This window comes from Paenibacillus sp. ACRSA (assembly GCF_022346845.1).
GTDB lineage: Bacteria > Bacillota > Bacilli > Paenibacillales > Paenibacillaceae > Paenibacillus.
Genome location: NZ_JAKRNP010000006.1, coordinates 1 through 57,671 on the forward strand (window position 1 = coordinate 1; position 57,671 = coordinate 57,671).

Here is a 57,671-nt window from a genome sequence, read left to right on the forward strand (position 1 = left end):
TATTTTGATATGCTTTTTTTAGTATTTTACATAGTAGGAGGAATAAATGTTTAAGGATATAGCCAGCATATTTGGAACAATATTCATATTGGGACTTTTTCTACTCATATTCGTATTGTCTTTTATGTTTTTCGGAATCGTGTTTGTCCATATCAAAGGCAAAATTAAACTTATCAGAAATAGAAACAAGAACCCCATCAGTAAGAGAACTAGAATGCGATGTAAGAATTGCAGATGTATCATATCTATTGAAGCTATTGTTTGTCCCCACTGCGGTGAGGATTATGAAAAACCATCTTATTCTTTCTTTGCAATAATAATTTACTTTATATTTGGATGTGGATTTATGTATATAGGATTATTAGCTATTCACTGGATTTTATCAGAGGGCTTTTCATTAGAAGATATACATAGAATTAGAAGAAGATATTGAATACATTCTATTTAAAACAAGCTAAGTTTCTTCCTTTTTTCTGATCAATCCTTTCAATACTTGTCTAGTGGCTTTCTTTAGTTGCATAAACACAAAAAGTAACCTCTTCATTAATACAAGCTTTATTAAAATAGTGGGATAAATATTAACGATACACCTAGAGCCACTCCTCAATATAAAAGGAGCGGCTCTTTAATAATTCTTTTGGCCATCGAATACTCACTTAAAATATCTTCTTCGTATCCCGATCATCCTTCAGAATCTCTACAGCTTCACGGAATCGCAGAGAATGCACAATCTCCCGTTCACGTAGAAACTTCAGACTATCTTGCAGGTCGACATCGTCGGTCATATCAATTAACCATTGATACGTAGCTCGCGCCTTCTCCTCGGCTGCAATATCCTCATAGAGATCGGCAATCGGATCACCTTTAGCTTGGATGTACGTCGCTGTGAAAGGCACACCTGCAGCATTATTGTAGAACAGCGCTCGATCATGATTGACGTAATGTGCATCTAAGCCTGCCTGCTCCAACTGCTCTACCGTTACATCTTTGGTTAGCTTGTAGATCATGGTAGCAATCATTTCAAGATGAGCAAATTCTTCCGTAGCGATGTCATTCAGCAGACCAATGATCTTATCAGGAATTGTATAACGTTGGTTTAGATATCGCAGAGCAGCAGCCAATTCTCCATCAGCACCGCCGTACTGCTCCATAAGTAGTTTAGCCATATGAGGGTCACATTTACTTACCCGAACGGGATACTGCAATTTTTTCTCATACACCCACACACAGGGCTCCCCCTTTATTCATCCATTTGGTTCAGCTTCAAATCTAACTCTCACTCCAGCTCATAGGCTCCCAAAATGCCTCGATCTTCGGATCCCCAAAATCAATTAAAACAAAAAAATCCTTTGCTCTTTATGCATATGCTCTAATTTCTGCCCACTACTTCTACACTTGCCAAGGCCAAGGCGTCTGTGACCATTCCCACGGATATTTGGAAAAGGCATGACCAAAGTTCATTAACGGACCGTACAATTGCTGAAATTCCTGTGCTACGCGCATGCGTTCTTGAGCGAACTTATTGTACTGCTCAATACTCTGATAATCTCCAGGATGTGTATCCAAATACAGGTTAAGCTCCACTAACACAAAATCTAAGGCCTGTAATTCCTCCAGCAACTCATAATATCTAGCATCACAAGCTTTAGCTACCTCTTCAGATTCCATCTATTACACCCCCTTTTCCTTCGCTTTTGCCGATGTATATGGGCTGTACAAGGCGGGCCACAACGTTCCTAATCTAAGCGCTTCTGCGGGACTATACTGCGGCCATCCCATTGGCTGAAATGGAATAAACAGCTGCGGAGGAACCAGATACGTTCGAATCTCCTTCGGTTCACACGGATCAAATGGTCCAATAAATGGCCTGTATGCACGAATCTGCGGATCCTTCATACCATCAACCTCCTTTCTAGTTTTTTTGAATTAACCTTCCTACGTTTCATAATCGCCCTACGCTTCCCGTCTCTATAACCATATGTCTCAAGCGTATGGGTTAATCCGTATTTTTCAGTAAAAGCTAAAAAAAGACCTTCGCTCCACTTCCCCACAGGGAAGCTTCACGAAGGTCAACATGACTCACGAGTATTCATCATACGTGTTCACTTTAATTATTCATCTTGTTCGTCTGGTTTATCATTGTCCTGCGTTATTGTACGCTTGTACACCTTCACCCGCGTAATTCGCAATCGACTGGATTCCTCCACCTCAAATACGTACCCGTTCCGTTCGCGTGTTTTGCCTTTGGCAGGACTACCTTCAAGCTCCTTGAACAGCCAGCCACCGATGGTATCCACTTCATCATCCTCAATAACGGCTCCAGTCCATTCATGCACCTCTTCAATAAGAGAGCGACCGTCGATTGAGAAAGAATCCCCATTGCGCTCCATATGTGGACGCTCGTCCTCAAACTCATCGTACAGATCTCCGACAATCTCTTCCAGAATCTCTTCGGCTGTTAACAAACCCGCTGTACCACCATATTCATCAACCACCAACGTCATCTGAGAATGTTTCTTCTGCATCAGACGTAACACATGGCTAATCTCCATAGATTCCGGAACGTTAAGAATTGGACGAACGAGAGAAGCGAGGTCATGCTGTTGTTCTGGTTGAGCTAGCAGTAAGTCCGTAATATGGATAAATCCAATAATCTCATCCTTATCCTCCACCGCTACCGGATATCGAGAGTGCTTCGTGGCATTGATGATCTTCAGATTCTCCTCCAAAGACAGATTGGTGTAAAGACAATCCATATCTGTACGTGGCAACATGACCTCACGAGCGAGCATATCAGAGAAATCAAAGATGTTATCCATCAATTTGATCTCATCCTTATCAATAACTCCACTCTTGGCACTTTGTTTCATGAGAATGCGCAGCTCATCCTCTGAATGTGCTTCTCCTTCACTTGCAGGTTCAATTCCAGCAAGACGGAGTAACGCATTCGCCGATGCATTCAACACCCAGATGAATGGGAAGAAGATTTTATAGAAAAGCAGCAGCGGTGCAGACAAGAACAGCGCAACTCCGTCTGTCTTTTGAATCGCCAGTGATTTGGGAGCAAGCTCACCAAGTACGATATGTAGGAACGTAATAATACTGAAACCTACGATAACGGAAACTGTCGATATGAGCGCTGTATCCACCACACCAAGCTTGGTCATGAGGGGTTGAACTAGTAATTCGGATATCGCTGGTTCACCGAGCCATCCAAGTCCAAGGGAAGTCAACGTGATTCCAAACTGGGTTGCAGATAGATACGCATCCAGTTTTCCGTTCACTTTTAGCGCATAGCCAGCCAGACGATTGCCCTCACTCTGTAATTGCGTCAGACGAGTCTGCCTCACTTTCACGAGGGAAAATTCCGCTGCAACAAATACACCATTCAAGAAGACGAGCAGAAACACACACACCAGATTAAACAGTAATTGCCCAAGATGAAATTCGGTATGAATATCCAAGTCGAAACTCCCCTTTTCTATCTATTCAGGAATGCACCTGGAAGGTCAGCGTGTAATTGCCTTTCTTGATTTGAAATCAACACCCTTATAATACATATCTGCCACCAACAGATTAGGGCCGCAGCAGGATGCGATATCACAGTGACAATTCACTGTCTGATTCAGCGGATGCTCTGCTGACCACTCATGGAAGACATCATCCAGCTTACGATCTCGAATGTTTCCAAAGGCTGGGATGTCTGCAAAGTCAGTCACATACACATTACCTGTAAACATATTTACGTTAACTCGGTTACGCCCATCTGGATCGTTACGAACTGTTACGTTAGGTTCACAGTGCAGACGATTAATTAGCTCACGATCCTGTTCTGCAGCGCTACATGCGAAGAATGGAAGTGTACCGAACAACATCCACATCTCCTTATCACGTACGTCCAGCAATCGATGAATGGCCGTACGCATATGATCCAGCGACAGAACAGGCAGGTTGGATGCAAAGTTCGAATTATACATCGGATGCACTTCATGACGTACACAGCCCATCTCACGAATTAACTGGTGGATACCCTCGAGTTTGTCATGAGTACGATAATTAATCATGGACTCGGCAGAGATAAACATGCCAGCTTCACTTAACTTACGTGAGTTTTCGATCATTTTCTCGTACATCTTCACCGCAACTTCACGTTTAACCGGTCTGCCACTATTCGCAAACCCAACTTGATGGAAATCATCCGCATTCAAATAATTAAAGGAGATATGCATGACATCCAAATAAGGAAGCAACTTCTCATATCGATTCAAATCTAGTGTAAGATTGGAATTGATCTGGGACTTTATGCCACGCTCCTTCGCATATTTGAGCAGCGGAATAATCATCTCATCCACCGTTTTCTGACTGAAGCTTGGTTCCCCACCTGTCAAACTAATCGTTTGCAGGTGTTCTACCTCATCTAATCGTTTCAACATCAATGGCAACGGAAGAGCTGGAGCCTCACGCATCGTAAGCATATCACCCACCGCACAATGCTCGCAGCGCATATTGCACAAGTGAGTCACGGTCATTTCTACACTGGTCAGTACATGGCGTCCATATGTACGCAAAGAACCGATTGGATCCCATGGATCGTTTGTCGGCGATAAAGGCATCGGTTGAACCGATCCTGAATTTAGCATGGTCATTGTTTTTCACCTTATTCCTTTTATTAACCTAAAAATTTTTATTTACATCATACTCCGACGCAATCTTTTTGGAGCTATCTTTTATCATAGCACAATTTTGAATGCCTCGGAGGAAAGGGTCTGTCTATTTCGTGTAGGAAAACTGCCCTACGTAGGCTTACATTTGTATCTATAAATCCTACTTAAATTGTAGATAATCAGACCAGATTTGTTTCATTATCATAAAGCGTAACTTTGAACAATCTTATAACTAATGGGTACAATTATAAGGCAAAAAACGCTCCTGTATATTGAGTCTATTCAACCCAAATATCACGATAGAAGCGTCTAGTAATGATTAAGTTAATTATCAGCTTTCCAAATACTGTCCACTAACTGGCATCGAAGGCACTTCATCCGCGCCCTCCACACCTGTAATCATGACTGACAATGCAGTCGATAGATCAATTTCATAGGGTGCATGCAAAACCTGACCCTCTGCATCCTTCAGCACTCGAATGATTGGGCGTTGCGGGATACGTGGATGGATCGAGGCCACGACACCAACCTCACCTGTACTTATTGTGACCGACATGCCAATAGGATAGATCGCAACACAATCTCGAAATTTCTCAAGCATACGTTGTTCGTAAAGCGTACAAGAACCCGTATAGAGCACTTCCACCGCTTGATGTGGCAATAGGGCTTTTTGATACACTCGATTGGTTGTCATCGCATCATATGAATCCGCAAGTGCAATCCATTTGGCATAGTCATGAATCTCATTCCCTTTTAGGCCGAAGGGATAACCGCTACCGTCAATTCGTTCATGATGCTGGAGGGCGCAATGTGCAGCTAGAAGCGGTATGCCCGGTTCGTCTTTGAGGATACGATGTCCATATGTAGTATGCTGTTGAATCAGTTTGAATTCCTCGTCTGTTAATTTAGAAGGCTTATACAATACTTCTGAAGCTATCTGTGTTTTACCGATATCATGCAACAATGCACCCAGGCCAATCTCCATTAATTGCTGTCTATTGTACCCTGATGCTACCCCGAGAACCAATGTATACACACAAACATTCAATGAATGATTATATAAGTCAAAATCAGTAGAACTCATGTCCATGAGCATAATCATGGCTTCCTTCTGACTGCCGATGTCCTCCAGAATTGTATTCATCAAACCGGTCAACGTTTTGCCAAAGTGCGAAATCCGGCTTTTTGTTCGAAAGCCTGACATGTTCTGAAACTGTTGCTTAATCTCAACCAGCGCCCTACGTTTGGTCTCCTCCTGCAACATCTCCGGTACAATAATATCCTCTGTTGCCGCATCTTTTATATAGACATATCCAATGCCTAGATCTTTCATTCGAGAGATTAAGCGCTGAGTTAATTCCACATCTTCACTGAGCAGTACCAAACCCTCTTCACTATATATCCGTTTCCCCAGCTTCATGCCAGGCTGCAATAAGTTTATATGTACTAAACGCACAGCCTATCCTCTCCCGCTCCGTAGATGTAATTGCAACTAGCCGCCGCTTCAGCAGAAGGCAAGTACTTGTTATATTTCTCGCCAGCGAGGTCGCAGGCAATCGTCCAGCGCTCCTGGTCGTTTTAGTTCTATTTCCACTAGATCCCGTAAGAATTCTGGAAGATAATAATTCGTCTCTGTACCCAGGGCGAGTGGAGGATATCCCACATTAAACGTAAACATTCCGAGTGTACCGACCACATATTGTTGTTCCTCCTGAATAGGACTGCCCGCAATACGTATAGAACGAATTTTCTCATATGCTGGTCGCCCAGGATCATATTCAATGTCCATCCCATCCACGCATAATGTTCCTAGAACCTTCCCGCGAAACCCAAATCCAATGATCGGCTTATCCGTAAACTCTGGCAGCAATGATTGCTCAAGTGCTTCACGGATGTGGCTGCCTTTTAAGCATATTGTACAAGCATTGATCGGAGAAGGACATAGGGAATGTAACATTCCTTTGGTAATGACTCCCTGTGGGAGATCTCCAAGTAACTGCCCTGCATTCACCAGTGACACTTGGGTACCTGTAGCCTGTCTGACCGCTTGTGCAAGCAAGGTGGCAAAAGGGGATTCGCGCTCATAATGAACGGAAAGTGGCTTGTCCACCATTACGGCTGTCTGCTCTAGTGATTTCTCTGCTTCAGCACGATTCGTAGCGATTGCGAGAGTAACCTGCTCTTCCAGAAGAGTGGTTGTCACCGGAACACATCCACTGCTTACAAGGACAGGCTTGCTCGCAGAGTTCTGACGCTCTAAGACCACTTTACCGAGCCATTCCCCAAACTTACCGCTTGCTGCAATGGTGGTATTGCCAATTATCAAAGGCTCCTCAAGCACATGATGCGTATGTCCGCCCAAAATCACGTCAATGCCTTCAACCTGCTCTGCCAATCTGCGATCGTTGGAAAGTCCCAAATGCGATAAAACAATGATGACATCCACCTTAGGAGACAATTCAGCAACTTGTTTACTCAGCGTCTCGATAGGGTCAAGAAGACTCCACCCTAACAAATCATAAAACGTAGTGAATGGTGCTGTTGCCCCTAACAAACCAATGCGAAATTCACCCTTGGTCACGACGAGCGACGTGTGCATCCAGGATGGGACAAGGCCAGTCTCATATTCAACAACATTCCCGCAAACAACAGGACATTGAAGCCCGGAATACGTTCTTGCCAGCTGTTCAGGTGTTATCGTAAGTCCTTCGTTATTCCCGATCGTAATGGCATCATACCCAGTAAGATTGATCACATCGACGTTGGCTGCTCCAAGTGTGCCTTCCGTTTCCACAGCCTTACGATCCATATGATCTCCTATATCAAGAACCATTACATTCTCAGCTTGTTCTCTTTCTTTTTCAATCATGGCGGCGATCGGACTCATGGCACCAAAATGACTGTGAATGTCATTCGTATGCAGTATTGTTAACACTTGTGTATTCGTGGTGCTCATCACACCGCCTCCTTCTGATTCCGTTTAAAACGTTCATTCCTCTAATAGATAAGCATAACATTTTCCGTCTCGTTATGATATATTGAAAGGGTTTAGATTTTGAAAAAAAGGTGGAAAATTCTCATGAAATTGAACATTCAACTATTTGCAGGTATTGCTGAACGTCTCGGCACTTCTCTGATTGAATATGAATACGACGGAGCTGAGCCAACAGCTGCTCTTTTGAAAGAAAAGTTAGCCGAATCATACCCTGAATTAGCCTCTCAGATCCGCACTGCCTTTCTTGCTGTAAACCAACAGTACGCTCCTGCCGATACTATAATATCGGCTCAAGATGAGATTGCTTTGATACCTCCTGTATCCGGAGGCGATGGTACTGAGGATCGGAAGTCCGAGCAAGGGGCTTCCTCTACCAAACAAACTACTCCAGATGGGCGATATCAGATCACTACATCCCCCTTGTCTGTGGAAACAACGACTAATCTTGTCATCACCGCTAACCACGGTGCTGCTCTTACGTTTGTCGGAACTACGCGCGAGATGACGGGTGAACAACGAACAGTGCACTTGGAATATGAAGCTTATGTTCCCATGGCTCTCGCACAGATGGCAGCCATCGGCGATGAAATCTCTGAGCGCTGGCCTGGCGTGTTATGCGCAATAAGCCATCGAATTGGACAAGTGGACGTTGCTGAGATTAGTGTGGTCATTGCCGTCTCTTCTCCTCATCGCAGTGATTGTTACGATGCTAGCCGTTATGCCATCGAGAGATTGAAGCAAACTGTGCCGATCTGGAAAAAAGAAATATGGGAAGATGGTTCCGAGTGGAAGGGTCATCAATTGGGTCCTTGGAACCCTATGCAGCAACAATAATTAGTTATTCTAACTCTTGAATTACTAATTAAATTAGTAAATAAGTCGTTGTCAACCCATTTTTTTCTTGTTATTATAATGATATGTGTCGATATTAGTCGAGGAAAAGGTGGTTTATACGTGAGAGTGCATGTTACTGATCTTAAACCTGGCGACCTGTTAATAAATGACGTATATAACAATGCAGGTCTCCACATGCTGGTGAAAGGTTCCACGCTTAGCGAAGATGATATTGCCAAATTGCTGCAACACGGAATCGATTACGCAGATGTAGAGCATACACCATCCGATTTACACTCTGATGAACAAACCTTACGTTCCGATCAAACCCGTCTTTTAACTAATTTGTTTGAAGATACGATAAAAGGTACTGAAACGTTGTTCGAGCAAGCCATGGAAAAGGGATTTATTGATGAGTCTCAGGTCGATCATATCTTAATTAACTTAACATCTCAGCTTGAAAAACAAAAAGATGTCGTTTCCCTTCTACTCATGATGGACGGAGATAACGAATACACGTACACTCATTCGTTACAAGTTGGCATGCTTGCCTTCTATATCGCGGGGTGGATGGGGTATAATCCAGAAGAGTGTTTGACCGTGGCCAAAGCTGGTTATTTGCACGACATTGGCAAATCGAAGATTCCACCTGAAATGTTACATAAGCCGGGTAAATTAACTCCGGAAGAATTCGAAGAAATGAAAAAGCACACCCTATATGGGTATGAGATTATTATGGAATCGACTCAAGATGAACTTCTTGCAACCGTAGCATTACAGCACCATGAGCGTGAGGATGGTAGTGGTTATCCTTACGGACTAAAAAGAGATGAGATTCATCCATACTCCCGTATTACAGCTGTAGCTGACGTGTACAGCGCCATGACAACCAATCGGGTATATCAGACCAAACAAGAGCTAATCTCTGTCTTATGCGAGCTGTACAGCCTTAGCTTTGGTCAATTAAATGGAGAAGTCACTCAGGAACTTATTAAACATATGCTTCCCAATTTTATTGGTAAACGAGTTCTTCTCACCACAGGTCAGACCGGTCTCATCGTCATGAATAATCCTGCGGATTACTTCCGTCCACTCGTACAGACATCCTCTGCCTTTATCGATTTAGCGAAGGAAAGAGATGTTGCGATTGTTGAGATTTATGTCCAGTAGTATTGATTAGGGATCAAAACAGACATATTGAGATTGGATAAAAACATATCAAGCTATAATTGTCACTCAACATTCGCCATTATAACGTTTGAAAGGGAAGCCGTGTGAACGGCTTCCCTTTTCTATTTAGAGGATTGTTTACGAATTATACACAGAACGCTTTGGTGATGATAACCAACAGAATGAACAACACCAAGATTGCGCCTGTCGATGTGAATGGGTTGTAACCACCCACGCCACCTACGTTGTTGCCACCACAGCCATATCCTACTTCGCTCATATGATTGCCTCCTCTTCATCAGGTATACCCTAACATATGACAACAGCATTTTTTTGAACCGGGCGAATTGGCAATATTCCATAAATGGTTATCCGCCTAAGTTCAGTTACCTGATGAAGAGCATTAGGACTTTGTTGAAGCTTATCGCATGGTTGGAATAATCATTAGCATGGTCAATACCTAGTTGTTAATTTGTCGCATCGGGGTTTACGTTAATATTCTTCTCCTTGCGATACATAATGACAAGCAGCCTCCAAAAATCATAGCTCCCTGTATCCGTCATGATGAATGAACGATAATAATTGAATGCATCTTGTGCCCAGGGGGGACAAGGCATATTGGCACGATTTTGCTGCTGCTTGATCCAGGACGCTTGTGCTTCCAATGTTCTCTGCATGGTCTCGAACCTTTGCTTCTCCTCACTTGTCATGGGCTGTGCCTCCTCTTCCTCCACCATAGAGCGATATTCGGACTTCAGGTATGTTTCCGGTTCGACAACGCCGTTCTCACTTGCTGTGAAACCATAAGAGGGTCTGCTTGCTTTACGTATTTCATAATGCACATGCGGCCCTGTGCTCTGGCCAGTACTGCCCTGATTACCAATGAGTTGCTTTTGCTGAACATGTTGTCCCACCTTCACCGCAATCCGCGACAGATGAGCGTAACAATGCAAGTAACCTCGATGATCCTCTACCGCTACTGTAAGCCCGTAACCTCCGAATCCTGAGCCAGTAACCCCTTCACCAGCAAATCGTACCACTCCCTCCAAAAAAGCATAGACAGGGCCATTCCATGGCTCTGTGACTAGATCAATACCTCGATGAAATGTCTGCCCGCCATGGATGGGATGAATACGATAACCAAATGAGCTGGTAATACGATATCCCTCAAACGGATTTAAGCTCATCATGTCACATCCTTTTCTATCAATAGATGCTTGAATCTATGAGATGGCTTGTGCGAATGATCCTATTTTATACCAGAAAAACAACATTTAGCATGCACTCTAAGATCCGTTTTCACAAAATATAACTTACTTTTAGACAACAAAAAAGACCGAGGAGAATCCTCGATCTTAATCTGTATTACATGAAATATTCAGGAAAGGAATTAGGACGCGAGCGTCCCATCTTACCCGTTAACCATTGTCAGACAAGGGTTAACCGATAGATCCTTCCATTTCGAATTTGATCAATCTGTTCATTTCTACCGCATATTCCATTGGCAATTCCTTCGTGAACGGCTCGATGAAGCCCATGATGATCATCTGTGTTGCTTCTGCTTCGGTCAGACCACGACTCATCAGATAGAAGAGTTGATCCTCAGATACTTTGGATACCGTCGCTTCATGCTCCAGCATGATGTTGTCATTCATGATTTCATTGTAAGGAATTGTATCGGATGTGGACTCATTATCGAGAATGAGCGTATCACACTTGATATTGGATTTCGCGCCTTCAGCTTGGCGACCAAAGGAAGCCAGACCACGATACGTTACTTTACCACCATGTTTACTGATGGACTTGGAAACGATCGTTGATGTTGTATCTGGGGCCAAGTGGATCATTTTCGCACCTGCATCCTGATGCTGATTTTTACCAGCTACAGCGATGGACAGAACGGAACCTTTCGCTCCACGGCCTTTCAGAACAACAGCAGGATATTTCATCGTCAGTTTGGAACCGATGTTACCATCGACCCATTCCATCGTTGCATTCTCTTCTGCAACCGCACGTTTAGTAACGAGGTTGTAGATGTTTGGTGCCCAGTTTTGAATCGTTGTGTAACGAACACGGGCATTTTTCTTACAGATGATCTCAACAACCGCACTATGAAGTGAGTTCGTGCTGTAGATCGGAGCTGTACAGCCTTCAACATAGTGAACGAAACTGTCTTCGTCCGCAATGATCAGTGTACGCTCGAATTGTCCCATATTTTCGGAGTTAATCCGGAAATATGCTTGCAGAGGCACTTCACATTTCACGCCTTTTGGCACGTAGATGAAGCTTCCTCCGGACCATACGGCACTGTTCAATGCAGCAAACTTATTGTCTGCTGGTGGAATCACGGTAGCGAAATATTCGCGCAGGATTTCCGGGTGCTCTCTCAGAGCTGTATCGGTATCCATGAAGATAACACCTTGATCTTCCAATTCCTTTTGCATGTTATGGTATACTACCTCAGATTCATACTGAGCCGATACACCTGCAAGGAATTTTTGCTCCGCTTCAGGAATTCCCAATTTATCAAAGGTTTCTTTGATCTCAGAAGGAACCTCTTCCCATGTTTTCCCTTGCTTATCAGAAGCACGAACATAATATTGAATATCGTTGAAATCTAATCCGTCGAGATCTCCGCCCCATTTCGGCATTGGCATCTTTTCGAACTGTTTCAAAGATTTCAAACGGAACTCCAACATCCATTCCGGTTCATTCTTAATCCGGGAAATTTCGGTAACGATCTCCGCAGTCAAACCTTTACCGGTTTTGAAGATGGATTCGTGCTCATCGCGAAAACCATATTTATACTCTTCCATTTCTGGTGCTTTTTTAGCCATCTTACTCTACCTCCCTATCGTTATTATACATTGTCCTCTTCGTCTATTCCTTTGCGTAATGCATTCCAGGCCAGAGTGGCACATTTGATGCGTGCAGGGAACTTGTTCACACCGGATAGGGCTTCGAGATCTTCATAATCGTCGAAATCGACTTCTTCCCCCTTCATCAGTGAGGAAAAACGGTTAGCCATATCGAGTGCCTGCTCCATTGTTTTACCTTTGACAGCCTCAGACATCATGGATGCCGAAGACATACTGATGGAACAGCCTTCGCCCGTATACTTGGCTTCCTGAACGATTCCGTCTTTCAGCATGAGTTGCAGTGAAATCCGGTCGCCGCACGTTGGATTATTCAAATTCACCGTGACAGCGTCATTATCAAATGTTCCGCGGTTACGCGGATTTTTGTAGTGATCCATTATAACACGCCGGTACAGATCATCAAGTTGCATCGCCAAAATACTCCTTTGTCTGAATTAGGGCGCTGACAAGTCGATCCACATCTTGTTCATTATTGTATAGATAAAAACTGGCACGAGCTGTTGAGCTCACTTCAAGCCAGCGCATTAGCGGTTGACAGCAATGGTGTCCGGCACGAATAGCTACGCCACTCGCGTCCAGTACCGTTGCCACATCATGGGGGTGAACATCTCCCAAGTTAAAGGTGACGACACCGACATGCCGTTTAGCTGGTCCATAGATCGTAAGTCCATCAATCTCGGACAAACGTTCCGTAGCATAAGCTGCCAGCACGCCTTCATGATGGGCAATCTCATCCATGCCAATCTCCTCGAGGAAATCGATAGCAGCGCCCAAGCCTACCGCACCAGCGATAATTGGCGTTCCACCTTCAAATTTCCAAGGTAGCTCTTTCCAGTTTGATTCGTACAAACCTACATCATCGATCATTTCACCGCCGAACTCAATCGGTTCCATGGACTCCAGCAGCGCCTTTTTGCCGTAAAGTGCACCGATTCCGGTTGGTCCGCACATTTTATGGCCGGATAACGCATAGAAATCACAATCTAGATCCTGCACGTCCACCTTCATGTGCGGTGTGCTCTGTGCGCCATCAACCACGATGACCGCACCATTGCGGTGTGCAATTTCAGCAATTTGTTTCACAGGATGGACTAAACCCATCACATTGGATACATAGGCGATTGCTACAATTTTAGTATTGTTCGTAATCGTCTTCTCCACATCAGCTAACTCAATGTGCCCATCAGGCTGAAGCGGGATGTATTTCAATGTTGCACCTGTCTCCTTAGCGACTTGCTGCCAAGGAATCAGGTTACTATGGTGCTCCATTTGTGTAATAACAATTTCGTCGCCTTCTTTGCAATTCGCACGGGCATACGATGAAGCTACAAGATTCAGAGCTGTCGTTGTCCCGCGTGTGAAGATGATCTCCTGAGTACGACGAGCATTGATAAACTTAGCAACCTTCTCACGAGCGCCTTCATAAGCGTCTGTCGCACGGCTACCAAGCGTATGAACGCCGCGATGCACATTGGAGTTTTCATATTCATAATAATGTTTAACTGCTTCAATCACAGCACGAGGCTTCTGTGAAGTTGCAGCACTATCTAGATAAACGAGCGGATGTCCGTTAATTTCCTGGTGGAGGATCGGGAACTGCTCGCGAATGGATGGATTCATTGTCCCAACTTCTTCTCAATCAGGGACTGCAATTGGGTACGCAGTGCTTCCAAAGGAATATCCGCCACCACCGGTGCGAGGAAGCCATAAATGATCAAGCGTTCCGCATCCGTACGGTTAATCCCGCGCGACATCAAGTAATGGATCTGCTCCGCATTTACTTGACCTACGGAAGCTGCGTGACCTGCTGTTACATCATCTTCATCAATGAGAAGGATCGGGTTGGCATCTCCACGCGCTTTAGGACTCAGCATCAATACTTTCTCCGTTTGCTGTCCATCCGCTCTTGTGGCACCTTTCTCGATCTTCGTAATGCCGTTGATAATCGCAGAAGCTTCCTCACGCATAACCGCACGTGTAATCATCTGGCTCGGCGTGTCTTTACCAAAGTGGCGAGCTTCTGTCGTGTAGTTGATCTTCTGTGAACCGGAACCAACAGCAATCACTTTGGAATCGGAGCTTGATCCATTACCTTTCAGCACAGTCATTGTGTTGCTCGCTGTATCACCGTTGTTCATTTCTCCAACGATCCATTCAATCGATGCATCGTTCTCTAGAACTGCACGACGGAAGGAAACATCGGTTACGTTCACATTCAACTGATGCACTGTTGCGAAGCGCACTTTAGCACCGGATTTTGCGAAAACTTCCACAACCCCGTTATGGAAAACAGGAGCGGACAATTCACCGGATACATAGTTGTCTACATAAGTAACAGAGCTGTTTGCTTCGGCAACAACGAGCACGTGAGGTGCAAATGTTGCAGATGCATCATCTGTAAGCAAGACCGCTTGCAATGGTATTTCAATCTCAACATTTTTCGGAACATAGAGGAAAACTCCACCATTCCAAAGAGCTGCATGCAAAGCCGCAATAGAATGCTCATCCGCTTTTACTGCTGTGCCCAGATATTGTTTTACTAGATCACCATGTTCACGAACAGCTGAAGCTAGATCTGTGAAAATTACACCTTTTGCTGCCAAATCAGCAGACAAGTTGGAGTAAATTGTAGCAGAGTTGCGTTGGATAACCAGACTACCTTCAGCTTGGTCTTGAACCAATTCCTTAATCGAAGCAGGCACTTCTTCCAAAGAAGCAATGGCTCCGTTCGTTTTATATGTTCCATAATCGCTGATATTCCAGCGTTCAATTTTTTGCTTTTCCAGTTTAGGAAGCGCAAGCTCACTTGCAAGCTTCAAAGCCTCAAGTCGTTGCTCAGTCAACCAGCCGGGTTCATTGTTGCTCTCCGACAAGGTACGAAGCGCTTCAGACTCAACCGGAAGAATTGTTTGTGTTGTCATGAAATGATCCTCCTCCGTTTTGTCTTTACGCTTCTTGACCTACAGTTTCATCTGTGATTCCCAGTTCTGCTTTTACCCAATCATAACCTTCCGCTTCCAGACGTTGAGCCAGTTCAGGTCCGCCGGATTTTACAATGCGACCTTGCATCATAACGTGAACATAGTCAGGTGTAATGTAGTTGAGCAAACGTTGGTAGTGGGTAATGATCAAGAAGCCACGATCTTCGCTCTTCATTGCATTTACGCCGTCTGCGACGATTTTCAATGCATCGATGTCCAGACCAGAGTCGATTTCATCGAGTACTACAATTTTTGGATCAAGCAGCATCATTTGCAGAATTTCGTTACGTTTCTTCTCACCACCGGAGAAGCCTTCATTCAGATAACGATGAGCGAACTCTGGATTCATATCGAGTTCTTTCATTTTACCTTCCATTTGACGAATGAACTTAATCAAGGAAATTTCGTTTCCTTCGCCGCGACGTGCGTTAATTGCACTACGCAAGAAGTCGGAATTAGTAACCCCAGCGATTTCGCTCGGATATTGCATTGCCAAGAACAAGCCAGCACGTGCGCGCTCATCTACAGCCATATCCAATACGTCCTCACCGTCAAGTGTTACTGCACCGTCAGTTACTTCATATTTAGGATGTCCCATCAACGCGGAAGCGAGTGTAGATTTACCAGTTCCGTTTGGACCCATGATTGCGTGGATTTCTCCACCTTTCATTTCCAAATTGATTCCTTTCAGGATTTCCTTACCTTCGATCGTCGCTTTCAGACCTTCAATGACGAAATTCGTAGCCATGTGTATTGTTTCCCTCCATTGATTAAATTGATGTTTGCTGTCGAAAACGAAAAAGCGCCTATTAATATCTGAACAGAGCTTCCTCTGAATTTCTTATGGTGCTGTAATCTGTAAAGCCAAGAACACTTTAGAATAATTCTAAACTGATTCTCATTGATTATCAAGTCATTTCCGAGAACTCTTGTCCTCTGGAGAAACATTATTCTACCTGATTCTATAATAAAAGTAGGTTTGAATCAAATGAGATTACATCTTGGCATTGTATAAACAGTGACAAAAATCACTGTAATGCAACTTTTATCATAGCATGACCTTCTGCAAAAAAAAGGACTTATCCATATGATGGACAAGCCCTTCTTGTCTTTACTCTTCATTTTTGAGCAATTCGTTAACCTTCTGTACCTGTTCGTCAAAATCCGCAACGTTCATCACCGGCGTCATTTCGCTCGGCAAAGAACCATTCGGAATGGAAATCCAAGAACGACAACCGTTGTATTCTGACAAAATCGGAATCTCCATCGGTTCATTCAAACGGTACACGCGTAGCAATAATACATGGAGCGGATCTTTTCTTTTCCACTTCAAGCGGTCTTCGGCAAAATCCGCAGTCCACATATGTAAATCTAGAAGTTTATCCAGCATCTCCTGATCTCTAATCTCCACATCTTGCACCACTTCGGCATAAGAAGTGATACGGATTGTCGAAGCTTCGGGCACCCATTCGGCCAATGATTCCTCAACATAGGGGTGATCAGAGGACTTGATCAGTTCTTTACGCTGATGCTCATAAGTCGGATACAGGACAAATGCTGGACTTTTCAGCTCAAAATGTCGAGTTTCCTCCACGATCCCACCTTTACGCATCACCATAATTTGGCGACCCTGTTCTAAGGCTTTAATCGTGGAAGCCCACTCTTTTAATGCCGGTATATTGTTACCTATCATATGTTCCCCTCCCCGAATCGGTCTTGTCAGCAGTATAGACGTTCAAGCGCCTACCTGACAACTCTCCATAAAGTAGGAAAGCTGACGATTCGTGTACTAGTACATACTCAGGTACTACAGTAATGGAAGAAAATCGATGTCTTAGCCCAAGAAGGAGCGAAGCATCCACATATGTTTCTCCAGATCTGCCTTGAATCCTGTCAGCATATCGGATGTTGGTTGGTCTTCAGCAGCGTCAGCCGCTTCAATACCTTCCTGATATTCATTAGATAGCGTCGCAAAATCTTCGATTAGGTTCTGCACCATCTGTTTCGCATCTTCTCCACCCGCTGCTTCTTGGATAGAAGAAAGCTCCAGATATTCTTTCATTGTAGCCGCTGGGCTACCTTTAAGTGTAAGAATACGTTCAGCAATTTCGTCCATTTGTACAGTCACTTCATTATAGAACTCTTCAAATTTAACGTGCAATGTGAAGAAATTAGGGCCTTTTACATACCAGTGATAGTTGTGAATTTTGACGTAAAGGACGTTCAAGTTTGCCACTTGACGATTAAGTAATTGTTCAACTGTTTTTGTTTGATTTGTTTTGTTAGTTGTAGCCATTTGAAATCCCATCCTTTATTTAAAGTTAGTCCGTTATACGAGAATGCAGAGTCGTTCTGCTCCTGTATAACAGAGATTTAGCTATTCGGCACCGCTGCTTGCGGGAAGCCTTGTCGGGCGTTTTACTTCAACCGTCCGGCCTATTTGTTTTTACCCTCGTCCCTGAAGTGTGAAACAAGATTGACATCTCCGGTATCAAAAAAAGGGTACAAAAGCAGAGCTAATTCCGATATACTGACATATACCAAGCAAAGAAGTGGGTTTTCCTGTTTCTTCATATATATGGAGGTGGCATTCTTGTCCCAATATCACCCGTTAACACCCCAGGAAGCAATTGAATTGGCGCGAACATTACCTGATCCGTTTACGGCAGATTCAAATCTAGAATGTCGTGAGATCGGCGACGGCAATCTGAATTTGGTTTTCCATATCACAGATCAGAACTCCGATAAAAGTATCATTATCAAACAGGCGCTTCCTTATGCGAAAGTCGTAGGAGAATCATGGCCATTGTCTCTTGTACGGGCTCGCATTGAGCGTGAAATTCTACAGGAAGAGTATCGTCTCTGCCCTGGAATGGTGCCTGAGGTGTATCATTACGATGACGATCTTGCATTAACGGTAATGGAAGATCTGAGTGATCATGTGATTATGCGCAAAGGTCTTATAGAAGGTACAAGCTATCCGCTTTTCGCACAACATATCGGTGAATTTATGGCAAGAACGCTCTTCTTTACTTCAGACCTCGGTATGAACCAACAACTGAAGAAAGAAAAACAAGGTCGATTTATCAATCCAGATCAGTGTAAAATAACCGAGGATCTGATATTCGATGAGCCCTACCGGATCGCAGAGAAAAACAATTATGAAGCTACTATTGAGGACGAGGCTGAAGCGCTTCGTACGGATGGAGAACTGCACTTGGAAGTCGCTTTATTACGCGAGAAATTCTTGACTCATGGTGAAGCACTGCTTCATGGCGACCTGCACACAGGCAGTATTTTTGCAACACCAGAATCCACTAAAGTCATTGATCCAGAGTTTGCTTATTATGGGCCGATGGGCTTCGATATTGGTGCGGTGATTGCGAACCTGCTACTCAATTATGCTTCCCTTCCAGGATCGATCAAAGATAGCCAAGCACTTCAAGAGCGTGAAGCTATGCTGCTAGACATGGTTCGGGACGTCTGGACTGAATTTGAGAGCCGTTTCCGTGCACTGTGGGTGAATGATCTGGTTGACCCTATGGCAAAAGCTCCGGGATATCAAGACCACTATGTACAAAAAGTGTTCCGGGATACAGCTGGCTTCGCTGGTGCAAAAATGGTACGTCGTATTGTTGGTCTTGCACATGTAGCGGATATCGATACCATTGAGGATGCTACAGAACGGGAACGCGCACAACGCAAAGCTCTAGCTATTGGTAAAGCTCTTATCAAGAGCAATCGCCGTCTGAACACAATCGGAGAACTGTTAGACACCGTGTCTACAGCTGTCTCTGCACTCAAATCATAAATCTAACAAAAATGGAGGCACATCCATGACAACTTCTGAACACCAGCCTTTGTCCTCCCTGATATGGAAACAGGACAAGCTTGAAATGCTTGACCAGCGTCTTCTACCCGAGACCATTCTGATGCTGAAGCTGTACACACCTGAGGAAGTGTGGGAAGCTATTCATTCCATGAAAGTACGTGGAGCTCCTGCAATCGGGATTGCTGCTGCATTCGGCGTTGTTCTAGGCGCCAAAGCTTATGATGGAATGGGTACACCAGGCTGGCTGGATCATGTAAAATCCATCTGTGCTCACTTGGCAACATCTCGTCCAACAGCAGTTAATCTGTTCTGGGCGCTGGATCGTATGATGCAAAAGGCCAATGAGCTTGCAGAAGCTGGCAATTCGATTGAGGACGGCAATGCTGCCCTTGAAGCTGAAGCTCTTCACATTCAAAAAGAAGACGAAGAAGTATGCCGTATGATTGGCGAGAACGCACTCCCACTGTTCGAGGATGGTATGGGTGTGCTGACGCACTGTAATGCCGGAGGACTCGCGACAGCTAAATATGGCACAGCAACTGCACCGATGTATCTTGCTCAAGAACGAGGTATTAACCTTAAAGTATTTGCGGACGAAACTCGTCCTGTACTGCAAGGGGCACGCCTGACTGCATTCGAATTGCAACAAGCTGGCATTGACGTTACACTGCTCTGTGATAACATGGCCGGAATGGTCATGTCGAAGGGATGGATTCAAGCCGTTATCGTCGGCACAGATCGTGTGGCTGCGAATGGTGATGTAGCGAACAAAATCGGAACGTACAGCGTTGCTGTGCTTGCCAAAGCGCATAATATTCCGTTCTATGTAGCTAGCCCACTGTCCACTATTGATCTATCTACACCATCTGGCGATCTTATTCCAATTGAAGAGCGTGCAGCAGAGGAAGTTACCGAAGGGTTTGGCAAACGTACCGCACCTCAAGGTGTTAAAGTATTTAACCCAGCGTTCGATGTCACTCCGAACGAATACGTCACAGCCATCATTACGGAAAAAGGTGTCGTGCGTGCGCCTTTCAAAGAGAACTTGGCTGCATTGTTTGCAAAAGAAGAAGCTTAATTCCTATATTTATGAACCGAGTTTAATGAAATAAATGATATGTAAAGAAATGAGGGCTCCCCGAAAGGAGCCCTTTTTTTGGCGTGAACATTGAATTTAGGTTGAAGTTGAGTTGAAGTAAAATTAAAAATAGGATGGGGATAACTTTAGATTAGATTGGATTGGATGCGATAGTTCTTTAGATGTTCAGATCATTTTCAATAATGCCTCTACGCCTGTCATACCCACTGTAATTCCCATAGCTTCGGCTTCTGTTGTCACCGATTCCATCGGAGCATGCAGCAATTGTTCCAATGTGCGCACACCAACTGCCCGAGCTGCAATAATTTTGCGATCTCCCAGCACCTCATTAAGTAATCCCACATCGAGTGCTCCACACATGATATACCCCTTCGATGTGTTAATTGTGAGCAGCGTTGTTTTGGGCAGCTTCACTTCCACTCCCACCAACACGTGTTCCCCAACGACAATCGGCTCCATCGTCACCATAGTCTTCCGATCCACCTCCTCTTCCGCAGGTCAAGATAATTGTATGCCTTGCCCTGAAGAGTCGTGTGGACACCTGCCGTGTATCGAGAAAATGGCTTCCTAATCCGTCTTTCACTTTCGAAATGAAATCAACTTATTTCAAATTAGAAAACACATCATTGCGGCTTTTATCAGAAGAATTATGAGAAATTTCTATCAAAACAGTTCTCAGACTCACATTTAATTTTGTACCATGCATAACCATATTCCGTGATGTATGAATGGATCAATAAACGATTTCCGCAACGCATACAAGCTCGCTCAGTCAAATCTCCAGTTTTATATACCTCTAGGTATTCCTCCGCGAATACAACCTCTTCAATAATCTTTTCAAGTGCTGACTCACTGATGTCAAAAGGGTTCATGTCCCCTCTTGTAGCATAGATGGTCTTAGAAAAAGCTCCGAATCCTCCTACCAGCTCATGGTGATGTGTATTAATCTGTCCACCACCTCTTTCGAACAGCTTAATGATCGGCTCATAGATGTCTGGGTACTGTAATGCAAAACTATTTCTGTCATCAATTAAAGCGCACCATCGCAGATAGTGCATACTTAACATCTTCATAAGCATGAGATCAATATCTGTAAAATTCGGAAAATCGACTACGAAGTTGTCCCATGCATCATCAGGAATTCGATAACCAATTAACATGTCCATTCCCACATAAATGCCTGTTCCTCCTTTAGAAAGATGCTGCAAAAAAACACCTACTCTACGGTAGTACTCGGCAATTAATATGGCGTCTGCTTCATACTGTCCTCTTGACCTAACTTCTTTGTAGCTTTTCTGCGACATTCCCTTGTATAAATGAGGGTCAATATTTCTAATCCTCTTCGCCGCCAATTCGTAATAACTCATCTGTTCATCCTCATCAATTTCTAAATGTTCTTTCATAGTCTTCAAAACGAATCTTTCGAATTTGATTACGGTTTACCGTTCTCACAATGATCCCCTCTGATTTACCAGCCAGTTCTATTCCGACTTGTGTTTTTTCAAAATTCTTCAGATAGGAGAAGGTATCTTTTAGCGAGATTGGAAAATGAGACCCTGTTGTTACTTCCAATAATGGTGCAGCCTGCAAACCTAAACGCTGAACCAATCTCTGCTTATCATCTTCATTGTAAAATGGTTGATTACCATGCTCACGCCATTCAGCTATTTTTTCCAATTGGAGTTCCATAAGGTTATCTAGTTCAACTTCATTCAATGAGAAAACGTCAAATACGCGATAGTTTTGTGTTTTTCTATCTGAGTAGTGTTTGGAAGCCTTCGTTTTCCCGCCATATGACTCTTGATATATTACTTTTAAGGCCCAGTCCCCCTGAAGCTGATCATTAGCAATGATCTCGTCTACTATAGGTCTAAGGAAATCCGCGATATTTCCGTATGGGTTACCAATCCGATCCCCTTTAGCATATAGCAGTTCTTCTCTAGAACCGATGAGATAGTCTATCTCCCCGTCAGCATTCTTAAGCATAATGATTCTGGAATTCTCTCCATCTACTTTTTCATAGATATATACTGACTCCGACTCCTCAAAAACTCTTGACTCAGTTAACGCATCATTTAGTCGGCCTCTTTCTCCCAACTGATGATATGTATAAATACTTGGATATTTAGTTATAGAGTTAATCTTTTTCAGGTCCATGCTCGTTCATCCTCTTCCTTAATATATGATGTAACTTCAATGTCATTTCAATCTTATTTTATATTAAATTCCATATTTACACATCTATAACTCTACTGAATCACCAGTCATTACCAACTTTATATACAAATAACATGGCTAAAAAGCAAAAATGAATGCCCCTCCAATCACCATGGTTTTGACCGATTCTTCCATAGCATTTTCTCCACCTTGACACTATGATTATTGCCACATTAATGATATAGTAGGTTAGACGTATTATGGTATTCACATATATTTTAACGGGGCTGGGATGAATGAAAGAAACCTTATCCAACGAAGAAGAAATCGGCTATCTATTTAACGTCGATGTTCTGATTAAGAACCGCTCAAATGCACTGGCACTGCAGTCCCTGTTGGAGCTCATGAACAAAGAGGAACAGATTGCGGACTTCCGGATTCAATCCGGTATAGAGCTTGGCAAGATTATTGAAGCGACAATTCAATCTAGAAAAGAATCCATTACGACTCTTCACAATGGACGAAAAAAAGCTCAGGACAGTACGGTACAGAAAAGCGCTTCAGCAAATGCTTCTTCTGCTCCAGCCAAAAAAGAGCAACCTAAAGATGTCACTCCAAAGAAGGAATCATCCGAGCCTTCCCAGAGCGGAAACTCGTTTGATGAATGGATCAACACACTGATTAAGGAAAATCGCCTGACACGTATCGTCGTAAACAACAAGAATGGTAAGCATCAGAGTATCCCTTGCCGCATTTTAAATTTTGATCGGGATAATAACATCGTAAGCATTTACCATGTTGATGAGAAGCAGGTTTATTCATTCAGAACCAATGAAATTGATGAGTTTTTGTAAAAACAACAAAGTACAATGAAAAGCAGCCCACGCGGAAATCCCATAACATTTCCATGTAGGCTGTTTTTTTCCAACATTGTGTAAGCGCATTAGTTAATGAAACTTTCCATATTAACAATTGTTTCTCAAGTGAAGCACGTAAGCAATCTTAAGTAATTAGGATCTTCCCTTACCTCGTTGCCACACGTCTAACGCGAACAGCAGCCAACCTGTAATAAAAGCTACACCACCAATTGGAGTAATGGCGCCTAATATTTTGATACCTGTTGTACTTAGTACATATAAGCTACCAGAGAACACAATGATACCAATCAGCAGAAGACGTGCCGACCATTTAAGCTTGGTAGACTCTCCTAGTTGTCCAGCCGTAAGTCCTACAATGAGTAAAGCGACGGCATGGATCATGTGGTACTGTACACCCGTTTCATAGGTTGCAAGGGCTTTAGCATCAATGTGCTCTTTCACAATATGTGCACCGAACGCACCAATAGCCACAGACAGCATTGTAAGTATCGCGCCCAGCATCATCCATTTACGTTGCATTTCCTTTTCTCTCCCCTTTACCTTCATAGTGTGCACTATGTTTTATTGTACCTGAATCCCACTATCGTTTGCCAGTTAGCTTACAAACTGAACGTACTTGGCTACTTTGGTTGTATAAAATACATATTCACTCGAAAACAATGGCGAAAGTGCTGAGATATCTTGATTTTTAACGACTTTTATGGAAAAGTAAAAAGGTGTGTTTTTGAAACCAACTCAAGAATCACTACGTTTAAATAAGGGTAATAACATGCATTACCTAATCAGCAGGATAAGGAGGGAAATCATATAATATGAATAATAACCATCTGAATGAACCACATTCATACGATAACAACTCGTTCACGCCATATCCAGAAGAACCGAACACTATCCGTTTGAAACAATCCGGTCCTGGTATTGCTAGCTTTATACTTGGACTAGTCGCTTTGTTTGCTTATATTTTAACGTTCTTCTTTGCTGCGATGGCTCTGACCAGCTCATTGGATTCGTTCACACCTGCGAACGTTGAGGAAATTGCTCTGCATCCTGCGGTCATTCTTGCTTCGCTTTCCATCCTAGTTTGTCTCGTCCTGAATTTGGCTGGGCTTATCGTTGGTGTCATTGGGCTTGTGCTCAAAAATCGGAAGAAAATCTTCGCCATTATCGGGACGATTCTTAATGGTATCTTGATTTTGGCATTTGCCGGACTGATTCTAGCGGGGATGTTCATGGCGTAATCAGGCAACAAAGTGTCGCACGAAGCAGCAATATATGCGTTGCAAACATCAAACATATGACATACTTTTTGTTCAAATTATCATATCCAAAGGAGATCAACATGTCACGAATCAAAATTTTTACAGACAGCACCAGTGATCTGACCCCATCGTGGATTCAAACGTATGACGTTGGAATTATTCCGCTCTATGTTGTATTTGGCGAGGAATCATTGAAAGACGGTGTTGAGATTAAACCGGAGCAGCTATATGAGCGCGTAAGTAGGGATGGTCGTCTCCCCAAAACAGCTGCGCCTTCTCCAGCGGATTTCATGACGGCATTTCAGCCATACATAGACCAAGGGGATGATATCCTGTATATCAGCTTATCCTCTGAACTTTCTTCTACATATCAAAATGCCCTGCTCGCCAGTTCTGAGTTTCCGGAAGGGCGAATTTCCGTTATAGATTCCTTGAATCTCTCATCCGGAATTGGACTGCTTGTCATGAAAGCAGTCCATGCAGCACAGAATGGTCAAACATTATCAGAGATCACACATTTGATCGAAGCCCTCAAACCCAATGTGCGAACTGAATTCGTCATTGATACTCTGGAGTATTTACATAAAGGTGGTCGATGCTCTGGCATGCAAAATCTAATTGGCAGTCTGCTGAAGATTCGCCCCGTGATTCGAGTAACAGATGGTAAAATGGCTCCCGCTTACAAAGTTCGTGGTAAACGTGAAAAGGCTCTGGAGCAAATGCTGCAGAACACGTTAAGCAATAAGGAGCAGATTGATAAGGATCTGGTTATCGTTGTGCATACGATGGCAGAAGAAGATGCGCTTGATTTGCAAAAGTCACTTCAAGAACAGACAGGCGCTCGTGTAGAGCTAGCTACCGCAGGATGTGTAGTCTGTAGTCACTGTGGTCCCAAAACGATCGGTATTATTTATAATACCGCATTGTAACATCTGAATGTCACATTCCAGATGAAGTGGTGCTGCTTCTATAACGATTCTATATTAACAAAGTAAAGGGCATCCTTAGTTATAAGCTGAGGATGCCCTTCTGTATTCAAGCAGATAATATTTTTCTAAATGCTTATTTTGATGCAATTTATCTCAACGTCAACGTTTGCCCAAAACAACAGTTGATCCTGTCTCAACCTGTCATTAAACTCCATTAGTAGCTTTTTGTTTTGAGATCATCCAAGTGTTTAAATACATATCCTTGTCGACGCGCTTCATCAATAATGGAACCGAGTGCTTCTGTGTTATCTTTGGAAACCGAGTGTAACAGAATAACCGCTCCTGGATGCAGCTGTTTCAGCACTTGTTGACGTGCATAATCCGCGCCTCGTTGTACATTGGTGTCCCAGTCTTTATAAGCCACAGACCAGAATACATTCACATATCCCTGTGCGTGACTCTCTGCAAGCGTACGATTATTGAAAATGCCTCGCGGCGGACGTAAGAAACTCACTTGTTGTCCAGTTAATCGATTGATTTCAGTCTTGACTTGATCCAGCTCTGTTCGGATCTTATCATTCGAGATTCTAGTCATGTCTGGATGGCTCCAGGAATGGTTGCCGACAACATGGCCTTCAACCGCCATTCGTTTTACCAGCTCCGGCTGATCCTTCAGATAATGTCCTGTAACAAAGAAAGCGGCAGGCACTTTCTTATCACGAAGTACGTCCAGAATCGCTGGTGTAAACCCATTTTCATAGCCGTTATCAAACGTGAGGTACAATTCTTTTTGCTTCGTATCTCCCAAGAAGATGGCATCATTTTGTTCTAGAATCGCCTTAAAACCTTCTTGATCGATCGAAGGTAACTGTCCATTTTGACTTTTTTTGAATCCGAAATGATATGCTCCGGTCACCGGCGATGCTTCAATCTGTGCCGGCAGCGTGCAGGTTGCTACTATCGCTAACAGCACGTAAAGCACCAATCGCTTCATCCAACTCGCCCCTGTTCCTGAGTATTGTTTATTTAATACAAACACCTACAGGTAATATGCCTCAGGGACAGCAAATATATGTATTTTGGTTCTTAATAACAGTATATGGCTTCATGAATGTATTGGACGAATTGTTGAAGTTCTTTACCGGGGAATAATGAAAACTGGCATTGTTTAACGTCTTTTTTGATCATGTCCAATTGAACTTCCCCTTCAGAACACGTCACCATGAGGTCTATGTTCAGTGCACCCGATAACGTAATCGTTAATGTGTCTTCGCTGAGAGAATGAGAGGAAATGTGCTTCATCCAAGTTTGCAACTGAAGTAGCTCTTGAATATCGAGGTAAAATTCATATATGGCTCCCCCGCGCACCTTACCCTCTATCAACTGTTTATGCATCATGACGATATGGAAGCGACGGTCTATCATTTCATACTCAAACTGTGTTGTTGATTGCGGAGAATATAACGTAACACGTTCTTGGCATTTATGGTCTTCATCTTCTTGTACACTCAACCGAGACACTTGATCCCTAATGAATCTAAGAATTGCATTTAGGTCTTCTCCATTTGTCAGAAACGTATACTCATCCATATGGAATTCCATTCCTAGTTGATCTTGTCCGATTTTTCGAATAACTAATTTGCGTTTAACGCCATCACTGCATTTTATACGCAGAGAAGAAGAGAGCGTCCTCCCAACGATCATCTTTGGGGTCAACAATCTTTGCAGCTTTTGCATCTGTTTAATCTCCATGACAAAAGCATATAATCCTGATGTATGGAACGTTTCGTATGTATGTGCCAAATAAAATAATAAGCCTCGCTTGATCGGAACGATCTGCATATAGGTTTCTTGATTTTGCTGAGAATGCCATGTCGTAATACTTACTTTCATACAAAGAAACCTCCACCTAAGCTGTCACTGCTCTGAGCCTTTTGTTCAATTCAACCTCATATAGTATACCAAAAAAAGAGTCCCTCGGAGCCTGAGATTCCGATGACTCTTCCTCGTTTAACTAAGCGCTGGCTTGAGCTTTCTCCACCTCTTGTAAATTTGTGCTCTTGGTATGCTCTGTCCTAATCCATACACGCTTCGTAAAAGTAACCAACGCCCATATAAATAATGGAATGTAGGAATAACTAATGAAGAGCAGACTTGCATAAGATTTGAATAGATTGATCTTGTGAGAAGCATCTCGGAGCGCAATACCAATATACACTACATTAAATAGAATCATCGCTCCATATAACCACATCGGCACAAATGGATCATACAATTGGTTTCCAAATACCAGAGTTATATAAAACATCACACTCATTGCTGTAGCGACAACTACTTTCCCTGGGTTAAGAAGATACATCGCCCCATCAATCGCTGACATGTCACGCTTCGTGATGCCTCTACAGATCAGTGGAAAAGCGTATTTGAAACATACGTCCCAATGCCCCCGAGCCCAACGTAAACGCTGAACACAGCTGAACCAGAAATTCGTTGGTTTCTCGTCATACACTTTGGCGTAATGAGACCAATGGGTTTTAACGCCTTTCAACAATGCCTGCATGGTGAACTCTAAATCTTCGGTTAAGCTGCGCGCAGTCCAACCGATCTCGTTAAACAATTGGCGTTCCACGCAGAATCCTGTGCCACCAATTGCATTTCCGAGCCCCAATCGAGATTTGGCTAATTGCCACGAGCGGTTCATCATATAATAGCTGGTTGCGTAAGACATCGTGATAAAATTATCCTTAGGATTCTTTGTATCCAAATAACATTGAATGATCCGGTGACCTGCGATGAGATGGTTATTCATTTCTTTAAGATAGTTCGGAGTTACCAAGTTATCTGCATCAAAAACGCAAACCCCTTCATAATCATCAAGGTCGATCATATCTAGTGCGTATTTCATCGCATATGGCTTGCCTTTAGGTTCACCAGGCATATAATAGTGTTCCAGCACAATGACTTCCTTGTCACGACCAATATCGGCGGTGCGATCAGAGCAATTATCGGCAATGAGACAAATATCGAACAACTCCGCTGGATAATCAATCATCTTCAGATTGTCTAGTAGATCTCCGATCACAACCTCCTCGTTATGAGCAGGAACAAGTAGCAAAAACCGACTCTTTGGAGCACGCATTTCCATCGGTTTCGCTTTGCCGAATCCAAACAACGATATGATAAACCAATACCCAAACCAGATTAAAATCACGACCTGCAGCGCGATCAAAATTGAACTTAACATGCTCCCTATGATCTCTCCATTCCATACCATATTATGATGCAGAAATAGGTTGTTACTTGAAAATAAATACCTTACATAGCCTATGATTGATAGGTATAATTTGATGCTATAATCTTGAAAAGATGTTAAAATATTATACATATTCTACATAGGAAGAGGTGGATGTCTGTGACGAGAGAAGAACGTAATATTACCTGGCAACAATCCAGCTTAGATCGACAAGAACGTGAGTATCGCAATGGTCACCGCAGCCGTACACTGTGGTTCACAGGTCTTTCCGGTGCAGGGAAGTCCTCCCTTGCCTTTGCGTTAGAGAAGCATCTGTATGACGCAGGAATACGTTGTTATGTGCTAGATGGGGATAATGTGCGTCATGGACTTAATCGGGATCTTGGCTTTACCGCCACGGATCGTCAAGAGAACCTACGCCGTATTGGTGAAGTATCTAAGCTGATGGTGGATGCTGGACTGATTGTTCTCTCAGCTTTTATTTCTCCTCACGCAGAGGATCGTGAAATGGTCAAGCAGTTATTTGAGCCTGGTGATTTTATTGAAATCTATGTTCGTTGTTCTATTGAGGAATGTGAGCGGCGCGATCCCAAAGGTTTATACAAGAAAGCACGTAACGGGGATATCCCCCATTTCACTGGGATCTCCGCACCTTATGATATTCCTGAGGAACCTTCGCTCATTATCGATACGGAACTGCTCTCTGTGGACGAAGCTGTAGCTGAGATCGTAAGGCATCTAGAGCAGACCGGTTCTCTACAACTTCCTCTGTCTACAACCACGAACCGGATCGGATAAGCTCATACGGCAGTTTTCATGTTCAAAGATTGAAGGTAGAAGGTATAACGTTGTATGTGTCAGTTCGTAGACACATGTTAAAGATATGAGGCGCAGCTATAGTCTGCGCCTCTTTACCCTGCACAACATGAAATAATGCTTACATCTCTCAACACCTATTGCCCTACACCTACTGACCTACTACTCCTGCCTGCATGTTGAGCAACTTACTGAAGGTTCCTACAGGATCGGTGGATAGCTGCTGGTAGCCGCCCTGCTGAATAACCTGGCCTTCATCCAGGACAATGACACGATCAGCTGTACGAATAGTAGACAAACGATGGGCAATAACGATGATCGTCACATGCCCTCTTAAGCGTTCAAGCGCTTCATGAATATGTTGTTCATTTTCACTGTCTAATGCACTTGTCGCTTCATCTAATACCAGCATGGAAGGATTGCGTAACATCACACGAGCAAGTACTAACCGTTGACGTTCACCGCCCGATAACCTTATGCCACGATCACCAATAACCGTATCTAGACCCTGTGGTAATTTACGTACAAAGGACGCCGAAGACGAGAACTGCAACGCTTGCCACATCTGTTCTTCGCTGGCTTCTGGGTCAACCAAACGTAAGTTTTCACGAATGCTGGTATGAAACAAAAATGGATCTTGGGGCACATACCCAATGGAGCTTCGCCATGCAAGCAATGAGCTTTCAGTGAGAGGTTCACCATCAATAAGAATCTGACCACTCTCTGGTCGAATCAGACCCATAATAAGATCGATCAGAGTACTCTTTCCCGCACCAGATTTACCTACAATAGCCGTCATGCCTTTAGCTGGGACTGTGACATTCGCTTCACGAAGAGCATACGTATTACTTCCTTCATAACGATAATTCACATGCTCACAGCTAATGGAGCGCAGTAATTCCAAGGGCTGAATGGGACGCATATCCTCCACCATACCACTTGTGCTCACTTGGGCTTGGGCTTTCATCCGCATGGAACGCGGACCAGGACTGGACTGATCAGAGTCAGGCTGATATGCCGCACCTGTGAGGGTATTATGTATTTCACGACTTTTCTCCGTCTCCAGCTGTAACTCACGAACAATCCGAAATGCGGGCAGCATGGAGCTGATATACTCCAGATTAGACTGAATGGAAGTGAATCTCGGCCACAAACGAGAGAAAATAAGAATAATAAGCAGCAGACTTGCTGGGGGTACATTTAGGACACGCATCGAGAGATAGATGAACGCAGCAATAATTACGGCTGAAGATACCTTGTGGATGAACTGAGTTCCACTATTAAGCTTGCTAAACTGGATAACATTACGCTCGATTCGTTTACACATGCCGTCAAACCAGTGGATATGCGAATTTTCAAGCATGTTACTTTTAATATCTTTTATCCCGTTAAAATGTTCTGTTAACCCGTGGTAATAATGTTGCGAGAATTCAGATGTCTGATCTCCGATTTGCTTAGCACGTTTGACGAACTTCCTTAGAACGAAGAACAGCACTAATCCACAAACCAGTACAATTGTGGTTAGTTTGGCAGATAACCAGAAAGCAAGACCGATCTGAATACCCGTAAAGATCAACGAAGCCGCCATTTGCAGCATAATATTCGTACCTTGGCTAACCCGTGCCAGTTCAGTCGTTAATATATGGTTAAAATCGGATTTTCTTTTTCGGAGAAAAAAAGGCCAGCCCGCCGCGAGGATTGAACGATAGGTTTCTAGGCGTAGTGTCCGTATAAACTGCTGCTGGATTTTGGTGTTTCGAATCGTCTGCAGACGTTGCAACCATGCCTGACCCGATAGGATAACAACAAAAGTTATAAGTACCAGGAGCAACTGATTGTTCTGAGATAACCCACTTAAGGCATCAGAGATCCACGGGATCTGAATCCCGGCCGAATTCAGCTGGAATACTCCAATTAAGCTCAACATCGGAACTAACATATAAATGCCGATGCCTTCCATCAAGCTGATACTGATCATCCCCAGTAGATTCCAATAGAGTACGGGTCCAGTGACACTACGTAATTTACGCATATAAAATTGAAGTTCTGAGAGCATCGTGTTATCCCCTTTCCGCCATCGTGTTCCTTTTCATTCGACGCCAGAACCAGAGGAACGGACGTAACGGAAAATATAAAAAGTGCAAATAACGTGGAAGCGGAAACTGTTCCACATCCCAAGTGCTTGGATACAATCGTTCAATGAAAAAAAACATTTTCTGTCTCCGACTTCTCAGTGCAAACAGATAAGACTGGTAACTCTTCACATGTGCAGGGCTTTCAACCATCTCATGCATAAACAGCACACCGTGTCTTGCAAGCCGATCTCCTGTCTTGGAATTCAGGGATAACAGCGAATGATAGCTCGAATTCAGAGGTGTATTCAGCAGAGCTGAGACTAATCGCAGAGCTTGCGTTCCAATCGCCATACGTCCCTCCGCTTTCAAACGTTTCGTTAGAAGATTCGTATCCATCGGCATCGTACGTATCATTTGATCAATATCCAAGAGCCAGCGTAATCGGAACCAGCCGTGTCTTGCACCATGTGTCACCAGGTAAACCCATAGATCTTCTCTCTCCAGCATTCGAACAGGAGTTTGAGTATACGGGCTCAATCGGCTTCGTTTCCACAACACCTCAAAATCTGATTCTTTGCCAGAATCTGGATTCAGGCGCCAATGAACCTCTACCTGTGTTCGTTTGACCGGATGCATATAACACACATGATGTTCTCGCCATTTCCAGCTCTGAACTGCGGTAATACGTCTGCCTTCCTTCGTTACATACCCAAGGGTCTCTAGCACTTCCTCTGCGGCTGCTACATTCTCCAAAGGAATAAGGATATCCAGATCCTTCGATGTACGCATCGATATCTCGCCATACAGATCGTGAGCGAGAGCTGGCCCCTTCAACGTGATATTCCGAATTCCTTGTCCAGCCAAGGCACTGCATACATGCTCCATCTCTGCTGTTAGATGTAACATGCGAAATGTATTCGCCGTGTACTCCTGCCTGAAACTCTCCACGACGTTTGCTGGAACAAATGACATATTGCCATGTTTGATCTTTAGATATAGCACCGAATACAGCCGATGATGGTATACCAAGCGCATAAATAGATTCCAATCGATGTTCTCAGCTATCGCTTCTAGTGCTGATAGTTGAGTGGTTGGATCACTTTGGATCATTAACAACATCAGCTTGAGTTCCTGCGGGAACCCCGTTGTATAATCTTCAAATTCAAGATTCATAGACAATCTCCCCAGATCCCTTCTCTGAACATTGTTTGCCAAACACACCAACTACGGTGTATTGATCCATCGTGTCAGCTCCAGTCACGATCAGTTTCCCACTTCTGAGCCAGGCGTGAGCCATCATCTGTCCTTCTTTATTCCGAGCAGTTCCCATATAGAGCGTACTGCTAATGTTTCGACGTTCTAGCATTTTCATTGCAGCAATAGCCATAACGAGACATCGGCTTTGCCAGGGTGTGATTTTGCTTGCCAACATAATTGCTTTAGACACATTCCGTAAGGTGACGATTTGACTACGATTTAGGCCAGTCATCGGGGTCTCATGCATGGGGGTGCCAAGCCCTGGAGCAATTTTGGCGAATGGCATTGCTTTGAGAATACGCGCCAGTCCGAGATAGAAGAATGCTTCCCACAACATAAGACGCAGAGTCCGTGTCAATGAGAAGTACGCTTTGATTTTGCGAACCATTTTCCGAAACATTCTCTATTCTCCACGGGTGACGTTAATTAATCCCTCACGGGTCAAATGCTCCAGAAACTGAACAACCTGTACACGACAAATCTCAGGATCAATCTCATACTCGGAGGCAAGTGCATCCACCAGCTCCGCCAATGTGCGCTCTTCCGCAATCAACTCCCAGATGTGTCCCCCTGTACTGCCCAGATTGTAATACCTGCCACTTTGGATGCTCATCATGACCTTCTCACCGCCCATATCACTGACGAGATGGCCTTCCTTCTGTACAAAGCGATCCTGCTCTTGGATTGGTTGGGTCATATTCATTGTTCTGTATACACTCCTTTGCGTACATGGTCTATGATCCGATCTACCATCTCAAACGCCGTAAAATCTGAGCCTGACCTCGTAATTCGGTGAACTTCTATACTTGCAGACAACCTAGAGACGGTCTCGAACAACCATTGTGCGAGTCCTTGGCGTGTTACAAGTGTGCTTCGAAACGTATGTGTACACAATAGATGCAACCGCTCCAATCCCATGACTTCTGTCATTCGGATGCTCGCTGAAGCTTCCTCCGGCCTCGGGTCTAATTCGAATATTCCCGCAAGAGGAACAGCCCGATCATAAAAATAATGCTGAACAGGTATCGCATATTTTGTTACCTCGGCATGAATGGTAGCGTAATTCTGTTCGTTCATCCCGAAGCCATCCAAGCTAGATTGCCATAATTTCTGTTGAGGATATCCCGGCGATACAATGGCTCTTCCGCCTGCATCCCACGTCAGTGCAACTACATCATCCGTCATAAGCGGATAACCGCGTGAGGCAAGTGCGGCCGATAATGTAGACTTCCCTGCACCAGAGTGACCAACAAATGCATAGGCCCATCCATCAATGACTACAGCACTCCCATGAAGTGGAAGTATGCTACGCTGCATCATAATGACAGCCATACATGTGCCCAGAATGTATAAACGAACTTTTTTCTCTTCAGCTCCCGGTTCAGGAGATACGAGGATACGCTGTCCTTGCTCCATGAAGAAGAGTCCTGTTCCAGCTACCCGAAAAAATAGGCTCCCTTCTCTGCATACAAAGTTACTTTCCCCCACATCCCATGACTCCCACAGGGCAGTTAAGTCGGTGGACTCTATGTAAACGTCCGTGGTCTTCGTCATCAGTTCATGACCGCTTGGCACAATCCGGAGCTCGGGCATGTGAATCTGGCTTATCCAGTGTAATCCATAAGCTTCATAACGCAGAGACAACATAAACGCCTCCTCTTGGCAAGTTATTAAACATGCATATTCAAAGCATCTGCTTGCAGTAGTAAGCATAAGAGCTAACGTATTTTTGAATGGTACGGCCTCTTAAAAAAAAGTAAAAAAAGCCCTTATATTGGTGTTGCTTAATATAAGGGCGGAGGCGAAAAGAAAGCTATTGCCTTTCCGCCCTTTAAGTATAATGACAATGCTTATAGCTTCTTACTTAGGAAACAGGTGGATCATACAGATCAGCATCGTGTTCTGTGATCCAGTCGATTTGTCTGTAACCTTTACCTGCGAGGGTTTGGTTTACTTCCAAAACTTCAAGTGCTGGAGCTTGCCATTGCTTTTTTTCGATTTGCATTGTGTTCACCCCCTTTCATGAGTGCATGTTGGATTAGGCACCAATCACTAGCACCATACCGGCATCAGAATTGCCGGATATACCGGTACACAATGAGGCTATGCATCATTAAGCGTAAGTCAGGATGCGATGCAAGCTCAGGACGAGGCTGAGGTATGTTTTGAAGAGCCGCATAAATTCGATCCGTGTTTAATATGCCGGCTACTCGACTATCAGAACACAAAGCCCGAATTTCACTTGTGAACGCTCCCCAATCCGGAATCATGCGATGTAACCAATCGGCTGGTTGAACACCTCGCACACGCTGATTCAGTCTCACATTATCCGGTAACTCGGGTGAAGTTGCCCTGCGGATTAGTGATCGGTCTGTACCTTGATTAACATACTGCTCAATCGGTACAGAGAGACAAAACTGTATCACACGTGCATCACTCGTAGGATCTCTCTCCCAGGCACGATAACGGAGTGAACATTTCGTCGCCATTGCCCCATTTTTGCTCGCAATCGCCAGATTATTGAACTTCTCTGCTCTCACTTTCAGAGCGTCTGCCTGTGCGCCACCTTGTAGCACCACCAGTGAGCCCAAACGATCCAACACTCCTGTTTTCTGGGCGAATTCAGGATGAATTAATTGATTGGTTGCGTGTGGAATTCCACCACTTCGTGATGACTGAAATCGCTCTGGATACGCCTTCTGCGCTGTGATTCGAGCAATCCGTGAAAACTTCATCCCTGTACGCTCACTATATTGCTTCATTTCTTTGAACAGTCTCACCCAGCGTCCACTTCGCATCAAGCTTGCGTAATATTCTAGTGCCGGTCCCCAGGAGATCGTAAAGTTGCCCCTTGCTCCGGTAAGTAAAACGCCCGCATCCTGCTCACTGGCCTTTTCATAAAAGCCTCGAATCCAGAACGAATTCTCAAAAAATTTATATGGCATCTCCATCATGTCAAGCCATGTATCCACTTCACTGAAGGGACTTCTGCCTTCAAAATCCAGATAATTCTCCGAAATGTTTCCTACATGATTCACCGTAGATCGAATGAAAGGTCGTTCATCTGCAAGCAATGTTTTGGGTGTATAATCTTTGAAATCAGACACAGGCACATAACTATAGGCGTTCAGCTTTTTTCCTTGGCTTCGCAAAGTACCTGAGGCAAAACCAACAACCGCTCCTGAGTCAAGGCCACCACTTAAGGCAGCAGCGACTTGCCGATGAGTCCGCAATCGTGTGCTTACAGCTTGTGCAAAAACATCACGGAATGCCTCTACATACTCTCCATCTGATTTGAGGCGAAGTGGTTCAACCTCATCCCAGCGATGATACTGATTCAACTCGACCTTACCGTCTCGAAAAAGTAACGTATGCGCCGGAGGCAGTTGCCTCACACCCCGATATGCAGTCAATTGAATGTCTGCTGCGCCATGCATTGCGGGGATCGCGAGAAACTCAGATAACCAGGATTCGCTTAATTCTTTGGAAACACCCTCCAAAGACAATAGAGGATTCATTAGGGTGCAGAAGGCAAAGCGCTGTCCATCATGGCGATAGTACAGGGATCTCATGCCCGTAATATCTCTAGCCGCAAACAACGTACGCTTGCGATCATCCCAGATAGCAAAAGCAAAGTCTCCAAGCAGTTTGCTTGTCACATCTGTCTGCCATCGTTGATATGCTCTTAGAATTAACTCACTATCTGCCAACTCGGCTAATTCTCTTCTGGTTATCTGCAATTGGTCTGCTAACTGCTCCCGATTGTCCAAGATAGCATCAGCGGTAATAGTGAGGCCGCTAGCCTCGTCATATAAAGGTATTTTTTCATGAACTGACTCTGGTGTAATCCACTGTGCATGACAGCTTAGGAAAGCTTCATTGCCTTTCCACACCCCTGTCGTGTCTGCTGGAATATGACCCAAACTGGCATACAACCGCCAACTATCTTCCCACAATGCTTCTTGACCCTCGGTGTGAACAATCCCCGCAATGGCGCTCATGACTTTCCTCCCCGTAGAATCTTGCGCTGGGATGCCCAGGCACTAAGCTGATGACCAAATGGAATCAAGGATTTGATCCGCTGTATCTTGCTTTGCGTCGAGGCTAGTTGCAGCTTTAATCTCTCGCGCTCGTTATATCCTCGTTCTAACCGATGATCGGCAGCCCGTAATGCAGCTTCCAATTGCCTTATCGTTGCTAATGCAGCTAGCGTTGGATCGGTTGCTGATGCTTGCTGTGTATCTGTGGCATCTGTTCTTTCATGTTCGGGCTGTACTGCTGCAGCTTCAGGCTTTATTCGGTAATGAGGCTGCCACTCACATCCGGTTGCTTTTGTGAATTGACGTGTAAGTCGTTCCACAATCTCTTGATCTGCACTGGCTTCATAACGTACACCCGTCCACTGCTCCGCTTCCTCTAACTGCTGGCTGTACCCCATTCGATGAAACAAATCTGCTCCAATGGTTCGGCAATATAGCTCAACTTCTTGACGATCAAGTATACTTTTCCAGTTGTTAATTGAATCCTTGTGTGCTTCCTGATGTGATGCCAAGAACGGATCACCTACACCCATGCTGTAGAACATATTGGATTTCGTCGTATCCACAAACCGTCCATATTGCTCCATGCCCTCTTCATAGCCGATCCCGAGAAAGGTACATAGCTTCTCCAGTTCGTCCTTGGGGCTTGCGACGAGTTGTTCATACTTTATCTCATAAGCTTGAGGATGCTCCACCTCAAAATAATCATTTAGTCTGAGCAAACCTAAGGTCAGGTCAACTGCTCTCATATTCAATTCGGGACTTTGTAAACTCTGAATGAGTTCGAATCCATTGCCTGAGTTACGGTTAACTTTTTTGAATGATGCAGCAATGGAAAGTGGATTACGCTGGAGATGAATTCGCTTGGACTGTGGAAAGAGACGATCAAGCCATTCCAGCATATAATAGTAACGCGGAGATTTATCTACAACGAAGTCTGCCCCGCTGCCTTGTAGGAAACCATTATAGATTTCTAGGGCGAACCTTCGACATGCTTGTTCAAATACATCCTCAGACACCATCGCACTATAGAACTGACGAATGATGGCATTCCCACCATAGGGGCGAGGCTCTGCTTTGGCCAGATCGACCAGACTCATTAGGAACCACATCTCTTGCGTGGCAAATATGCGACTGTGATTTTGTAACATGACGGTGGAGAGTGAACTTCCACTGCGAGGGACACAAAGTAAAAATACAAGTCCGTTACCTTGAATATCTACCAATGGCATCCTCTCCTTTTGTTTATATAATAAGCATGCAGTTGGTATACTCAGGAAGCTCGAGGATCAGACGTGATTTTGTATGCCTAGACAATATATGTACTTTCGACAACGTTTTTGATACGTTATGTATTCATAGTTTTACTCTATGATACAAAATGTATCATGTCAATCTTTTATTTTCAATTTTTCATAATTTTCGTGCGAATCTTCGTTGCTGTCGTTGTTGAATCACCCCTCCATACCTATTCCAGTCCTCTTCTCATTTATGACTTGTCGCCAAATAAAAAAAACTCCAGGATCTGTTCAATGAATGAACTGACCTGAAGCTCTATAGGATTATGAGATGGATTCCAGTGACAGAAAGGAATTCATAATCTCATGATTAGCTGATATGTAAATTGAACTAAATAATATTTACACCCGCTACTCCGATGACAGAATAACCTTCCGATCGCTGTTACCCCAGTGTTACACTTGAAGTTATCCTGATACATTTATATCTGATCCAACCTTAGGCGCATGTCCGCCCCACTGCTTCTGATCCTCCTGGTCCGCAAGCTGAGCATCCTTGATTCCCTGCTGTACTTTGACCGTTAACAAGAAGGCGATGCCTGCAACAAAGAAGAAGATTAAAGACAGTATCCCCCAGCGACTTGAACCCGTTAATTGACCTACCAGTCCGAACACAAACGGTCCAAAGATAGAGGAAAATTTGCCTGTTATGTTGACGAATCCAAAATACTCCCCTGTCCTGCCAGAAGGCATCAGATTACTGAACAAGGAACGCGCCGTAGACTGACTAACGCCCTGTACCACGCCAACAAGCCCCGCAAGTATATAGAAATGAAGTGCCTCTGTCATGAAATAACCGAGAATAACGATACATATGTACACCGACAAGCTTACGAGCAATATTGGTTTAGCTCCCCAACGTTGTGCCCAAGCCCCCAGTAATAACGTACAAGGGAAACCAACGAATTGGGTGATTAACAGCGCAAGCATCAGATCCGTCGTCCCAATACCGATGCTTGTCCCATAAATGGTCGCCATCAGGATAATGGTATTAATTCCATCATTAAAAAACCAAAAGGCAACCAACATCCGTATTAATTGAGGAAAACGTAACATCTGTTTGAAGGTTTGACGTAGTCTGCGTGCACCTACTCTGGCGTATCCTCCCCATGATTGTGGTAAATCTCTTGCCGCAGGACGGCGTGGAGCGAAGCGGAAGATCGGGATAGAAAACAGCAACCACCAGATTGCTACAGAGACAAAGGCAAGCCTAGTACCTGCTAATGTACTGCCCAAGCCAAACCAGCTTGGCTGTTGTATCATTAACAAGTTAAGTGCTAACAGCAAACCTCCGCCGACATAACCATATGCATACCCCTTCGAAGAAATCATCTCTCGCCGTTCGATCGGTACAAGATCAGGCAACATTGCATCATAAAATGTATTACCGCCCGCAAAACCTATCGTAGAAATAATAAGCAGTACGGATGCCAGAAGCCAGTCTCCTTCTCCTACAATACTGAATCCCAGTGTAGCCATTATGCCTATTAAGGCAAATACTCGCAGGAAGTCCCCTTTACGTCCCGATAAATCGGAAAGTGTGCCTAATAAAGGCGTGAGTAAAGCTACGCATAACATACCAATAGAATGCGTGTACGCCAAATAAGACGCGGCTGTATCCGCATCTAGTGTCGCTGCTGCTACTGAAGCATAGAAGACAGGAAGCACAGCCGCTAGCACTGTTGTTGCATAAGCCGAATTAGCCCAATCATACATAATCCAAGCTTTAACCGCCCGTTTCTCCAAATAAAACCCTTCCTTTGCATACATCCTCATATGGGATGCCGGATCAATTCCATTTCGAGGTTGTTCCAAATGTCCGTTATGGCTTATAAAACATGCCTTGTAACAACGTACTTTTTGAACTCGCACCTTTCTATTCTAACGAAAGTTTATCATACTTGTTCCCGCTTTTTGTAAATTATCGCAATGAAATCGTGCTACAACATGTATTCCAATCAAAATAGTCTAAAATGGCCTTAACGTCCCACAGGATGCGACTATTCCGAATGATTCAATGCTACTCGCTTCATAAATGTATCATTTTATATGCTCTCTCATCACATATCGTCCCCGCCCGTGAATATACTTAATTACCGACAGGCCAAACTGTGCCGCGTAATCAATGGGGGGTGCCTACATGTCAAATTCACACCAGCCTTACTCGTTCGTCGTATCCCGGGAAGATTGGTCGCTTCACCGCAAAGGGTACCAGGACCAACAGCGCCATCAGCAAAAGGTTAAAGATGTCATTAAGCAAAATCTTCCGGATCTAATCACGGAGGAAAACATTATCATGTCTGATGGAAAACAAATCATCAAGGTACCAATCCGCAGTCTGGATGAGTACCGTTTCGTGTATAACTACCAGAAGCAAAAACATGTGGGGCAAGGTGATGGTGACAGTCAGGTCGGTGACGTCATCGGTCGTGATCCTGCGTCGCAGAAGCCAGGAAAAGGCGAAAAAGCCGGCGATCAGCCCGGTCATGACATCGTGGAAGCGGAAGTTAGCATAGAGGAATTGGAAGATATGTTATTTGCAGAACTGGAGCTTCCAGATCTGAAACAGAAGGACAAAGATCTCATCGAGACACATACGGTCGTGTTCAACGATATTCGCAAAAAAGGAATGCAGTCTAACATTGATAAGAAACGAACCATTTTGGAGAACTTACGCCGAAATGCAACAACGGGCAATCCCGGTATTCATCACATCAGTCCTGACGATCTGCGGTATAAGACGTGGGAAGATAAGATCATTCCACAATCCAACGCTGTCATTATTGCGATGATGGATACTTCAGGGTCGATGGGCTCCTTCGAAAAATACTGCGCACGCAGCTTCTTCTTCTGGATGACTCGTTTCCTGCGTCGTCAATATGAGAAGGTCGAAATTGTGTTTCTTGCTCATCATACCGAAGCGAAAGAGGTCACCGAAGAGGAATTCTTCACCCGTGGCGAGAGCGGGGGCACCATCTGTTCCTCCGTATATATGAAAGCACTGGATATTATTGATTCACGTTACCCTCCTTCCAGCTACAACATCTATCCTTTTCATTTCTCTGACGGGGATAATCTGACCTCTGACAACGAGCGTTGTGTGAAGCTGATCGGTGAATTGATGAAACGAAGCAACATGTTTGGTTATGGCGAAGTGAACCAATACAATCGCAGCAGTACACTCATGTCTGCTTATCGCCATATCAAGATGGACCAGTTCATGTATTATGTGATCAAAGAAAAAGGCGAAGTATACAAAGCTTTGCGCAGCTTTTTTCAGAAACGTGAAGGAGGCAGTGTAGGATGACCGATGAAATCCGTGACCTTGAATATGCCATTGCCGAAATTATGGAGATTGCCGATGGATTCGGCCTAGATTACTACCCCATGCGTTACGAGATTTGCCCGTCAGACATCATCTATACCTTTGGTGCCTATGGCATGCCTACTCGTTTCAGCCACTGGAGCTTCGGTAAAACCTTTCATAAGATGAAGATGCAATACGATTTTGGACTCAGCAAAATATACGAGCTTGTGATCAACTCTAACCCTTGTTACGCCTTCTTGCTCGACGGAAACTCCCTTATTCAAAATAAACTCATTGTGGCACACGTGCTTGCTCACTGTGACTTTTTCAAAAACAATGCCCGCTTCTCTAAGTCAAACCGAAATATGGTCGAGAGCATGGCAGCGACAGCCGACCGGATCAGCAACTATGAGATGGAATATGGTACTGAGGCCGTGGAAGCCTTCATCGATGCTGTCATTGCCATTCAGGAGCATGTTGATCCACAGCTCATCAAGCCCCGTCAATTGGACAAACAACGTTACATGGAAATGAAGATACGTGAACAGCGTGGAGAGAAAGCGCCTAGACCCGAAGGACGTTATGACGATTTATGGGCTCTGGATGATAGACAGGAAGAGGCAACTCCTACAGATGGAATTAAAGTCCATCACTTCCCACCTGAGCCGGAAAAAGATGTGATGTGGTTCATTCAAGAGTTTTCCGAAGTGTTAACCGATTGGCAGCGGGATATCATGAGTATGATGCGCGAAGAAATGCTTTATTTCTGGCCGCAGATGGAAACCAAAATCATGAACGAAGGCTGGGCTTCGTACTGGCATCAACGCATTATACGCGAATTGGATCTCAGTAGTGAAGACACCATTGAATTCGCCAAGTTGAATTCCTCTGTGGTGCAGCCGTCCAAACAAAGCTTGAATCCATATTATCTGGGACTTAAAATATTCGAGGATATTGAGCACCGATGGGATCATCCATCTAAGGAAGAGCGGGAGCGTTTTGGACGCAAACCGGGTATGGGTCGTGCCAAAATGTTCGAGGTTCGTGAATTCGATTCAGACACCTCGTTTATCCGCAATTACATGACCAAACAATTAACGGAAGACCTTGACCTATACGTATTTGAGAAAAAGGGCCCAGACTGGAAAATCACCGACAAGTCTTGGGAAAACATACGCGATCAGCTTGTATTCTCACGCGTGAACGGCGGCTCTCCTTACCTCGTTGTTCAAGACGCAGACTATTTGCGAACCGGCGAGCTTGTCCTCAAACATCAATATGAAGGCATTGAGCTGGATCTTAAATATATGGAGCGCACCCTCCCTTATCTCTACAAGCTATGGGGGCGCACAGTGCATCTGGAAACCCGTGTAGAGGATAAACCAATCTGGTTCACCTATGATGGCAAGAAGCACCATCGCAAGTTTCTGTGAGATGTCCTCACTTTGATTACTTAATGAACCCGAATGGATTTAATTATTCACATTCTTTTTTAATCCAATATGTATAATCAACAAATAAAGCGGCAAGTCCCTGTAGAATAACGGGGACTTGCCGCTTGGCATGATGTTATAAAAATAGAAATATAGCTAGTGAAGCCTCAATCCCACAATTTCAAAACCAATTCTAAGATTGATCTTCTAACCGCAGTGGAACAAAAAAGTGATGCTCGACCTCTTGAGCTGGCAAGGGGCGACTGAAGTAATACCCTTGGATCTCTTTGCAGTCATTCTGCATTAAAATATCCAATTGTCCCTTGGTCTCAATGCCTTCCGCAATAACTTCCATCTTCAAATGCTGAGCCATCGAGATAATCGTTGCGACAATCGCCTGATCACTCCGATTCTCCGTAATATCGGTAACAAATGAGCGATCAATCTTCAATTTATGGATTGGATAATGCTTCAAGTAGCTGAGCGAGCTGTATCCTGTACCAAAATCATCAAGGCTGATCTTCACACCGAGCGAGGTAAGTTCGTTAAGAATTTCGGCAGATACAGAAGCGTCCATCATCATGCTCTCTGTAATCTCCAGTTCTAGATATTTGGCTTCCAGCCCAGTCTCAAGCAGCGCATGTTGAACCTGCTCTAACAGGTTAGCCTGATGGAATTGCAGGCTGGATAAGTTAACCGAGACTGGAATGAGTGGCCCACCAGCTTCATGCCATTGCTTCATCTGTCTGCAGGCTTCCCGCAGCGTCCAGTTCCCAATCGCATAGATCATACCTGTCTCCTCAGCGAGTGGAATGAAGACATTCGGTGGCAGAATTCCTTTGTGTGGGTGGTTCCAGCGAATAAGTGCTTCCACACCAATCATCCGGCTGTCCTCCGTCCGAATCTGGGGCTGATAATACAACACCATCTCATCGCGTTCCAGCGCCTTACGCAGATAGCCTTCCAGTTCAATTCGCTCATACAACTCTGAATCAAGTTGGGTGGTATAGAATTGAAAGCCATTCTTGCCGTTTTTCTTCACTTCATACATAGCGGTATCCGCATGTTTCAATAAACTATCCGCTTCCGTACCATGATCGGGATACATCGCAATTCCAATACTTGCGGTAACATAGAAGTCATTCTCTTTTAGACGGTATGGTAATTGAATCGCACTGACGATTCGCTCTGCAAGCTCAGCCACGCCAATCTCATTCCTCTGATCATTAGCAACAACTAATGTGAATTCATCTCCGCCCATACGAGCTAGCATAACATTATCCTCGGCTTTGGAATCCCAGGCTTGCATCGCATCCATGATCCGATCACTAACCTCTTGCAAGAAGATATCTCCGATGGAGTGACCCAGCGAATCATTAATCATTTTGAAACGATCAATATCCATCACCATAACTGCAAATTGTTGACCTGTTAATTCAGAGGAGGCAATAGTTGCGGCCAGTACATCATCCAGCTTTCGCCGGTTGGGCAACCCTGTAAGTGAATCATGCAGAGCTTGATGAAGAATGTGCTCCTGTGCCTGCTTCTCCTCTGTAACGTCCTTGATTAAAATATGACTGCCCATATGATTCCCCTTGATCAACACAGGCACAACGCTAATATGCAAATCTCGCAACCGCCCATCCATGACCCTCATCGTTGCGTTGTAGTTCTGCTGATCCAGACAACCCTCTCCCCAAGCCACATCCTGCATATCGTTTTGCCAATAGATTTCAACATGTTCGAGAGTATGATCAATACGCCGATTGATCACCTCTTGCTCTTCATACCCTGTTATACGAGTAACGGCAGCATTAATGCCTTTGACGTAACCTTCTCGATCCACAGAAATAATAGCATCGGAATGGTTGTGATACAGCGCTTGGTACCATTGTTCATTCTCATGGATACGCTGATCTTTTTGAGAGAGACGTTGATTGAAGAAAATACCGAATAACGTAAAGCCCAACGTAACAAACGTGCCAGCTGCAATTAAATAAGCGAGCATGTCGGGGTTCATCTGCATGCCTGAGTGTTTTACCATGACATGTCCATTCTGAAATTGCGCGGCAGACATCCCCGTATAATGCATTCCCGTTATGCCAATCGCCATAATAAGTCCACTGCCCAGCTTGTACGCCCAGGTCGAACGTGAATGTTGATGCCTGAAAAAAAACATAAGCCACAGTGCAGCAAAGGAAGCCGCTGCCGCGATCAATATCGATAAGATCACCTTAGACAGCTGATACATAATTGAAGCGGACATCGCCGACATCCCCACATAATGCATACTGCTGATCCCGACGGTCATGAGCAAGCCGGCAACAATGAGCTGCCTCATCGACACTGACTCCCGGCCAGCGATATGCAAAGCTACACCAGATGCAACGATGGCAAGCAGAACTGAAAGTGTTACTCCACCCATTGAATAGGAAACGTGCATCGGGAGGGTGAAGGCCAACATGCCCACAAAATGCATTGACCAAATCCCTAGTCCCATCGACATCGCGCCACAGGTGAGCCACACGTTTCTTGGCATCCCCTTCGCCAAGCTTACCCGCCCTGCAAGATCAAGCGCCGCGTACGAAGCTACTGCTGCAATAACGTAAGATAAAATAACAAGTTCCGAGTTGTACGTTCCATGTATGTGCTCCACTCCGTCTTTCCTTTCAACCGGCAAATGTCTTGTATGTATGTTAAAAGTAAAAAAAGAAGCGAGTGCTCTGTCCCGGTGACAGGCACTCCCTTCACTTCATTTGACTTGTAACCACAAACTCCAGCAAGCGGATACATCACGTATCCCTAGCTATATGCACATCTGAAATCCGTTTAATATTGATGTATATAGTCTAATCGTCCTACTCCCGAAAATCAACACTTATTTCCATATCTATTGTCTGCCAATTCATTGAATCGGACACGAATTATGCTTCATCTCATGCTTTATCATTTGCGAACGAGCAGCAGGTTACCAAATCCGGAGGTATCTCGATATGAATTGCCTGAAACATCACTCCAGATGGAGACACTACTACGTTTGCCTTCACCTGTGCTATCGTCATTCACTTGCAGATCGAATCCGATCCACGGTGCAGTATGGGTCGACACCAGATCTAATGGAATGGCTGCTTCTACAACGTAACCTGCATTCGTCAGACGTGTATAAGAATGAAACCGATCCTGAAGGGCATTGCCTCCAAAAGAAGTTTCATTATCATAATTGATTCGATATTGAGCATCATCCTCTTGATAAAACGAGGTTTTGTTATGATTGGGATCCACAAAAAATTCAATGGAATCCTGCTCATATGCATTCACACTAGCTTTGCTACGCAGGGGGTCTCTGACCTCAGCGAGTACATACAAATATTGTTCATCCCATAACAATTGTGCTGTCGCTGTTGCCCCAGAGTTCCCAAGAACCCACACATCCGTTTGAATGGAAGCCGCCTTTTTCCATATACGATCCTTCTGACCATCTAACACGGGTGTACCGTACGTGACCTTCGTATGTTTCAGGGTACTGCCTAATTTCAATCTGCCACGATTCCCTGGTTCATTCGGTTGTTGATTATTGACATCGTTCCAGACGACAACGGAGGTGTGACCATCCGCCTGCTGATCTTGAATTCGATAATCCATAGACAACGTTTTGCCTTCAGCAAGTACAGAGGCTGACAATGGGATAGCTGCATAAATGATATACCCCGTCGATGTCTCTTTTACTTTGTATAACTTATGATCCTTCCCTTTGCCGCCATTTCGTTCAAATGTATACTGCCCATTCACAGGCTTAGGTTCTTTTTTCTTCTTGGAAGTCGGATCAGCCGCCCCTCCGTCTGTTGGGTCATTCAATTCTTCTTCAAGGAACACCTGCACCTGATCTCCCTTGTGTCGGGAGGTGTCTTGTACTTCTATGCGAAGATTTACCTTTTTATTATCCCACAGCACGCTTGCTTGCCCCGTAACATCCGATGTACCTTCTACGCGATGGGAAACTTGCACACCTTTTACGGCTCCCCATAGCACATCTTCCTGTCCTTTGCGATCCGGCGTAGCAGGGCTAGCCTTGTTCGCTGTCCATTCGTTCCGAACCATCGGCAGTGTTGTCGTATCAACCAATGCCCAGTAAGCGGGTTTCGCTTTCAGTTTCCGATCAAATAAAAGTGGTGCATCTTTACGCCCCTGCACGGGATGATTATCCAGCCATGTTCCATCATCCGCAAGCCCCCAGACGGTTACGCTGTCCAGCACTCCGCGCTGATCAAACTCCTGAAACAGATCGAACAATTCCTTATACCGGTATGCCTGCTGCATCATTAGTTCATCTGTGACTGGTTTCTCCTGCTCCGATGAACCCGAATAAATAGACACATCCAGTTCTGTCACTTGTATATTGACCCCTAGAGCAACAATTCGCTCAAAAGCTTCACGGATTTGCTGTACATTCGGCCCATACATAGACACATGCATTTGGAACCCAACCGCATCAATCGGTGTACCTTTTGCGAGCAGCTTTTCGACCAGTTCCACCATATCATTCAGTTTATTAACGCTACCTTCCAGCCCATAGTCGTTGATGACCAGCACAGCGTTAGGATCAGCTTCGCGTGCATACCGGAACGCCAGTTCAATGTAATCACTGTCATCACCGTCACCATCTACATCACCAATGATATCTCTCCACTTGGAACCACTTGCCTCATTACGCAGACCTCCTCCATCCGAGATGACCTCATTGACAACGTCCCAAGTGTGAACTTTGCCCTGATATCGATGCATGATTGTCTGAATATGTGTCTTCATCCGTGCAAGAAGTTGTTCCCTAGTCGCTGGCTGTGATGCATCATCTGGACTTGTAAAAAACCATTCGGGGACTTGGCTATGCCATACTAACGTATGACCTCTTACCCGCATATTGCTGTTCTCGGCAAACTCAACTAATCGATCGGTGTCCGACCAGACAAACTCACCTTCACGTGGTTGCATCGCATCGATTTTCATAAAATTACCCGCGGTGATGCTGTTGAAATGCTTGACTAACAACTGTGCATGTGGATCTTGTGGATTAAGAGCTGGCAAGTCAATAGCTGCCCCAACGTCATAAGATGTTCCGAGCGTACTTGCTAGATTTGGAATGTCCTGTTCAATTTCTAGCGAGTCTGCCGCTGTAATAACAACATCATCAATGTAAAATGGAATCGTATCCGTCTCTGTCACATTTACAGACGATTTCCACGGGGTTTCCGCATAGAATCGAAAACCGGTAATTCCACTACTTTCACTTGGAACGACGACATCCGCCTCAATCTTCTTCCATTGTCCCTGGGTTAAACTTGTTGAAGCGAACGTAGTATATTCTCTGGTTGAGCTGTCGTTATGATACTCCTTCTCCAAGGAACCATTAATGACTTGAGTGGCTGGCCCTTCATCATACATCGCCCAAAAGGAAATATGCACGGTGCTTCCCTTCTCCAAGTGATTCAACACCTCGATGAGCGGTCCATGAAATGTTTCTGTACGGGAGGACGTCTTCAAGCTACGCGTGCTGTTATGGCCAGTGCCTGTGACAACACTCAGCTGCTCAGAACCTCGCGGGCGCCATTCTCCCACCTGATTATTCTCAAAATTGGCTGCAAACAGCTGTTCACCAGGTACACTTGGATTCTCAGGCTCCGGTGCAGCAGTTACCCGTCGTAATTGGAACGAATCCAACAGATAACTACTCGTTGGGTCATCACTCTCTAAGTACAATAGCAGGTCTGTTCCTTGCTGATAGCTGTACTCTCCCTGTAACTTAACCCATTCCTGATCAGTTACAGAAATAGCCGTATTCACTTGATCATATTGTGCAGCCTGAGTACCTTCACGACGCTCAACGGTAAATTTAAGATTAGCCGGTGTCGTCCCAGGCAACAGCTTCACATATCCTGTTATTTCATAGACAGCGTGTTTCTCCAATATATTCGTTACGGATAAGGCAGGTCCATTCCACGCTGCGGTTCGGCCTGTTGTCTGGAGAGCATGTGTTCCTTCATACGCATCCTCCTCTGTCACGGCCAGCGTAACGTTGCCTCTAGGTGCCCACCCTTGGGATGTGCCCTCTTCATAAGAATGAGACAGTAATAATTCATCCTCATCTGCTGTCTCGGCACTTATCTTTCCCGGACTCGTCAAAGGCAGCAAACTGATGACCATGACCATTGTTAAGCACAAGCTCCACCATTTTCGATAACGCATCCCATTGCCTCCTTCGTATTTTTTTTATACATCAATGCTTTTGTAAACACTTTCATTATATAGACTACTAAAGGATTTAATTACCATCTAGTTCCATTTCCACTGCTAACATCAGCAACCTCAGCAGCAAATACACTCACCTACAGATAAGGTATAACTTCTAATCACATACAAAAAAAGAACAGCCATTGGCTGTCCTCTTTTTGTCCTTATGTCACCTACTCAGGCACAGGTGCTGTTGTATGACGAATGACCAGATTGGAAGGCTCCGTAACTACTGGAGGTGTATAGTCTGGATTCTCGATCATAGCAATCAGATACTCAATCGACTTGATACCGATCGAATATATATTTTGATTAATCGTCGTTAGTCCAGGCTTGAACACCTGTGCATAGTATGTATTGTCGAAGCCAATAACAGATATGTCTTCAGGTACACGCAGACCATGCCGTTCAATTTCTTGAATTGCTCCAAATGCGGACATGTCCGAAGCACAGACAATGCCAGTAGGATGATCCTTCAGGGCTAATAGCCTTCTCGCTGCTTTACCTCCACCATCAAAAGAATAATCACATTCTTCCAAGTAGATGGTTGAATACGGGATCTCACAGCGTCGCAGCCCTTCTTTGTATCCGTCTAGTCTCAGGTTCGCTACCGCTGAACCTAATGTCCCCGAAATATAGGCAATCCGGCGGTGCCCCAGCTCAACTAAATGTTTAACACTCATGCCAATAGCATTCGCGTTATCCGTTGTGATATATCCAGCTCGCTTCCCGAACAAATCCGTATCCACAAACATCGTTGGAATCTCAGCATGAACTAGCTCTTCAATACTTTTGTTTTCTCTTCCTTCACCAAATACAACAACACCATCCACATTACGGCTCCGGCAATGCTTGATGAATGAATAGCCAGGGTCATCGAAACGGGTAGATAAACGAACAAGATCATAACCGCTGTTCTCCAGCGCTGTCTTGATCCCTTCCAACAATTCCGATACAAATGGGTTGGTAAACGGTACGGTTAAGAGTACGCCTACTGTCCAAGAGCGACGTTTAACTAATCCACGTGCGACCACATTGGGTTGATATTTTAATAGTTCGATGGCTATATTGACTTTTTTTCGAGTTTTGTCACTTACATCAGGATAGTCATTCAGCACTTTGGAAACGGTTGCAACAGATACGCCCGCTTCTTTGGCCACATCATGGATAGAAGCCATCTGATCACCTCAACCTCTTATAAATCCCCTGTCTCCGGCTGCTTTCGCTAACGCATCGGCAGGTTTGTCTACCCATTATAGCTTAAAACAGCCAGAAACGGTAATACCGGTTCCAACAAGTGTATTATCTACAGCTTAATGATCCAGTTTCTGCAGATCCACTGCCAATTTCTCCATCGTTGTGGCGAATACAGCCAGCTCTTGAGAACGGGATGCTTGACTGCGTGCCCCCTGAGACGTATGTTCTGATTCCTTCTGTACATGACTGAGTTTTTTCATGATCTGATCTAGATTAGCCTGAATCTTTCCTTGTGCATCACGAGAACTCGCTGCAAGCTTACGCACCTCACTCGCGACCACTTCGAAGCCCCGACCGAACTCCCCAGCATGAGCAGCTTCAATTGCTGCATTCAATCCAACAAGGTGACTCTGATCTGAAATTTCGCGGATGAGCTCCCCCATCTTACCGATCTGTTGCATTTCTCCTGTTAACTCTTCCAGCAGCTCATGTGCTTGATCCTGGGAAGCTGCCGTTTGCATAGCGACATCAGAGATCGCTCGTGCATTTTCATTCAGTTCACTGATCATCCCTGTCAGCTGTTGTGTAATTTGCGTAATGGCCAGCAACGTATTTTGTTGATCCGCCGCAAGATGATGCAGTTTTTCTTTTTCTTTTTTCTCATAGGCTTCCAGTACAAGCTGAGAGTCTAGATTGAACATTTTGCTAAGTGCTTGAATGATGGGATGCCATGACTCAGGAATGACCTGCTGGAAAATGGTTGTCGCAATATCAAGATAGACCATATATGTACCTAGATAATAATCTTCAGACAATCCAATTCGTGAGTGTACCAGCCCAATCTCAATACGTTGGTTAATATAAGCGTCGTCCACGACACCGTCCGTCATTGATAACCAATACATCCGTTGTGTTTCTTTTAGTCGGTCAATGTTAGAGAATCGAGCAATCAGATCCACCAGTTCAGGATAGTTGCCTACATGTCTGTAAAAGTGATCAACAACTTCATTTACCACTTTCTCAAAGACTGGCCGGTGAGCGGCAAGTAATTGCAAATCTTTGCTTGTCAGTCCAATATAATCGAGTTGTTTCTGTCTTGCTGCAGCAATACTCATAGTGATGTAATCGACTCCTTAGTAACCAATAAGAAACTTTAATTTCTAAATATTGTATAGATTATAGACTAAATGACCTACTTTTTCATAAACCATTAGAACTATTTTGTCATAAATTTGTACAGGATTGTGATTAAACTCACTTCATTTCTATGTAAAGCATGTAAAAAGGCTCTTAATCCTGCCGTGAAGGAGCCTCACAGCAGACATTAAGAGCCTGATCCGGAATGGTCTGATATTAGCGATTCAATAAACTACCCACATAGCGCAGCAACTCATTTGCACTCGCCGCGGTGTAGCCATGTTCCTCAATTAATCGCTTAATGACTTCGTTCATTCGTTTTAATTGTGTCGCATCCGGAGTCTTCGTTGATGTCGTAATTTTGACAATGTCCTTCAGATCGGCAAACAGCTTTTTCTCGATCGCTTCGCGCAGGCGGTCATGGCTGCTATATTCGAACTTACGCTCCTTGCGGGAGTAAGCCGAGATTCGGATCAAAATCTCTTCCCGGAACGCTTTTTTCGCATTTTCAGAAATACCAATCTGCTCCTCAATCGAACGCATCAAGCGCTCATCCGGATCCATCTCCTCATCTGTCAATGGATCTCGAATTTTGGACCAATTGCAAAAGGCTTCAATATTATCAAGGTAGTTCTCAAACAATGTTCTTGCAGATTCCTCGAATGAATAAACAAACGCTTTTTGTACCTCTTTCTTGGCAAGCTCGTCGTATTCTTTGCGAGCCAGAGCGATAAAGTTTAGATACCGCTCACGCTCTTCTTTGGAGATAGAAGCATGCTGGTCCAAACCGTCCTTGATTGCCCGCAGAATGTCCAGCGCGTTAATGCACTGAAGATTTTGTTTAATCAAAGCACTGGATATCCGGTTGATGACGTACCGCGGATCGATTCCCGACATCCCCTCATCCAAATACTCATTCTGCATTTCACGCAAATCTGCTTCTTTGTATCCTTCAACTTCCTCACCATCGTACATCCGCATTTTCTTAACCAGATCCATGCCTTGTTTCTTGGTTTCTTTCAAACGTGTAAGTATCGAGAAAATGGCTGCTGTCCGCAGAGCATGCGGCGCAATGTGAACATGCTTCATGTCACTTTGTTGAATGAGTTTCTCATAAATTTTCTCTTCCTCAGACACCTTCAGATTGTAAGGTATCGGCATTACAATCATCCGGGACTGCAGCGCCTCGTTCTTTTTGTTGGATATAAACGATTTGTACTCCGATTCATTTGTATGTGCGACTATCATTTCATCTGCACTGATTAACGCAAATCGTCCAGCCTTGAAGTTACCCTCTTGCGTTAACGATAACAAGTTCCAGAGGAATTTCTCATCACATTTCAGCATCTCCTGAAACTCCATGAGTCCCCGGTTTGCTTTATTTAATTCCCCGTCGAATCGATAAGCACGTGGGTCAGACTCTGAACCGAACTCGGTAATTGTAGAGAAGTCGATGCTTCCTGTGAGATCTGCGATATCCTGAGATTTCGGATCAGATGGACTGAATGTTCCGATCCCTACCCGGTTATCTTCCGAAATGACGACTCGTTCCACCTTCACGCGGCTAATATCTCCGCCGTATTCTGTACGAAGCCGCATCTGGCAGGAAGGGCATAGGTTGCCTTCAATTCGAACACCTATTTCCTTCTCTACTTCTGGACGAAGCTCCAGTGGAATGAGATGTAAAGGCTCCTCATGCATTGGGCATCCCTCAATGGCGTACACTGCACCTTTTTCTGTACGGGAGAACTTCTCCAATCCACGTTTCAGTAACGTCACCAGCGTAGATTTCCCTCCGCTGACGGGTCCCATAAGTAATAATATCCGTTTACGTACATCCAATCGGCGTGCTGCTGAATGGAAATATTCTTCGACTAGCTTCTCAATGGAACGATCCAAGCCAAAAATCTCTTGCTCAAAAAACTTGTATCGTTTTTGTCCACCCACTTCTTCCACGCCGAATGATTCAATCATCTGATACACTCGTGCGTGAGCCGTCATTGCCGGAGTCGGATCTTCTCTCAGCATTGCGATGTAATCCTCAAATGTTCCGTTCCATGACAAACGGTCACTCTCTGCCCGATGTTCCGCAACGCGTTCAAAAATATTCATGCTTGGTACCTCCCATGGCTCCTTTAGTGTGATTGTCAACCATTCCGAATGGTATGAAGAAATCAATAGAATTGCGGCTCCTGCTTGAATACTCATCTGCGGTCCGGATTAGTCCCGCCACCCTCTGTCCAAACGACTGATATTGTTGTGAAAAGTGTATTACATACCTATGCGGCAAATTGGATAAGTTGACCTCTTTTTTTCAATTCGCAGGTCTTAATTTTACCCATTCCTTGTTCTATCAGACATCTTGACCCTCAGAAAAAAAAGAACGGATATGCTATAATAAAGGTTCTAATTCAGGAAAACGGACAGCACTTAACCAGGCAGAGGATGTTTACAGGAAAGGAGTGGCGAGCATGGCTATTCAATACGAAACCGAATTATATCCGCCTATAAAGGCATTCTTCGAGAAGCAGGGGTATACCGTGAGAGCCGAAGTGAAGCATTGTGATCTGGTTGGTATCAGGGCTAATGAGGACGTGCCTCTAATCGTGGAGATGAAAAAGTCCTTCAACCTGTCTCTCCTTCTACAAGGGATGCAACGATTGAAACTAAGTCCAAACGTATATCTGGCGGTAGAACGTAATCGTAGTAAACGAGGAGCGGTAAACCAACGCTGGAGTGAACTGACCGCAGTCTGCAATAAACTAGGGCTTGGTTTAATTGCTGTTACATTCTACAAAACCAAATCGCCTCTGATTGATGTCCTCTGTGAACCCATCACACTTAATCATGCCCTCCCTTCATCTTCTCGTAAAGGCGGCGTTAGACGGCAACGGCTGCTAAGAGAATTCGACGAACGTACCGGAGATTACAATACAGGAGGTAGTACACGCCAACCCTTAATGACGGCTTACCGCGAAAAAGCATTACGTGTTGCTACTGCATTAAGGAATGAAGGTGAAGCTTCACCAGCGATTATTGCTAAACAGACAGGAGTGGGTTCGACCGCATCGATGCTACAGAAGAATTATTATGGCTGGTTCGAACGAGTATCTAGGGGGAAGTACATCCTCACCGTTAAGGGAATTGAGGCTCTTACAGCACACGCACATATGCTTGACCAACAGGAGCTACTTGAACTTCGCATGAATGAATTGGAATGGAACAATGATTCAGAGAATTCCTTCTCAAATGAGGGCGAACAGGAGCTAGAGCGCGTCGCTGAAGACATGTTATCTTATGTAGTCCAAAAAAATGACTGAACTTCGGGGATATTCTCCCACTCGTATGTTCAACCACGATATAATAGCCGCATATTGCTGCGGCATTTATAAAAAAGAGCCTATCGTTTCCTCAATAAGGAAAGACAGGCTCTTTACATTTCATATCGAATGAATTAGAAGCTGTTAGCTACTTCAGCAGCCAGTTTCAAACCAGCGTTAACGATATTTTCGGAGTTATCAGGGGAAGCATTGTGTCCTTCAACGATAACCAATTCAGGGTTTTGGATACCCCAGAAGTTCAATACGTTTGTTACATATTTAACGGACATTTCTACAGAAGCCATAGGCTCTACAGAATATACGCCACCACGTGCGTTCAACAATGCTACTTTTTTGTCGCCAACCAGACCTACAGGGCCTTCAGCAGTGTATTTGAACATTTTACCTGCTTGGCTCAGGTAAGAGATGTAGTTCACCAATGGAGCAGGAACTGTGAAGTTCCAGAGCGGGAATGCAAATACAACTTTGTCAGCTGCCAAAAATTGATCTTGCAATTGTGCAGCAAGTGCAGCTGCTTTTTGTTCTGCTGGAGTTGCTTCGATCCCGTTAGCTGCTTTGTAACCACCAGTAATTACGTCGTTACCATAGTAAGGGATATCTGTATTGTAAAGATCCAATTCAGTAACTGTGTCACCTGGGTGGGATTCTTTGTATGCACTCAAGAATGCATCATACAATTTAACGCTCACTGCTTGATCCGCAGGGCGGTCGTTTGCTTTAACAAATAAAATATTAGCCATGTTTGGTTTCCCCCGTTAATTTAAAATGATAAGTGCTATAGGCACTAAATTAAAATTGCCGCCCCTATTTATAAGGGCACAACTTATTAATACACATTATATATAAAAATGTTAGTGGATGCAATAACGTAATTACTTTGGACGCATATGGAATAGAACCCGCAGCCTGAAATGTACGTGTAACGACCATCTCAGGCGCAGATCCAATATCTTGCTTCTCTATATCATTGTATTTATTCTATTGTGAAATTAACTACGTGCCGTAAATTCGGCGATGGACTCGCTGATTAGGTTCATGCCAAGTAACAGCTCATCTCGACCGGGATGACTGAAGTTTAATCGAATATGACGATGATCTTGTTCTCCTGTAGAACAGAGAGAGCCCGGTAAAAAAGATACACCTTTTAACAGAGCTGCTCTAAGCAATGCCCCGCTATCCAATCCTTCAGGTAATTCCACCCATAGATACATGCCCCCTTGGGGTATATCGTAATTGGAGCCCTTCCAGCCAGGCCTTTTCAACAATTCCAGCATCAACTTCAGCCTGGTTTTGTATTCCCGGTTCAATAAGGATAAATGATCCGTCCAGCGAAAAGGAGAATGTGCTAATAGTTGATACAACAATCGCTGATTCATTGGGCTGGATTGTCCATCTGCAATCCGTTTAACCGATGCCATCGCCTGAATCAGAGCTGGATGACCTGCAGCCCATCCTGTGCGTAAGGCTGGCGCAACCGTTTTGCTGAACGAACCAATGTACAAGACATGTCCACCCTGATCTGCTGTATCCAACGCGAAGAGTGATGGGTACTTGCGATAGAAATCCTCGGTCTGCAGTCCATCAAAATGCAATTCACCGTACGAATCATCCTCTACAAGCAGCACACCATAACGAGAACATAAGTCCAATACCGCCTCCCGTCGCTCCAAGCTCCATAATGTACCCGTAGGATTACAGAAGCTAGGTGCAGCAAAAAGCAGCTTCGGCCTCACCTGCTGCATATGGCGTTCCAATTGATCCGGCAATATTCCATCAGAGTCACCCATCACAGGCACAATAATGGCTCCTTGCATCTCCAAAACTTCGAGGCAGCCCGGAGATGTAGGGTGTTCAACTAGAACAGAATCCCCTGGCTCTAACAGCAATCTCATGACGAGATCAATGGCCTGCTGTGTTCCTGTCGTTAATAAGATCTGCTCTGGAACTGTTCGTATGCCTTTGCGAGTGTTCCAATCCTTGTCTAGCCACTCTCTTAGGGGCCTGTATCCAGCCGGCTCACCATACTGAAGTGCAGAGGGACCCGAACTAAATACAGACACAGCCGCCTCTTCCAGCAGTTTAAATGGGAACAATTCCTCTGCTGGCAACTCCTCCGCTAGAGAAATGAAATAATCCTTGTCAGACATTTTGCGAATATCCCTGAGCGGTGAAGACAACAGCCTGTTTGTACGGGAGGCGAAGAAATATCTCATTGGTCTCGTTCTCCTTTCGTCCCTATTCCGAACTATGCACATAGCTCGTAGCCACTACAACCTATTCCAAAAGAACATAGAATATGACGATCGTACATGTCACCTAACGAATCCTAGAACGCGAGAGTCATGAAATGCGGCTCATCAAGAGATGGATTTGGTCTGTCTGGCACACAACGCATACCGCTCGATAGCTTGCGCTCTACTGCTCACGTCTAGCTTTACATAGATTTTACGCAAATAGTTGTCGATCGAACGACGGCTAACGCTGATCTCACTCGCTATTTTATCATAGGTTACCCCTTGAACAATTCTTTCCATAATAAAATTTTCGGTTTCCGT

General features: G+C 44.3%; 52 protein-coding genes (1 of these 52 running past the window's edge). 12 read left to right on the forward strand and 40 right to left on the reverse strand.

Going from position 1 to position 57,671, the window contains the following annotated elements:
• Positions 1-46: 46 nt before the first annotated feature.
• Positions 47-433 (forward strand): hypothetical protein, encoded by a 387-nt coding sequence (locus tag MH215_RS17770; protein WP_239292074.1) that lies wholly within the window; start codon positions 47-49, stop codon positions 431-433.
• 223 nt (positions 434-656) lie between these two features.
• On the opposite strand, the gene MH215_RS17775 is transcribed toward MH215_RS17770, so the two are convergent.
• The 7 genes from MH215_RS17775 to MH215_RS17805 form a co-directional block, all read right to left on the reverse strand.
• On the reverse strand, positions 657-1,226 hold the full coding sequence (locus MH215_RS17775; RefSeq protein WP_056698312.1) for a manganese catalase family protein: 570 nt from the start codon (positions 1,224-1,226) through the stop codon (positions 657-659).
• A 163-nt stretch (positions 1,227-1,389) separates the two neighbouring features.
• Positions 1,390-1,668 (reverse strand): spore coat protein CotJB, encoded by a 279-nt coding sequence (locus tag MH215_RS17780; protein ID WP_239292076.1) that lies wholly within the window; start codon positions 1,666-1,668, stop codon positions 1,390-1,392.
• A gap of 3 nt (positions 1,669-1,671) precedes the next feature.
• Positions 1,672-1,896: a spore coat associated protein CotJA gene (locus MH215_RS17785; protein WP_056698319.1), complete on the reverse strand. Its 225-nt coding sequence runs from the start codon at positions 1,894-1,896 to the stop codon at positions 1,672-1,674.
• A 215-nt stretch (positions 1,897-2,111) separates the two neighbouring features.
• Positions 2,112-3,464, reverse strand: a complete 1,353-nt coding sequence (locus tag MH215_RS17790; RefSeq protein WP_239292078.1) for a hemolysin family protein — start codon at positions 3,462-3,464, stop codon at positions 2,112-2,114.
• Positions 3,465-3,509: 45 nt separating this feature from the next.
• Complete coding sequence (gene yfkAB / locus MH215_RS17795) at positions 3,510-4,646, reverse strand: radical SAM/CxCxxxxC motif protein YfkAB (protein WP_239292090.1); 1,137 nt, start codon at positions 4,644-4,646, stop codon at positions 3,510-3,512.
• Positions 4,647-4,995: 349 nt separating this feature from the next.
• Entirely contained in the window at positions 4,996-6,120 is a 1,125-nt protein-coding gene (locus MH215_RS17800; RefSeq protein WP_239292092.1) for an HD-GYP domain-containing protein, read from the reverse strand.
• 69 nt (positions 6,121-6,189) lie between these two features.
• Complete coding sequence (locus tag MH215_RS17805) at positions 6,190-7,620, reverse strand: bifunctional metallophosphatase/5'-nucleotidase (protein WP_239292094.1); 1,431 nt, start codon at positions 7,618-7,620, stop codon at positions 6,190-6,192.
• A gap of 123 nt (positions 7,621-7,743) precedes the next feature.
• Between MH215_RS17805 and MH215_RS17810 the strand changes: the two genes are divergently transcribed.
• Positions 7,744-8,493: a molybdenum cofactor biosynthesis protein gene (locus MH215_RS17810; protein WP_239292107.1), complete on the forward strand. Its 750-nt coding sequence runs from the start codon at positions 7,744-7,746 to the stop codon at positions 8,491-8,493.
• Between the two features lie 120 nt (positions 8,494-8,613).
• Positions 8,614-9,663 carry an HD-GYP domain-containing protein gene (locus MH215_RS17815; protein WP_239292109.1) on the forward strand — a complete coding sequence of 350 codons (1,050 nt, stop codon included), beginning with the start codon at positions 8,614-8,616 and terminating at the stop codon, positions 9,661-9,663.
• Positions 9,664-9,808: 145 nt separating this feature from the next.
• Here the strand turns inward: MH215_RS17815 and MH215_RS17820 are convergent, their stop codons facing one another.
• The 9 genes from MH215_RS17820 to MH215_RS17860 form a co-directional block, all read right to left on the reverse strand.
• Positions 9,809-9,943, reverse strand: a complete 135-nt coding sequence (locus tag MH215_RS17820; protein WP_217363773.1) for a YjcZ family sporulation protein — start codon at positions 9,941-9,943, stop codon at positions 9,809-9,811.
• 187 nt (positions 9,944-10,130) lie between these two features.
• Positions 10,131-10,853, reverse strand: a complete 723-nt coding sequence (locus tag MH215_RS17825) for a M23 family metallopeptidase (protein WP_082560447.1) — start codon at positions 10,851-10,853, stop codon at positions 10,131-10,133.
• 249 nt (positions 10,854-11,102) lie between these two features.
• Positions 11,103-12,500 carry a Fe-S cluster assembly protein SufB gene (gene sufB, locus MH215_RS17830; RefSeq protein WP_239292119.1) on the reverse strand — a complete coding sequence of 466 codons (1,398 nt, stop codon included), beginning with the start codon at positions 12,498-12,500 and terminating at the stop codon, positions 11,103-11,105.
• Between the two features lie 23 nt (positions 12,501-12,523).
• Positions 12,524-12,952, reverse strand: a complete 429-nt coding sequence (sufU, locus tag MH215_RS17835) for a Fe-S cluster assembly sulfur transfer protein SufU (protein ID WP_239292121.1) — start codon at positions 12,950-12,952, stop codon at positions 12,524-12,526.
• Positions 12,942-14,162 carry a cysteine desulfurase gene (locus tag MH215_RS17840; RefSeq protein WP_239292132.1) on the reverse strand — a complete coding sequence of 407 codons (1,221 nt, stop codon included), beginning with the start codon at positions 14,160-14,162 and terminating at the stop codon, positions 12,942-12,944. Before MH215_RS17840 ends, sufU begins: the two co-directional genes overlap by 11 nt.
• Positions 14,159-15,463, reverse strand: a complete 1,305-nt coding sequence (sufD, locus tag MH215_RS17845) for a Fe-S cluster assembly protein SufD (protein ID WP_239292144.1) — start codon at positions 15,461-15,463, stop codon at positions 14,159-14,161. The genes MH215_RS17840 and sufD overlap by 4 nt, the downstream gene beginning before the upstream one ends.
• Positions 15,464-15,488: 25 nt before the next feature.
• On the reverse strand, positions 15,489-16,271 hold the full coding sequence (gene sufC / locus MH215_RS17850; protein WP_239292154.1) for a Fe-S cluster assembly ATPase SufC: 783 nt from the start codon (positions 16,269-16,271) through the stop codon (positions 15,489-15,491).
• A gap of 363 nt (positions 16,272-16,634) precedes the next feature.
• Entirely contained in the window at positions 16,635-17,216 is a 582-nt protein-coding gene (locus MH215_RS17855) for a DUF1802 family protein (protein WP_239292156.1), read from the reverse strand.
• Between the two features lie 141 nt (positions 17,217-17,357).
• Positions 17,358-17,819, reverse strand: coding sequence for a Dps family protein (locus MH215_RS17860; RefSeq protein WP_056698356.1), 462 nt, complete (start codon positions 17,817-17,819; stop codon positions 17,358-17,360).
• 297 nt (positions 17,820-18,116) lie between these two features.
• Here MH215_RS17860 and mtnK point away from each other — a divergent pair, with 297 nt between their 5' ends.
• Both mtnK and mtnA read left to right on the forward strand, forming a co-directional pair.
• Positions 18,117-19,334, forward strand: a complete 1,218-nt coding sequence (mtnK, locus tag MH215_RS17865; RefSeq protein WP_239292169.1) for an S-methyl-5-thioribose kinase — start codon at positions 18,117-18,119, stop codon at positions 19,332-19,334.
• A gap of 25 nt (positions 19,335-19,359) precedes the next feature.
• Complete coding sequence (mtnA, locus tag MH215_RS17870; RefSeq protein ID WP_239292178.1) at positions 19,360-20,433, forward strand: S-methyl-5-thioribose-1-phosphate isomerase; 1,074 nt, start codon at positions 19,360-19,362, stop codon at positions 20,431-20,433.
• Positions 20,434-20,619: 186 nt separating this feature from the next.
• Here the strand turns inward: mtnA and MH215_RS17875 are convergent, their stop codons facing one another.
• From MH215_RS17875 to MH215_RS17885, 3 genes are all read right to left on the reverse strand, one after another.
• On the reverse strand, positions 20,620-20,922 hold the full coding sequence (locus MH215_RS17875) for a YunC family protein (protein WP_239292180.1): 303 nt from the start codon (positions 20,920-20,922) through the stop codon (positions 20,620-20,622).
• 179 nt (positions 20,923-21,101) lie between these two features.
• On the reverse strand, positions 21,102-21,821 hold the full coding sequence (locus tag MH215_RS17880) for a hypothetical protein (protein ID WP_239292182.1): 720 nt from the start codon (positions 21,819-21,821) through the stop codon (positions 21,102-21,104).
• Positions 21,822-21,834: 13 nt separating this feature from the next.
• A complete protein-coding gene (locus tag MH215_RS17885; protein ID WP_239292184.1) occupies positions 21,835-22,611 on the reverse strand; it encodes an RNA ligase family protein in 777 nt (258 codons plus the stop codon).
• Between the two features lie 296 nt (positions 22,612-22,907).
• Here MH215_RS17885 and MH215_RS17890 point away from each other — a divergent pair, with 296 nt between their 5' ends.
• A complete protein-coding gene (locus tag MH215_RS17890; protein WP_239292186.1) occupies positions 22,908-23,465 on the forward strand; it encodes a hypothetical protein in 558 nt (185 codons plus the stop codon).
• A 156-nt stretch (positions 23,466-23,621) separates the two neighbouring features.
• Here the strand turns inward: MH215_RS17890 and MH215_RS17895 are convergent, their stop codons facing one another.
• On the reverse strand, positions 23,622-24,008 hold the full coding sequence (locus tag MH215_RS17895; RefSeq protein ID WP_239292188.1) for a DUF423 domain-containing protein: 387 nt from the start codon (positions 24,006-24,008) through the stop codon (positions 23,622-23,624).
• 293 nt (positions 24,009-24,301) lie between these two features.
• Between MH215_RS17895 and MH215_RS17900 the strand changes: the two genes are divergently transcribed.
• Complete coding sequence (locus MH215_RS17900) at positions 24,302-24,727, forward strand: hypothetical protein (RefSeq protein ID WP_239292190.1); 426 nt, start codon at positions 24,302-24,304, stop codon at positions 24,725-24,727.
• Between the two features lie 101 nt (positions 24,728-24,828).
• A complete protein-coding gene (locus MH215_RS17905; RefSeq protein WP_239292192.1) occupies positions 24,829-25,677 on the forward strand; it encodes a DegV family protein in 849 nt (282 codons plus the stop codon).
• A gap of 214 nt (positions 25,678-25,891) precedes the next feature.
• Here the strand turns inward: MH215_RS17905 and pdaA are convergent, their stop codons facing one another.
• From pdaA to MH215_RS17920, 3 genes are all read right to left on the reverse strand, one after another.
• Complete coding sequence (gene pdaA, locus MH215_RS17910; protein WP_239292202.1) at positions 25,892-26,671, reverse strand: delta-lactam-biosynthetic de-N-acetylase; 780 nt, start codon at positions 26,669-26,671, stop codon at positions 25,892-25,894.
• A gap of 92 nt (positions 26,672-26,763) precedes the next feature.
• Positions 26,764-27,570 carry a hypothetical protein gene (locus MH215_RS17915; protein WP_239292204.1) on the reverse strand — a complete coding sequence of 269 codons (807 nt, stop codon included), beginning with the start codon at positions 27,568-27,570 and terminating at the stop codon, positions 26,764-26,766.
• 121 nt (positions 27,571-27,691) lie between these two features.
• Entirely contained in the window at positions 27,692-28,921 is a 1,230-nt protein-coding gene (locus MH215_RS17920) for a glycosyltransferase family 2 protein (protein ID WP_239292206.1), read from the reverse strand.
• 162 nt (positions 28,922-29,083) lie between these two features.
• Between MH215_RS17920 and cysC the strand changes: the two genes are divergently transcribed.
• Positions 29,084-29,728: an adenylyl-sulfate kinase gene (gene cysC / locus MH215_RS17925; protein WP_239292208.1), complete on the forward strand. Its 645-nt coding sequence runs from the start codon at positions 29,084-29,086 to the stop codon at positions 29,726-29,728.
• A gap of 169 nt (positions 29,729-29,897) precedes the next feature.
• Here the strand turns inward: cysC and MH215_RS17930 are convergent, their stop codons facing one another.
• From MH215_RS17930 to MH215_RS17970, 9 genes are all read right to left on the reverse strand, one after another.
• Positions 29,898-31,802 (reverse strand): ABC transporter ATP-binding protein, encoded by a 1,905-nt coding sequence (locus MH215_RS17930; protein WP_239292210.1) that lies wholly within the window; start codon positions 31,800-31,802, stop codon positions 29,898-29,900.
• 4 nt (positions 31,803-31,806) lie between these two features.
• Positions 31,807-32,994, reverse strand: a complete 1,188-nt coding sequence (locus tag MH215_RS17935) for a nucleotidyltransferase domain-containing protein (protein WP_239292212.1) — start codon at positions 32,992-32,994, stop codon at positions 31,807-31,809.
• On the reverse strand, positions 32,984-33,478 hold the full coding sequence (locus MH215_RS17940; RefSeq protein ID WP_239292222.1) for a lasso peptide biosynthesis B2 protein: 495 nt from the start codon (positions 33,476-33,478) through the stop codon (positions 32,984-32,986). Before MH215_RS17940 ends, MH215_RS17935 begins: the two co-directional genes overlap by 11 nt.
• A gap of 3 nt (positions 33,479-33,481) precedes the next feature.
• Complete coding sequence (locus tag MH215_RS17945; RefSeq protein ID WP_239292224.1) at positions 33,482-33,781, reverse strand: lasso peptide biosynthesis PqqD family chaperone; 300 nt, start codon at positions 33,779-33,781, stop codon at positions 33,482-33,484.
• Positions 33,778-34,725 (reverse strand): aldolase, encoded by a 948-nt coding sequence (locus MH215_RS17950; protein WP_239292226.1) that lies wholly within the window; start codon positions 34,723-34,725, stop codon positions 33,778-33,780. The genes MH215_RS17945 and MH215_RS17950 overlap by 4 nt, the downstream gene beginning before the upstream one ends.
• Before the next feature lie 217 nt (positions 34,726-34,942).
• On the reverse strand, positions 34,943-35,083 hold the full coding sequence (locus MH215_RS17955) for a paeninodin family lasso peptide (protein WP_174715277.1): 141 nt from the start codon (positions 35,081-35,083) through the stop codon (positions 34,943-34,945).
• 64 nt (positions 35,084-35,147) lie between these two features.
• Positions 35,148-37,079, reverse strand: coding sequence for an asparagine synthase-related protein (locus MH215_RS17960; protein WP_239292228.1), 1,932 nt, complete (start codon positions 37,077-37,079; stop codon positions 35,148-35,150).
• Complete coding sequence (locus MH215_RS17965; protein ID WP_481857455.1) at positions 37,076-38,350, reverse strand: sulfotransferase family protein; 1,275 nt, start codon at positions 38,348-38,350, stop codon at positions 37,076-37,078. Before MH215_RS17965 ends, MH215_RS17960 begins: the two co-directional genes overlap by 4 nt.
• Before the next feature lie 474 nt (positions 38,351-38,824).
• Positions 38,825-40,162, reverse strand: a complete 1,338-nt coding sequence (locus MH215_RS17970) for an MFS transporter (protein ID WP_239292240.1) — start codon at positions 40,160-40,162, stop codon at positions 38,825-38,827.
• 394 nt (positions 40,163-40,556) lie between these two features.
• On the opposite strand from MH215_RS17970, the gene yhbH reads away from it, so the two are divergent.
• Both yhbH and MH215_RS17980 read left to right on the forward strand, forming a co-directional pair.
• Complete coding sequence (gene yhbH / locus MH215_RS17975) at positions 40,557-41,723, forward strand: sporulation protein YhbH (protein ID WP_056698424.1); 1,167 nt, start codon at positions 40,557-40,559, stop codon at positions 41,721-41,723.
• Positions 41,720-43,156 carry a SpoVR family protein gene (locus tag MH215_RS17980; RefSeq protein WP_239292242.1) on the forward strand — a complete coding sequence of 479 codons (1,437 nt, stop codon included), beginning with the start codon at positions 41,720-41,722 and terminating at the stop codon, positions 43,154-43,156. The genes yhbH and MH215_RS17980 overlap by 4 nt, the downstream gene beginning before the upstream one ends.
• Positions 43,157-43,349: 193 nt before the next feature.
• On the opposite strand, the gene MH215_RS17985 is transcribed toward MH215_RS17980, so the two are convergent.
• The 5 genes from MH215_RS17985 to MH215_RS18005 all read right to left on the reverse strand — a co-directional run bounded on the left by MH215_RS17985 (position 43,350) and on the right by MH215_RS18005 (position 53,887).
• Complete coding sequence (locus tag MH215_RS17985) at positions 43,350-45,812, reverse strand: bifunctional diguanylate cyclase/phosphodiesterase (protein WP_239292253.1); 2,463 nt, start codon at positions 45,810-45,812, stop codon at positions 43,350-43,352.
• A 290-nt stretch (positions 45,813-46,102) separates the two neighbouring features.
• Entirely contained in the window at positions 46,103-49,396 is a 3,294-nt protein-coding gene (locus MH215_RS17990) for an endo-1,4-beta-xylanase (RefSeq protein ID WP_239292255.1), read from the reverse strand.
• 218 nt (positions 49,397-49,614) lie between these two features.
• The gene (locus MH215_RS17995) at positions 49,615-50,619 is read right to left on the reverse strand and encodes a LacI family DNA-binding transcriptional regulator (protein WP_239292257.1); all 1,005 of its coding nucleotides are present in this window, start codon (positions 50,617-50,619) and stop codon (positions 49,615-49,617) included.
• Positions 50,620-50,754: 135 nt separating this feature from the next.
• Positions 50,755-51,753 carry a globin-coupled sensor protein gene (locus MH215_RS18000; RefSeq protein ID WP_239292259.1) on the reverse strand — a complete coding sequence of 333 codons (999 nt, stop codon included), beginning with the start codon at positions 51,751-51,753 and terminating at the stop codon, positions 50,755-50,757.
• Positions 51,754-51,991: 238 nt separating this feature from the next.
• A complete protein-coding gene (locus MH215_RS18005) occupies positions 51,992-53,887 on the reverse strand; it encodes a PrkA family serine protein kinase (protein ID WP_056698442.1) in 1,896 nt (631 codons plus the stop codon).
• 359 nt (positions 53,888-54,246) lie between these two features.
• On the opposite strand from MH215_RS18005, the gene MH215_RS18010 reads away from it, so the two are divergent.
• Complete coding sequence (locus MH215_RS18010) at positions 54,247-55,095, forward strand: DUF2161 domain-containing phosphodiesterase (protein WP_239292269.1); 849 nt, start codon at positions 54,247-54,249, stop codon at positions 55,093-55,095.
• Between the two features lie 134 nt (positions 55,096-55,229).
• Here the strand turns inward: MH215_RS18010 and MH215_RS18015 are convergent, their stop codons facing one another.
• From MH215_RS18015 to MH215_RS18025, 3 genes are all read right to left on the reverse strand, one after another.
• Positions 55,230-55,856: an FMN-dependent NADH-azoreductase gene (locus MH215_RS18015; RefSeq protein WP_056698444.1), complete on the reverse strand. Its 627-nt coding sequence runs from the start codon at positions 55,854-55,856 to the stop codon at positions 55,230-55,232.
• A 249-nt stretch (positions 55,857-56,105) separates the two neighbouring features.
• Positions 56,106-57,329 carry an aminotransferase-like domain-containing protein gene (locus tag MH215_RS18020; protein ID WP_056698447.1) on the reverse strand — a complete coding sequence of 408 codons (1,224 nt, stop codon included), beginning with the start codon at positions 57,327-57,329 and terminating at the stop codon, positions 56,106-56,108.
• A 144-nt stretch (positions 57,330-57,473) separates the two neighbouring features.
• Positions 57,474-57,671, reverse strand: the 3' portion of a protein-coding gene (locus tag MH215_RS18025) for a response regulator transcription factor (RefSeq protein WP_239292271.1). The gene runs 459 nt beyond the window's last position; 198 of the gene's 657 nt are visible here — the last part of the coding sequence; the start codon falls outside the window, past its right edge; it ends in the stop codon at positions 57,474-57,476.

Excerpts from the sequence above, each read along its gene's own strand:
- MH215_RS17770 (WP_239292074.1), top strand. The coding sequence starts at position 47 with ATGTTTAAGGATATAGCCAGCATATTTGGAACAATATTCATATTGGGA.
- MH215_RS17780 (WP_239292076.1), bottom strand. The coding sequence starts at position 1,668 with ATGGAATCTGAAGAGGTAGCTAAAGCTTGTGATGCTAGATATTATGAG.
- MH215_RS17785 (WP_056698319.1), bottom strand. The coding sequence starts at position 1,896 with ATGAAGGATCCGCAGATTCGTGCATACAGGCCATTTATTGGACCATTT.
- yfkAB (WP_239292090.1), bottom strand. The coding sequence starts at position 4,646 with ATGACCATGCTAAATTCAGGATCGGTTCAACCGATGCCTTTATCGCCG.
- MH215_RS17805 (WP_239292094.1), bottom strand. The coding sequence starts at position 7,620 with ATGAGCACCACGAATACACAAGTGTTAACAATACTGCATACGAATGAC.
- MH215_RS17810 (WP_239292107.1), top strand. The coding sequence starts at position 7,744 with ATGAAATTGAACATTCAACTATTTGCAGGTATTGCTGAACGTCTCGGC.
- MH215_RS17820 (WP_217363773.1), bottom strand. The coding sequence starts at position 9,943 with ATGAGCGAAGTAGGATATGGCTGTGGTGGCAACAACGTAGGTGGCGTG.
- MH215_RS17825 (WP_082560447.1), bottom strand. The coding sequence starts at position 10,853 with ATGATGAGCTTAAATCCGTTTGAGGGATATCGTATTACCAGCTCATTT.
- sufB (WP_239292119.1), bottom strand. The coding sequence starts at position 12,500 with ATGGCTAAAAAAGCACCAGAAATGGAAGAGTATAAATATGGTTTTCGC.
- sufU (WP_239292121.1), bottom strand. The coding sequence starts at position 12,952 with ATGCAACTTGATGATCTGTACCGGCGTGTTATAATGGATCACTACAAA.
- MH215_RS17840 (WP_239292132.1), bottom strand. The coding sequence starts at position 14,162 with ATGAATCCATCCATTCGCGAGCAGTTCCCGATCCTCCACCAGGAAATT.
- sufD (WP_239292144.1), bottom strand. The coding sequence starts at position 15,463 with ATGACAACACAAACAATTCTTCCGGTTGAGTCTGAAGCGCTTCGTACC.
- sufC (WP_239292154.1), bottom strand. The coding sequence starts at position 16,271 with ATGGCTACGAATTTCGTCATTGAAGGTCTGAAAGCGACGATCGAAGGT.
- MH215_RS17855 (WP_239292156.1), bottom strand. The coding sequence starts at position 17,216 with ATGATAGGTAACAATATACCGGCATTAAAAGAGTGGGCTTCCACGATT.
- MH215_RS17860 (WP_056698356.1), bottom strand. The coding sequence starts at position 17,819 with ATGGCTACAACTAACAAAACAAATCAAACAAAAACAGTTGAACAATTA.
- mtnA (WP_239292178.1), top strand. The coding sequence starts at position 19,360 with ATGACAACTTCTGAACACCAGCCTTTGTCCTCCCTGATATGGAAACAG.
- MH215_RS17875 (WP_239292180.1), bottom strand. The coding sequence starts at position 20,922 with ATGGTGACGATGGAGCCGATTGTCGTTGGGGAACACGTGTTGGTGGGA.
- MH215_RS17880 (WP_239292182.1), bottom strand. The coding sequence starts at position 21,821 with ATGAGTTATTACGAATTGGCGGCGAAGAGGATTAGAAATATTGACCCT.
- MH215_RS17885 (WP_239292184.1), bottom strand. The coding sequence starts at position 22,611 with ATGGACCTGAAAAAGATTAACTCTATAACTAAATATCCAAGTATTTAT.
- MH215_RS17890 (WP_239292186.1), top strand. The coding sequence starts at position 22,908 with ATGAAAGAAACCTTATCCAACGAAGAAGAAATCGGCTATCTATTTAAC.
- MH215_RS17895 (WP_239292188.1), bottom strand. The coding sequence starts at position 24,008 with ATGCAACGTAAATGGATGATGCTGGGCGCGATACTTACAATGCTGTCT.
- MH215_RS17900 (WP_239292190.1), top strand. The coding sequence starts at position 24,302 with ATGAATAATAACCATCTGAATGAACCACATTCATACGATAACAACTCG.
- MH215_RS17905 (WP_239292192.1), top strand. The coding sequence starts at position 24,829 with ATGTCACGAATCAAAATTTTTACAGACAGCACCAGTGATCTGACCCCA.
- pdaA (WP_239292202.1), bottom strand. The coding sequence starts at position 26,671 with ATGAAGCGATTGGTGCTTTACGTGCTGTTAGCGATAGTAGCAACCTGC.
- MH215_RS17915 (WP_239292204.1), bottom strand. The coding sequence starts at position 27,570 with ATGAAAGTAAGTATTACGACATGGCATTCTCAGCAAAATCAAGAAACC.
- MH215_RS17920 (WP_239292206.1), bottom strand. The coding sequence starts at position 28,921 with ATGTTAAGTTCAATTTTGATCGCGCTGCAGGTCGTGATTTTAATCTGG.
- cysC (WP_239292208.1), top strand. The coding sequence starts at position 29,084 with ATGTCTGTGACGAGAGAAGAACGTAATATTACCTGGCAACAATCCAGC.
- MH215_RS17930 (WP_239292210.1), bottom strand. The coding sequence starts at position 31,802 with ATGCTCTCAGAACTTCAATTTTATATGCGTAAATTACGTAGTGTCACT.
- MH215_RS17935 (WP_239292212.1), bottom strand. The coding sequence starts at position 32,994 with ATGAATCTTGAATTTGAAGATTATACAACGGGGTTCCCGCAGGAACTC.
- MH215_RS17940 (WP_239292222.1), bottom strand. The coding sequence starts at position 33,478 with ATGTTTCGGAAAATGGTTCGCAAAATCAAAGCGTACTTCTCATTGACA.
- MH215_RS17945 (WP_239292224.1), bottom strand. The coding sequence starts at position 33,781 with ATGAATATGACCCAACCAATCCAAGAGCAGGATCGCTTTGTACAGAAG.
- MH215_RS17950 (WP_239292226.1), bottom strand. The coding sequence starts at position 34,725 with ATGTTGTCTCTGCGTTATGAAGCTTATGGATTACACTGGATAAGCCAG.
- MH215_RS17955 (WP_174715277.1), bottom strand. The coding sequence starts at position 35,083 with ATGCAAATCGAAAAAAAGCAATGGCAAGCTCCAGCACTTGAAGTTTTG.
- MH215_RS17960 (WP_239292228.1), bottom strand. The coding sequence starts at position 37,079 with ATGAGCGCCATTGCGGGGATTGTTCACACCGAGGGTCAAGAAGCATTG.
- MH215_RS17965 (WP_481857455.1), bottom strand. The coding sequence starts at position 38,350 with ATGCCATTGGTAGATATTCAAGGTAACGGACTTGTATTTTTACTTTGT.
- yhbH (WP_056698424.1), top strand. The coding sequence starts at position 40,557 with ATGTCAAATTCACACCAGCCTTACTCGTTCGTCGTATCCCGGGAAGAT.
- MH215_RS17980 (WP_239292242.1), top strand. The coding sequence starts at position 41,720 with ATGACCGATGAAATCCGTGACCTTGAATATGCCATTGCCGAAATTATG.
- MH215_RS17990 (WP_239292255.1), bottom strand. The coding sequence starts at position 49,396 with ATGCGTTATCGAAAATGGTGGAGCTTGTGCTTAACAATGGTCATGGTC.
- MH215_RS17995 (WP_239292257.1), bottom strand. The coding sequence starts at position 50,619 with ATGGCTTCTATCCATGATGTGGCCAAAGAAGCGGGCGTATCTGTTGCA.
- MH215_RS18000 (WP_239292259.1), bottom strand. The coding sequence starts at position 51,753 with ATGAGTATTGCTGCAGCAAGACAGAAACAACTCGATTATATTGGACTG.
- MH215_RS18005 (WP_056698442.1), bottom strand. The coding sequence starts at position 53,887 with ATGAATATTTTTGAACGCGTTGCGGAACATCGGGCAGAGAGTGACCGT.
- MH215_RS18010 (WP_239292269.1), top strand. The coding sequence starts at position 54,247 with ATGGCTATTCAATACGAAACCGAATTATATCCGCCTATAAAGGCATTC.
- MH215_RS18015 (WP_056698444.1), bottom strand. The coding sequence starts at position 55,856 with ATGGCTAATATTTTATTTGTTAAAGCAAACGACCGCCCTGCGGATCAA.
- MH215_RS18020 (WP_056698447.1), bottom strand. The coding sequence starts at position 57,329 with ATGAGATATTTCTTCGCCTCCCGTACAAACAGGCTGTTGTCTTCACCG.